The sequence below is a fragment of the Mycobacterium sp. IS-836 genome (genome assembly GCF_001954275.1).
Lineage (GTDB): Bacteria > Actinomycetota > Actinomycetes > Mycobacteriales > Mycobacteriaceae > Mycobacterium.
In genome coordinates, this window is record NZ_MBEU01000055.1 from 56,681 (window position 1) to 112,868 (window position 56,188).

Genomic DNA, 56,188 nt, shown 5'->3' on the forward strand with positions numbered 1-56,188 from the left:
GGGCGCACGGGCCCCATGGCACGCGGCTTAGGTGCGTTGAGCCGAGCCGTTGGCATTGCCTGGCGCCGTTCGCTGCAATTGCGAGTCGTGGCGCTGACCCTTGGCCTGTCGTTGGCGGTGATCCTGGCGCTCGGCTTCGTGCTGACCAGTCAGGTCACCAACCGGGTGCTCGACGTCAAGGTCAAAGCCGCCCTCGAGCAGATCGAGCGGGCGCGCACCACCGTCGGTGGGATCGTCAACGGCGAGGAGACGCGCTCGCTGGACAGCAGCCTTCAGCTGGCCCGCAACACGTTGACGTCGAAGACCGACCCGGCGTCGGGCGCCGGCCTCGCGGGTGCGTTCGACGCGGCGCTGCTCGTTCCCGGTGACGGCCCGCGCGCCGCGAGTTCGGCGGGACCCGTCGACCAGGTGCCCAACTCGCTGCGCGGCTTCGTCAAGGCCGGGCAGGCCGCCTATCAATACGCCACGGTGCACACCGACGGCTTCTCCGGGCCGGCCCTGATCATCGGCACGCCGGCGTCGGCACAGGTGGCCAACCTGGAGCTGTACCTGATCTTCCCGCTCAAAAACGAGCAGGCCACCATCCAGCTGGTGCGCGGCACGATGATCACCGGCGGAGCGGTGCTGCTGGTCCTGCTCGCCGGGATCGCGCTGCTGGTATCGCGTCAGGTCGTCGTGCCGGTGCGGTCGGCGTCGCGGATCGCCGAACGGTTCGCCGACGGCCATCTGTCCGAGCGGATGCCGGTGCGCGGCGAGGACGACATGGCCCGGCTGGCGGTGTCGTTCAACGACATGGCGGAGAGCCTGTCGCGCCAGATCACCCAGCTCGAGGAGTTCGGCAACCTGCAGCGGCGGTTCACCTCCGACGTCAGCCACGAGCTGCGCACCCCGCTGACCACCGTGCGGATGGCCGCCGACCTGATCTACGACCACAGCGCCGACCTCGACCCGACGCTGGCGCGGTCCACCGAGTTGATGGTCAACGAGCTGGACCGCTTCGAGACGCTGCTCAACGACCTGCTGGAGATCTCCCGCCACGACGCGGGCGTGGCCGAGCTGTCCGTCGAGGCGGTCGACCTGCGCACCACGGTGCGAAGCGCGCTGGGCAACGTGGGGCACCTGGCCGAAGAGGCCGGCATCGAGCTGCTTGTCGAGATGCCGGACGAGGAGGTGATCGCCGAGGTCGACGCGCGCCGGGTGGAGCGGATCCTGCGCAACCTGATCGCCAACGCCATCGACCACGCCGAGCACAAGCCCGTCCACATCCGGATGGGCGCAGACGAGGACACGGTCGCCGTCACGGTCCGCGACCACGGGGTGGGGCTGCGGCCCGGCGAGGAGAAGCTGGTGTTCAGCCGGTTCTGGCGCTCGGACCCGTCGCGGGTGCGGCGCTCCGGCGGCACGGGGCTGGGCCTGGCGATCAGCATCGAGGACGCGCGCCTGCACCAGGGCCGGCTCGAGGCGTGGGGCGAGCCCGGTCAGGGCGCGTGCTTCCGGCTGACGCTGCCGCTGGTTCGCGGCCACAAGGTCACCACCAGCCCGCTGCCCATGAAACCCATTCCGCAACCGCCGGCTGCCGAACGCAAGGAGCGCCAGCGCACGCGCGAGCATGCCGAGAGGAGCGGGTGATGCGCCGGCTCCTGGGTCTGCTGTTGCTGGCGGTGTTGCTCGCCGGGTGCGCCGGGGTGCCCAGCTCGTCGGCACCCCAGGCCATCGGCACCATCGAGCGACCGGCGCCGTCGAACCTGCCCAAGCCGACCCCGGGCATGGACCCCGACGTGCTGCTGCGCGAATTCCTCAAGGCCACAGCCGATCCCGCGAACCGGCATCTGGCCGCGCGGCAGTTCCTCACCCAGTCGGCGTCCAACGCGTGGGACGACGCGGGTAGCGCACTGCTGATCGACCATGTGGTGTTCGTGGAAACCCGTGGCGCTGAACGGGTTTCGGCAAACATGCGGGCCGACATCCTGGGCTCGCTGTCCGACATGGGGGTGTTCGAAACCGCGGAGGGCACGCTGCCGGACCCGGGCCCGATCGAGTTGGTCAAGACGTCGGGCGGTTGGCGCATCGACCGCCTGCCCAACGGAGTCTTCTTGGACTGGCAGCAATTTCAGGCGACCTACAAACGCAACACGCTGTACTTCGCCGACCCCACGGGCAAGACCGTGGTCCCCGACCCGCGCTACGTCGCGGTGTCCGATCACGATCAGCTGGCGACCGAACTCGTGTCCAAGCTGCTGGCGGGCCCGCGGCCGGAGATGGCCCATACGGTCCGCAACCTGCTCGCGCCGCCGCTGCGGCTGCGCGGCCCGGTGACCCGGGCCGACGGCGGCAAAAACGGGATCGGCCGCGGTTACGGGGGAGCGCGCATCGATCTGGAGAAATTATCGACGACCGATCCGCACAGCCGGCAATTGCTTGCCGCGCAAATCATTTGGACCCTGGCCCGCGCGGATATCAGGGGGCCGTATGTGATCAACGCCGACGGTGCGCCGCTGGACGACAGGTTCGCCGAGGGCTGGACTACCTCCGACGTCGCGGCCACCGACCCGGGCGTGGCCGACGGCGCAGGCGCGGGTTTGCACGCGCTGGTCAACGGTTCCCTGGTCGGGTTGGACGGGCAGCACACCACGACGGTGCCCGGGGCCTTCGGGCGGATGGGGGACCAGTCGTCCGCCGCGCTGTCGCGCAGTGGGCGCGAGGTGGCGTCGGTGGTGACCCTGCGGCGCGGCGCCCCCGACGTGGCGGAGTCGCTGTGGATCGGCGAGCTGGGTGGTGAGGCGGTGCAATCCGCCGACGGGCACAGCATTTCGCGGCCCAGCTGGTCGCTGGACGACGCGGTCTGGGTGGTGGTCGACACCAACAACGTGCTGCGGTCGTTCCAGGAGCCGGCGTCGGGGCAGCCCGCGCGCATCCCGGTGGATTCGGCGGCGGTCGCCACTCGCTTCCCGGGGCCGATCACCGAGCTGCAGCTGTCCCGCGACGGCACCCGCGCCGCGATGGTGATCGCCGGCCAGGTGATCATCGCCAGCGTCGAGCAGACCCAGGCCGGCCAGTTCGCCCTGACATATCCGCGGCGGCTGGGTTTCGGTCTCGGCACGTCGGTGGTGGCGCTGTCCTGGCGAACCGGCGATGACATCGTGGTGACCCGCACGGACGCCACGCATCCGGTGTCGTACGTGAACATCGACGGCGTGAACTCCGACGCGCCCTCGCGCGGTTTGCAGATTCCGCTGACGGCGATCGCGGCCAACCCGTCGACGGTGTACGTCGCAGCTCCGCAAGGGGTGCTGCAATATTCGGCGTCCTCCGCCGAAGGCGAGCAGAGCTGGTCGGAGGTAGCCGGGTTGGGGGCGCCCGGAGCGGCTCCGGTCTTGCCTGGCTGACCGCCCCTGGCCACATTGCGCACCGTTCTGGACGGATAGCGCGGACTTCCCGTCGTGGCATAGCACCGCGAAGTCTCCGTAGCTAGCTTCGTTAACACGCGGACGGGACCGCGCGTCTATGGAAGGCGGGGAAGGCTGACCGAGTGAGCGACCAACGGACAGCGAATGTTTCGGAAACGCACATATGGACGCCGGCGAAAGATTTCGACGACTTCGCCCTGGTGTGTTGCGGCCGACCCCACATGAATCTGTTGATCGATCCCGAGGAGTTTTCGCTAATCCAGCGCGTGGCCCGGGTGGGTCCGCTCACCATCTCCGAAATCGTCGTCGGCTCCGATCTGTCGATGGATGCCGGCGAGGAGTGTGGGGCCTACCGGGTCGTAATGCAGCGGACTGGCCGCATAGAGGGTCGACATAGGGGAATTGCTCTCACGGGCGGGCCAGGCGCTGCGTCCGTATACGCACCGAAGGGACACACCGCGGGGGTCTGGACCGCTGGAACCAGGTTGATTTCTGTGAAGATCGCACGCTGCGCCGTCGACGATGCGCTCGGCGATGCACTCGGCCGCCCGGTGACGGGTCAACCCGATTTCGCACCGTTCATGCGCACCGATGCGGCGCCGACCCGAAGCTGGATCAATATGGTGTTGTCGTTCAAGGACCTGCTTTTCCGGCCCGACAGCGTGCTGCGGCAACCGCTTGTCGGATTGCCGTTCGTCGACGGTCTGGTGCGCGGGTTCTTGCTGGCCGCCGAGCATCCGCACCTGGACGCCCTGACCAGACGCGAACGACTGGGCGCCCCTCGCTCCATTCGTACTGCGGTCGAAATCATCGAAGAGGAGGCCGATTTGCCGCTGACACTAGCGTCGATCGCGGGGCGCAGTCACATCAGTGTTCGTACGCTGCAGCAAGGGTTTCGGCGCTACCTGGACACGTCGCCGATGGCATATCTGCGCGAGGTCCGGCTGCGCCGGGCGCACGAAACCCTGCTGGCGGCTGACCCATCGATGGTTACCGTAGCTTCGGTTGCTTACCGGTGGGGCTTCAGCAACCTCGGCAGGTTTGCTGCTGCCCATGCCGCGCGCTACCGTGAGACACCGACACAGACTTTGCGGCGCAGGGCGTTCGCGCGCAGGCCAACGGAGCTACCGATTCGCCCTGGGATCCGTCGGCTGTGACGGGCGGATCGAGTGGGAGATGCCGCGATGACAGTAGAAAACACCGCATGGGTTTCGGTGCAGTCGTTGGACGACTTTGCCGAGCTGCGTACGAGCCAGACGGGTTCATCGCCTGATTGGTGGCCAGACATCGGGCCACTCGGGGACACCGGGTCGTTCTCTTTCACGCACCGGATGCGCCGCATCGGACCGATCACTGTGCTAGACATCGACTTTCAAGACGACGTGTGGGTGAATGGCGGTGAGATGCGTCCCCACTATCACGTCACCCTGCCGGTCGCGCCTTGGTCGGCAGCGATGGTTGACAATTTCTCCATTGCCGCGGAGCCCGGTTCGGTCGCGGTGTTCCGGCCCGAGGGCCAAGCGGGAGTGGAGCGTTACGTCGGCCGACTGCTGGCCGTGATGATCGATCGTCACGCCGTTGAAGATGCTCTTGCGGATGCGCTTGGACGGTCCATCACTTCCCAAATCGACTTTGAGCCCCTCATGCCGACCGCAACCGCGGTCGTCCGCAGCTGGATCACCATGGTGTCGCAGTTCACCGACCAGCTGTTCCGGCCTCGCAGTGTCCTGCATCAGCCCATGGTCGGAATGCCATTCGCCGAGAGCGTGGTCCGCGGTTTCTTGGTGGCCGCAGACCACTCCTACCGCGCGATGTTGGAGGGCGAGGCAGCCGCGCCCCCGCCGGGCGCCATCCGGACGGCAATCGAGGTCATCGAGGCCGAAGCGGACCAGCCGTTGACGGTCTCCGAACTGGCCCAGCGCAGCTACGTCAGCGTTAGATCACTTCAGCATGGATTCCAGCGTCACCTGGGGGTCACGCCGATGGCATATTTGCGTGAAGTCCGGCTACGCCGTGCGCACCAGACCCTGCTCGAGTCCGACCCATCGACAGCCACAGTGGCCTCGGTCGCGTACCGCTGGGGCTTCACCAACCTCGGCAGGTTCGCCGCTGCCCACACCGCCCGCTACCGTGAACCACCAGTGGAGACACTGCGCCGCAATGCCTGATGAGCTTGCCTCAGGCGTACCGACTGATATCCCTCACTTGCGCGACGATCGACGCGGAGGCGACCGACCTTCCTTGCTCACCGGCCAGGTCCGCTTCGAGCACCGCTGAGGTGCTGGTCACAGACCGCACCCGCGCGGTGACAACGAACAAGCTTCCCTTCGCCGCGCGCAGGTAGTTCACCGTCATAGTCAGGGTTGGGAACCCGTGGCCCGTCACCAGGGTGCCACAGTGCGCCGCGGCTTGGTCCAGCATCTCGGCGATGGATCCGCCGCTGAGAGCCATAAATGCTGTGAAGCGTTCGGGCCCGGGACGAAACGAGACCACCAGGGACTTATCCACGCGTGACCCTGCCTCAAATCGGGCGTTCAGCGCCGAAAGTTGGGGCGGCAGTGAGCTATTCATTGCCGCGATCCACTCCGGTTCGGAAAGCGCTGCTCCAGATTCGCCGAAAAGACGCAGATAGGCATCGCGGGTCGACGTGACGCTATCGTGCAACGACGGTCCTCTCCTGATGACCCATACCCCCACTGTGGTCACGGTGCGCGCACGGGGGCGGCTCATCGCGTGCTTGAGCCGGCCTCCATCCCAGCTTCGGCCCCAGCTTCTCGGCCATGTCGGTGATTATCTGCACGTGATCGTCTTCGTTGAATCCATGCGGCAACGCAAAGGCCACCTCATCGATCCGCTGAAATCCGCGATGGGCGTACAGGGCATCGGCAATTTCCTCGGATGTGCCGACGTAGTCGGGAGAGGCGATCATCCCGCGTGGCCCCTGAGGTTGCACCGTACGGTCGATGCGGCTTTGGGCGTAAGCCCGGTACCGGTCGACCTGTTCGGGTGACGCGGAGTCGGTCGGGATCACCACCAATCCCTGTGAAACCCTGGCAGTTCCGGGGCTCGGATGGTGCGCGCGGAACGCGTCAATATGCTCGGCCTGGATCGTGGCGAAGTCAAGCGATTGACTTCCTTCGCTGCTGACCAGGTTGGCCGTGAGGTAGTTCAGTCCATGGATTCCAGCCCACACTGCCGATTGCAACCCGCCGCCGTACCAGACCCTGCCGGCCAGGCCGGGTGAGTGGGGCTGGACTTCCCGGAAGAACTCGTCGTGGCCCAAGACCCCCTCGAAATCGCTGACTGGATCGCCGCGCAGGCACGCTATGAGGCGTGCCACCCGTGCCTTCGAAAAGTTCTCCACCTCGTGGGTTTCGGGATAGAGCGCAGCCTTGAACTTGTCGTAGAGATAGGGGGTGCCAACCGACACGCCCGGGTTGAGCCGACCACCCGACAGGACGTCAACGGTTGCCAGATCTTCAGCGAGCCGCAGCGGGTTCTCCAGGCCGAGCGGGATCACCGCGGTACCCAGCTCGATTCGGCGGGTGCGCTGGCTGGCGGCGGCCAGGAGCGCGACCGGTGAGGAGATGCCTGGTTGCAGATGCCGTTGGCGTACCCACACGCTATCGAAGCCGAGCGTCTCCGCACGCTCGATCATCCGCAGTGTCTGCTCATGGCCGGGCCCCGGATCGGCGTGGTCGAATCGGCCGATGGTGAGGAAACCCATTCTGTGCAACGCCATTCCGCGCTCAGGCATGGCTTCGACGGTATTGCGGCGGCCGCGGCCCGACTAGCCGAAGTGCGCAGAGCTCCGGCCAGATCGCGCCTGGCGCGGAAATGCCCTGCGGTTCAAGGTCACCGACGGAATGTCGCCGTACCGATCCGCGTGTGTCGCAGCGAACCGGCCGGAGATTGATGAAGCCCCAGCGGTACGCAACGGAGGGCACGGTGACCTCCGACGGGTCAGATTCGATTAGCGTCTGCTGTGCTCGGCGCAGCACAATCGCTGATGCCGATGACTAGGTACCCGCCGTGGTCTGATCACAGCCACCGGAGTTCGTTAACTGCGCATTGTGGCTAGTGCGTCGCGTGCGGTGGCTAGGCGGCATTGGGGTCGGTTCTTTAGCGTTTGCCAGGTAATCACCCGATTCAGGAGCTTCCGGCCATGAGCGTCAATCAAACATCCACAGATGACAGCACCTACGTGTTGGGTCATGTCGACGCAGAGATTCAGCGCCTTCTGTTGCAGGGCCGTCTGCACAACGACTTCACCGAGCACGCACTGCGTCTGGCCGGTCTGCGCCCCGGAATGCGGGTGCTCGATGTGGGCTGCGGGCCGGGCGATGTGTCATTCATCGCCGCGCGGCTGGTGGGGCGTGAGGGGAGGGTGCTCGGCGTGGATGCGGCCGCCGACGTCATCGAGCTCGCGCGGACCCGCGCCGCAGACCAAGGCCTGGAGAGCGTCAGCTTCGAGGCGACCGCGATCGCCGACATCCACTTGGATGAGCCAGTCGATGCCGTGATCGGGCGGCTGATCCTCATGCACCTGCCCGATCCCGTCGCGGCGCTGCGCCACCTCGCGGCCATGGTGCGTCCCGGTGGGCTCATCGTGTTTTGCGAATCCGATATAAACGGCGTGTACGGCGTCGCCGACATGCCGCTGTGGCGTGCGATGACAGAGACCGTCGCCAGGGCCTTTCGGGGTGCCGGCCTTGACCCGGGCTTCGGTGCCAAAATGCCTACGGTGTTTCGGCGGGCCGGTCTGGGCGCACCGCGGTTGACGCTCGGCGCGCCCCTGGGCGGTGCCGATGACACCGACATCGTGGCTTACGTGGCAGAGACGTGGCGCTCGATGTTTCCGTTGGCCGAGCGGCTCGGTTTGGTTCCTGATGAGCTGGCCGATCTCGACACGCTGAGGCGCCGCTTGCAAGACGAAGCCGCCGCCGCGGAAGCCGTGGTCGTAATGCCCCCGCTGATTTGTGCGTGGACCCAGGTGTAGATCGCCTCCAGCGCTGCAATGAATCCGAACCCGCCTGCACCGGTGGGTCGTTCGTGTTGCAAGTTGACTTCAGCATGTCCCACCGGAGATTGGAGACGCGACGCGTGATGCGTGAAAGGTATTGCGCCACAACCCTCCACGCCGCCGCGGACGCGGCGCTTTCACTGGTTGCGATTGACCTATGCGCAGTATGGCCGAAAGGCCGCGCGCTGCGGCTAGGCGCAATTGCTGTGGCCACATAGCGTTTGCGGTGTGATTAGCCCGGCAGTCGCTTTCCTGACACCTGAGTTAGTGGCCATCGCGTTGTTGTCGTGGGACGCGACCAGTCCTATCAGGCCGCCATTTGAGAAACGGCGAACACAAAAAGCGTTGCAAGCGACGGCCTTACCGACATCCAACGGTGTGGTCACCAAACAACTAAGGCGGCCATGGGTTTCGTGCGGCGAGCCACGACATGAGGCCACGAAGAGTGGTGATATCTACAAGGCGCTGGTGGCATCGGGAATCTTCAGCAGGACGAGTCCCGATGCGGTGTCGGCCCTGTCCACGCGGCTCGCGCGCAAGCGGTTCGCGCCCGGATGCATCGTGGATGCTGAGCGCGACGCCGGTGGTCGTCTTTACGTGATCATTTCCGGCAAAGTCAAGGTCTCATACCGGCTTCCCGACGGAAGCGAAATTATCCTGACGATCCTGGGTCCGTCAGAAATATTCGGTGTCATAAGGCTTTTCGATCCGAGCGCGCAAGAAACCAGTGTCACCACCCTCACCGATGTGCGGGCGGCGCCAATTGAACACGATCAGCTCCGGGTGTGGATGGTCGAACACCCGGAGATCAGTGATCAGCTCGTGCGCCTTTTCGCACGATGGGCCAACGCGACGACGAACTCCCTGGCCGACTTCGCGTTCGTCGACGCTCAGGCGCGCATCGCCAACCGACTCCTGTTCTTGAGGAAGCGGTTCGGCCGGCGGGAAGGGGACGTGGTGAGGGTGGTGCATGACCTGACATTGGAGGACTTCTCTGGGTTCGTCGGTGTGGCCCCGAAGATGATCGTCGCAACCCTAGGTGATTTCGAGGAACGCGGCTGGATCCGCTTGGAAGACAACAGTGTTGTCATCGTCGATGGGCAAGCGCTTGCGTCACTGAGTCGAATGAGTTTCTCGGAGGTATCTAATGCTTGACCGATTTGCCCTGGCGGATTTGAGTGTTCGAGTGCTGGGAGCGCCTATGGCCGGTGGTCCGTCGACGCCTGAGTTGGCGGCCGCGGTGACCGATGGCGGCGGTCTTGGCTTTCTCGCGGCCGGCATGTCGTCGGCTGAAGACCTAGCTGATGCCATCATCGCGGCTCGCAGGCTGACCTCGGGTCCGCTCGGAGTCAATCTCATTGTGCCCCAACAGGAACTGGGTAATTCCGAAGAGCTCAGTGCGTTCGCCGCAGCATTGGCGGAGGAGGCCGATCACTACGGTGTAGCGCTTGGTGAGCCATGGCATGGCGACAACGAGTGGGCCGCCAAGCTCGAGGTGGTATGCGATCTGCGGCCCGAGGTGGTGTCCTTTACGTTCGGTTCACCGCGCGAAGACGAGTGTCGGCGCCTTAACGGTGTCGGCATCTTGAACCTCGCGACGATAACCACGGTCGGCGAGGCAATGGTCGCGCTGAACCGGGGCGTGGATGCCTTGGTGGCCCAGGGCCCCGGCGCGGGTGGGCACCGCGCGACCTTCGATGCGCTCGCCACGCCGCCCGACCATCCGCTCGACGAGCTGGTTGCCGCACTCGTGGCCTGCTTCGACTGTCCTGTCGTGGCGGCCGGGGGCCTGGGCACATCTCGTGACGTAAGCCGCATGCGCTATGCCGGTGCCACGGCCGTGCAGTGCGGCACGGCGTTCTTGCTTGCTGACGAAGCCGGAACCAATCCAGTGCATCGGGCAGCGTTGTGCGATCGCAAGTTCACCGAGACGGTTTTGACTCGCGCGTTCACCGGCCGCTACGCGCGCGCCTTGCGCAACCGATTCGTCGACCGGCACGCCGCTGACGCGGTATTCGGATTCCCGGAGATAGCGACGATGACGGCGCCCATCCAGGCGGCCGCGGTGAAGTTGGGCGACCCGCACGGTGTCGCGTTGTTGGCAGGCACCGCTTTTCATCACGCAAAGGCGGGTGCGGCCGCCGACATCGTGCGCGAGCTGGCCGGCTAATCAATCGAAGAAAGGCAGCAGACAATGCAATTCAGCGGCGAAAAAGTTGCGATCATCACCGGCGCATCGCGGGGAATCGGCGCCGGCTTGGTCGAGGCATACCGCAAGCACGGCTACCGGGTGATCGCCAATTCGCGCAGCATCACCGAGTCATCTCACCCCGAAGTCCTCACAGTCGCAGGCAATATCGCTGACCCCGCCACCGCGGAGCAACTCGTGGTTGCGGCGGTATCACGGTTCGGCCGCATCGACACGCTGGTCAACAACGCCGGCGTCTTTATTTCCAAGCCCTTCACCAAGTACAACGTCGACGACTACACGTGGGTGACATCAGTGAACATGCTCGGCTTCCTCAACGTCACGCAACGCGTCATCGACATAATGCTTGCGCTGGGCAACGGCGGCCACGTGGTCAACATCACCACCACCCTGGCCGAGCACCCGCTGCCCGCGGTTCCGTCGGCGCTGACCGCACTCACCAAAGGCGGTCTGGCCGCCGTCACCAAATCATTGGCGATCGAGTACGCCGATCGCGGAATCCGGGTGAACGCAATATCTCCCGGTGTCATCGATACGCCAATCCATGGCGAAACCGACGCAGCCGCGGCCTACGCCGGAATGCACCCCCAAAATCGCATCGGCGCTGTTACCGACGTTGTGCATGGTGCGCTCTATTTGGAAACTGCCCCCTTCGTCACCGGCGAGATCCTGCACGTCGACGGCGGACAGAGCGCGGGCCACTAGGCGAGCCGAGGTGAAACGGATGTCGACTGACTCGGGCACTCGTGCGGATCACGATTTGGACCGACGGGTCCGCTCCAACCAGGACCGTCTATTGGCTGATTTGAAGCCGACGTACGACTTCATCGTCTGCGGCGCGGGATCATCCGGCAGTGTAGTTGCCCGGCGGTTGGCCGAGGACCCTGCAGCGACCGTCTTGTTGCTGGAGGCAGGGGGAAGCGACGACATGCCGTGTGTCACCGAATCGAAGCTGTGGCATATGAATCTGGGCAGCGCGACGGATTGGGCGTTTCGGGCCGAACCGAATCCATATCTGAACGGCAGAACGCTCACGCTATCGATGGGCAAAGTTCTGGGCGGCGGATCGAGCATCAACCTGATGGCTTGGGCGAGGGGTCACAGGACGGACTGGGACTTCTTCGCTGCCGAGTCGGGGAACAACGCGTGGAGCTACCAGTCCGTGCTGGACGTCTACCGCCGCATCGAAGACTGGCGAGGCGCGCCCGACCCTGAACATAGGGGCACTGGCGGTCCGGTCTTCGTGCAGCCGAAAAAGCATCCGCATCCTGCTGGGCCCGCGGTGCTGGAAGCCGCCCGATGTCTAGGCGTCGCCCACTTTGACAGTCCGAACGGAAAGATGATGGAGGGCCAGGGCGGTGCGGCGATAATGGACCTGCGAACGCGGTGCGGCAGGCGCCAATCGGTGTTTCGGTCTTACACATATCCCTTCATGGACCGGCCCAACCTAACCGTATTGACCGCCGCCTTCGTGCGGCGAGTAATCATCGAGCGCGGCCGCGCTGCCGGAGTCGAGGTCCGCTACCGCGACCGCATCCGGCAATTCCGCGTTGGGGCCGAGGTTGTGCTGTCTTTGGGCGCGGTCCATACCCCAAAGGTCCTGATGCTCTCCGGAGTTGGCGACCATAGCCTGCTGCGACGCTTGGGAATCCGGGTCGTCGCGGACTTGCCTGGTGTAGGTCGCAACTTGCACGACCATCTCGGCTTCCCATGTATTTGGGAAGCGCCCGGTAATGAACCGCTCCATAATTCCGGCGATACGATGCTGTTCTGGCAGGAACGGTACGGGCGCAATGAGCCCGATTTCTTCGCTTGCCAAGGGGCGATCCTGTTCGCGAGCCCGGAAAGCATCGCCCGATTCGGGCTGCCCGGCACCGGTTGGATGCTGCTCGGTGCGCTGACACACCCCAAGAGCCGTGGCGTAGTTGAACTAACGAGCGCGGATCCCGACCAGCCCGTCAGAGTGGTTCACAACGGCCTATCACATCCCGACGATCTGAGGCTGGCCGGGAAATGCGTTGAGGACATGCGGAAAGTCGGCAATTCATCGCCGTTGCGTCCTTTCGTCAAGCGCGAAGTCATGCCCGGCGACCTGACCGGCGGAGAACTGGTCACCTACCTGCGTGATGCCGCGCTCACCTATTGGCATCTGGTCGGCACGGCCAGGATGGGACGCGACCGGCTCGCCGTCGTCGACGGCGCTCTGAAGGTCCATGGCATCGAAAACCTGCGTGTCGCAGACGGATCGATCATGCCGAGAATCACCAGCGGAAACACGATGGCGCCCTGCGTTGTCATCGGGGAGCGCGCCGGCTACGAGATCAAGGCAGAACACAGAATGTCGGGCCCCGACGTAATGGTGCTGGACGACGCCAAATCGGTGAGTCGTTTGGGAGAGCCCTGATGTCCATGCTTGGTAGTGGGGCCGTAGTCGTCGGTGCCAGCATCAGTGGGTTGCTCGCCGCCAGGGTCCTGGCCGACCACTACGACTCCGTCAGCGTAGTGGATCGAGACGTTCTTCCGGCGGGCCCGCTGCACCGGCGCGGGGTTCCCCAAGCTGCGCACGCCCATGTTCTGCTGGCGCGCTGCCCGCCGCTTCTGCGCGAGTTTTTTCCGGGGATTCTTCATGAGCTATACGCCGACGGCGTCCCCGTATGGGCTGATGGAGATCTTTCGAAGATCGACTTATCGTTTGGCGGCCATCGGCTGGTGCGCAGCGGTCGTCTGCGTTACCCCGAAGCGTACGTACAGTACTACGCGAGCCGGCCGTTGCTGGAATATCGGCTTCGACGGCGGGTCCAGGGTATTCCGAACGTCACCGTCCTCGATCGACGCGACGCTGTCGACTTGGTGGCGACCGCCGATCGCGCGCGGGTTGCGGGAGTTCGTGTGGCAGACCGAGATGGAGCCGAGACGACGCTGGCCGCGGAGCTGGTCGTTGACGCGACGGGCCGCGGTTCGCGAACCCCGGTTTTTCTGGAGAAGCTCGGTTACGGCCGTCCGCCGCAAGACGAGCTGGTAGTGCGGATGGCTTACGCCAGCCAGATGTTGAGAATCCCACGCGGGATGCTCGGCACAAGGTTGGTTGGGCGGCCCCCAGAGCCGGGCCTGCCGGCCGGCTTTGTTCTGGTGGAGAACGAGAACAACGATTGGGTGCTTACCCTCAGCGCGATAGCGGGCAACGAGCCCCCAACCGAGTACGCGGAAATACTAGAATTTCTAGGGCAACTCGCGCCAGGTGACGTGCTTGAGGCGGTCCGAGCGGCCCAACCCGTGGGGCAGGTAACCCGCTACCGGGTGCCGTCAAATCGGTGGCGGCGATACGACAAGATGCGGCGACACCCCGACGGATTGGTCGTCGTCGGTGATGCGATCTGCAGCTTCAACCCTGTTTACGGTCAGGGCATGACGATGGCCGCACTCGACGCGGTCGCGCTGCGCGATTGTCTGCGGGACGGACACCGTCATCTTCCGCGCCGGTTTACCATGACTCGGCCAAAAACATTGCCGTAGCCTGGCGAACCGCCGTCGGTGCTGATCTTTCCCTCCCGGAAGTGGCGGGACCGCGACCAACCTCGATGCGCATTACCAACGCCTTGCTGGAGCGCGTGATCATAGCGGCGCAGACAGACCCCGGTGTGACGGAGCAATTTCTACGTGTCGTCGGAATGATTGACTCACCAGCTCGGCTGCTGCAGCCGGCGATGATGCTTCGGATCATCAAAGCCGGTGGTCACCGCCGAGGCCATCGGCGACCAATTGTCACGCAAAATATCCAGTCGTCAGCGCGCAGCGGCTAGCCGGATTGGCTTGGGCCGCATAGCGTTACCAGCGATGAGTGCCAACCACAGCGATACCCCATGACACAGACGCTTGACGTCGACTTGACAGACGGCCGCTTCTACTCCGGCGGGGGCGCGCACGACGCATATCGCTGGATGCGCGCGAACCGGCCGGTTTTTCGCGACCGAAACGGGTTGGCCGCGGCGGCGACCTACCGGGCCGTCATCGATGCCGAACGCAGCCCGCGGCTATTTTCCAACGCCGGTGGAATCCGGCCCCAATACCCGGGCAAGCCCTACATGGTCGAAATGGACGATCCCGAACATCTGTTGCGGCGCAAGCTCGTCAGCGCGGCGTTCACCGGCGCGCGGGTACTGCGGAAGGCGTCGTCCATCGGCAGGCTGTGCGACGAGCTGATCGATGCGGTGTGTGAGTCGGGGGAGTGTGACTTCGTCCGTGACATTGCCGCTCCGCTGCCGATGGCGGTGATCGGCGACATGCTTGGTGTGTTGCCCGAGGACCGCGCGATGCTGCTGAAATGGTCCGACGAGCTCGTCGGTGGGCCAAGTTCGCCGGCCAACGCGTCATCGATGCAAGCAGTGATGGATGCATTCGCCGAATACAGGGCGTTCACGATGGACATGATCACAAAACGCCGAACGGAACCGTCGGACGACTTGCTCAATGTCCTAGTAAATGCGGAAATCGATGGACGCCGGTTGTCGGATGACGAAATCGTCTATGAGTCACTGCTGATCCTGATCGGCGGCGACGAGACCACCCGGCACGTTCTCTCCGGCGGCGTCGAACAACTGCTGCGGAATCGCGACCAATGGAAAGCGCTGCGCGACGACTCCAGTCTGCTGCCGCCCGCGGTCGAGGAGATGCTTCGGTGGACCTCGCCGGTAAAGAACATGTGCCGCACACTCACCGCAGACACCGTGTTTCACGGCACTGCGCTGCGAGCCGGCGAAAAGATCATGCTGCTGTTCGAGTCGGCCAACTTCGACGAAGCGATCTTTGACGATCCGGATAAATTCCGTATCGACCGCAACCCCAACAGGCACCTGGCATTCGGCTTTGGTACGCACTTTTGCCTGGGGAACCAGTTGGCGCGATTGGAACTTTCACTGATGCTTTCGCGGCTGCTGCAGCGACTGCCCGATATGCGGTTGGCTGGCGACGCCGAGTTGCCCTTGCGTCCAGCAAATTTCGTCACCGGGCCAGAATCGATGCCAGTACTATTCACGCCCTCGAAACCATCTGTACCGCGATGTTATTAGAGATCTCGGTGCCCAGATGCGTCGTGCGGCTCTCGGCTATGAGGCCGCCGCTTTCCCCGACTGACAGGAGAATCGTGTGTACAGTCCTACTGTTGCCCCGAAGGTGTTCGAGGACTGGGGTGAATAGACGATGCCGACCGACGCATTCGAAATGGCCTTGGTTCACAGCATTTTCCGCGACGAGCTCAACTTTGCCCCAGAACTGATCCGGAGCGTGCGACCCGATCAGCACGGGCGTCGAAAGCGCGTAGCGAAGCACGTCGCAAACGTACTGGCGGCGTTGCATCACCACCACACGGCGGAGGACGAGCTGCTGTGGCCGAAGCTGCGCGACCGGATACCCATCCATGCTGAGGACATTCAGCGGATGGAAACCGAACACGAATTCATCGCGAAGACGGCGGTCATTGTCGAGACGCGCTTGGCCGAGTGGATCGCCGCGACCGGCTTCACAACAACGCAGCGCGCAACCACTCGCGGGCGGCGGAGATGTTGGCTTCCGAGATCAACGCGCTCGCGGAGGTAGTCGGCGATCACCTGACCGCCGAGGAGGAGCGCGTCCTTCCGCTCATCAACAGACACATCACCGACCGTGAATGGCGGGCAGTCACCGAACGGGGCGCCGCCTTCCTCAGCGGCCGCAATATCTGGTTCGGCACCGCATTCGCCGGCATGGTCTTCGAGGCATGCACAGCCGACGAGCGCCGGCGTTTTTTGGCCGGCATGCCGCCACCGCAAAGGATGCTGGTGAAGCTGTTTGCACGACGGGCCGGGGCCAGTTACCGCGCGGGGCTGGAACCCGCGGGCTGACAGATCGCGTCGCTTGTCACCCCTGGCCGCCACACTGGCGACGTGCTCGACCTCATCCTGCCGCTGGAATGTGGCGGCTGCGGCGCGCCTGCGACCCGCTGGTGCGGCGCGTGCGCCCTAGCGCTGGCCGTCAAACCCGACGAACCGCACCTGATCACCCCGCGCATCGACCCGCAGGCGCCGGTGTTCGCGCTCGGTCGCTACGCCGGCGCGCGGCGCCAGGCGATCCTCGCGCTGAAGGAGCACGGGCGCGCCGACCTCGTCGCGCCGCTGGCCCGCGCGCTGGCCATCGGGCTGCACCGGCTGCTGACGTGGGGCATGCTCGAGACGCCGTTGACGATCGTGCCCGCGCCGACCCGGCGTTCGGCGGCGCGCCGGCGTGGCGGCGACCCCGTCGCCCGGTTGGCCGCCGCGGCGGTCGCCGCGCACCCGGACGCCGTCGTCGTGCCGGCCCTGCGGATGACGGCGCTGGCCCGCGACTCGGTGGGCCTGCGCCCCGCCGCCCGCGAGCGCAACATCGCGGGCCGGGTCCTGCTGCGGGGTAGGCCCGCAAAACTACAGCGCACCGAAGTCCTGATCGTCGACGACATCGTCACCACCGGCGCGACGGCACGCGAATCGGTGCGCGTCCTGCGGTCCGCCGGGGTCCGGGTGGCCGCGGTGCTGGCGATCGCGGCCGCCTGAGGCTGTGCCTCTCCCGGTGTCGCTCCCTGTGCGGTAGCCAAGAGGTTGTGAAGAACTCGCAACAGGTGAGCGAAATGGTGGCATCGCAAGGCGAACACGAGCTAACGTCGAGGACAACCTTCAGGAACTTAAGAGGACCTACTGGTCTGACTCACTGGTCGCGATTCTCAGGTTGATACGCCACTTGCGGAGGGGGTGAGTATTCGACACCTTGCACCGGCGGGCTGCCTGCGGCGGCGATCTCTTTCAAGTCGCTCCCACCCCGTCGTTGCGTCTTCAAGAAAGCCGACACGCAGGGCGCGTGCGACGTGAAAAGAGAAACGAGTTGTCACGTATGTCAAGGCTCACCGTGGATTCCGGTCAGATTCTGGATCAACCGCCGGCAGAAACCGACGCGCAGGAACCGACAACGTCCGCCGAGGTCGTGTTCAAGGGCCGCAACGTCGAGATTCCGGATCACTTCCGCGTCTATGTCTCGCAGAAACTCGCCCGCTTGGAACGGTTCGACAAGACCGTCTACCTGTTCGACGTCGAGCTCAAGCACCAACGCAACCGTCGTCAACGCAAGTGCTGTCAGCGCGTGGAGGTCACCGCGCGGGGCCGCGGGCCGGTAGTCCGCGGCGAGGCCTGCGCGGACAGCTTCTATGCCGCGCTGGAGGCGGCGGTCGTCAGGCTGGAAAGCCGGCTGCGGCGCGGCAAGGATCGCCGCAAGGTGCACTACGGCGAAAAGACACCCGTTTCCCTGGCCGAGGCCACCGCGGTGGCCCCGCCGCCGGAGCGGTCCCTCAACAACAAGCTCAATGGCAAGGCCTTCAACGACAGCCAGGCGGCGCCGCCGCACCAGCACGAAGCCGAACCCGACGACCACGCCGACCACGCGCCGGGCCGCGTCGTGCGCACAAAAGAGCATCAAGCCAAGCCGATGTCGGTCGACGACGCGCTCTACGAAATGGAACTCGTCGGCCACAACTTCTTTTTGTTCTATGACAAGGAGACCGAACGGCCGTCCGTCGTCTACCGGCGGCACGCTTATGACTACGGGCTGATCAGGCTCTCCTGAGGGTCGGCGGACATCACGGGGTTGTCACCTACCATGGGAGTCGCCTTATAGAAGACTCCTACCAACAGGGGACATAGCTGTGCTGTCGAAATTGCTGCGCCTTGGTGAAGGTCGCATGGTCAAGCGCCTCAAAAGGGTGGCCGACTATGTCAGCACCTTGTCTGACGACATCGAAAAGCTCACCGATGCCGAGCTGAGGGCCAAGACCGACGAGTTTCGGAAGCGCCTGGACGACGGGGAAAGCCTCGACGACCTGCTGCCCGAGGCGTTCGCGGTGGCCCGCGAGGCCGCCTGGCGGGTGCTCGACCAGCGGCCGTTCGACGTGCAGGTGATGGGCGCCGCGGCCCTGCACCTGGGCAATGTCGCCGAGATGAAGACCGGTGAGGGCAAGACCCTGACCTGTGTGCTGCCCGCCTACCTCAACGCGCTGGCCGGCAAGGGCGTGCACATCGTCACCGTCAACGACTACCTGGCCAAGCGCGACAGCGAGTGGATGGGCCGCGTGCACCGCTTCCTGGGCCTGCAGGTCGGGGTGATCCTGGCCAACATGAGCCCGGACGAACGCCGGGTCGCCTACAACGCCGACATCACCTACGGCACCAACAACGAGTTCGGCTTCGACTACCTGCGCGACAACATGGCCCACTCGCTCGACGACCTGGTGCAGCGCGGGCACAGCTACGCCATCGTCGACGAGGTCGACTCCATCCTGATCGACGAGGCCCGCACCCCGCTGATCATCTCCGGGCCCGCCGACGGCGCCTCGAACTGGTACACCGAGTTCGCCCGGTTGGCGCCGCTGATGCAAAAGGACGTCCACTACGAGGTGGACCTGCGCAAGCGCACCGTCGGCGTGCACGAGAAGGGCGTCGAGTTCGTCGAAGACCAGCTGGGCATCGACAACCTGTACGAGGCCGCCAACTCGCCGCTGGTCAGCTACCTCAACAACGCGCTGAAGGCCAAGGAGCTGTTCAACCGCGACAAGGACTACATCGTCCGCGACGGCGAGGTGCTGATCGTCGACGAGTTCACCGGCCGCGTGCTGATCGGTCGCCGCTACAACGAGGGCATGCACCAGGCCATCGAGGCCAAGGAGCACGTGGAGATCAAGGCCGAGAACCAGACGCTGGCCACCATCACGCTGCAGAACTACTTCCGGCTCTACGACAAGCTCGCCGGCATGACCGGTACCGCCCAGACCGAGGCGGCCGAGCTGCACGAGATCTACAAGCTGGGCGTGGTCAGCATCCCGACCAACAAGCCGATGATCCGCACCGACTGCTCCGACCTCATCTACAAGACCGAGGAAGCCAAATACATCGCGGTGGTCGACGACGTCGCCGAGCGCTACGACAAGGGCCAGCCCGTCCTGATCGGTACCACCAGCGTGGAACGCTCGGAGTACCTGTCGCGTCAGTTCAAGAAGCGGCGCATTCCGCACAACGTGCTCAACGCGAAGTATCACGAGCAGGAGGCGGGCATCATCGCGGTGGCCGGCCGGCGCGGGGGCATCACGGTGGCCACCAACATGGCCGGGCGTGGCACCGACATCGTGCTGGGCGGCAACGTCGACTTCCTCACCGACCAGCGGCTGCGCGCCCAGGGCCTGGATCCGGTGGAGACGCCCGACGAGTACGAAGCGGCCTGGCACGAGGAACTGGCCGTCGTCAAGGAGGAGGCCGCCAAAGAGGCCACTGAGGTGATCGAGGCCGGCGGCCTGTACGTGCTGGGCACCGAGCGCCACGAGTCGCGCCGCATCGACAACCAGCTGCGCGGCCGCTCCGGCCGCCAGGGTGACCCCGGCGAGTCGCGCTTCTACCTCTCCCTCGGCGACGAGCTGATGCGCCGCTTCAACGGTGCGGCGCTGGAGTCGCTGCTGACCCGGCTGAACCTGCCCGACGACGTGCCGATCGAAGCGAAGATGGTCACCCGCGCGATCAAGAGCGCCCAGACCCAGGTGGAGCAGCAGAACTTCGAGGTCAGAAAGAACGTCCTCAAGTACGACGAGGTGATGAATCAGCAGCGCAAGGTCGTTTACGCCGAGCGCCGCCGCATCCTCGAGGGCGAGGACCTGCAGCAGCAGGCCACCGACATGCTGACCGACGTCATCACCGCCTACGTCGACGGCGCGACCTCCGAGGGATATGCCGAGGATTGGGACCTCGACGCGTTGTGGACGGCGCTGAAGACGCTGTACCCGGTCGGAATCAGCCACGAGACGCTCACCCACCGCGACGAGGACTCCGACCGCGACGACCTCACCCGCGAGGAGCTGCTCGAGGCGCTGCTCAAAGACGCCGAACGTGCTTATGCCGCAAGGGAAGCCGAACTCGAGGAAATCGCCGGCGAGGGCGCGATGCGCCAGCTGGAGCGCAACGTGTTGCTCAACGTCATCGACCGCAAGTGGCGCGAGCACCTCTACGAGATGGATTACCTCAAGGAAGGCATCGGGCTGCGCGCGATGGCGCAGCGCGATCCGCTGGTGGAGTACCAGCGCGAGGGCTACGACATGTTCATGGCCATGCTCGACGGCATGAAGGAGGAATCGGTCGGCTTCCTGTTCAACGTCACCGTCGAGGCGGCGCCGGCCCCGCAAGTTGCGCCGGTGGAAGCTCCCGACGGGCTAGCGGAATTCGCGACCGCCGCGGCGGCCGCTGGGCAGCGGGACGGCTCGGGTGGCGCGCCCGCCGCGGTGCGCGAGCAGGCTCCGGCCGCGTTGCGCGCCAAGGGCATTGACCACGAAGCGCCGGCCCTGACGTATTCCGGCCCGTCGGAGGACGGTTCGGCGCAGGTCCAGCGCAACGGCGGTGGGGCCGCCGACAAGACGCCGGCCGGAGTGCCCGCCGGCGCCAGCCGGCGCGAGCGGCGCGAAGCCGCGCGGCGCCAAGGCCGGGGCGCCAAGCCACCGAAATCCGTGAAGAGGCGCTAGCCCGTCGCTCCCACCTTCCGTCGAACGTGCGGCTGGCCGCACGTTGGGCGTCGAGTGTGCGGCTGGCCGCACGTTCGCGGGAAGAATTTGAGGCAGCTGCCTCATGCGCGGCTCCGGCGGCGGCGCGCAGCATCGGTGGATGACAAAATTTCGCACACCCGCCGATGCCGCCTCGGCCATCCTGCGGAACCCCACGCTGCCCACCGGGGACGACGAAAGATTCACCGGCTTCGGCGTTTTGGGGCTGCCCTTCGCCAGCGGCCACTATCTCGCCCTGCGCTGCATACCCTCGGCGTCGTTCGCGCCCGGCTACCGATCGGTGTGGCACCGGGATCCGGACGGCGTGTGGACGTTCTACGCGACGACGCCCGCCGAGCAGAGCTGTTCGCGTTACTTCAGCTCGGCGACGCCGAACGACGCGGTCCAATGCGATATCGACGTCGCGTGGGTCACCCCGTGGTCGCTCTACGTCCAGATCCCGGGGCTGCTCGAGTGGCACCTGGACATCGGGGTCACCACGACCACACGGCTGATGACCCGGATCGCGCAGCGGCTGCCCGCAGCGGCGTGGACCAACCGGCTGGCCCTCCGTGTGATGGGCCGAGCCACCGGTCCGGCGATGGGCGCCGGACAGATCCGGCTAACCGGGGCGGTTCCGAACGGGCAGCGATTCATGCTTGCCCCGAGGAGATTCTGGGCGGTCATCGGCTCGCGCGCGACGCTGCGCGGAGACGACCTTGGCCCGGTCGGGCCGCTGCATCCGCAGGCCCGCCTGGCCGACTTCCGGGCCCCGCAGCGCGGGTTCTTCGTGGTCGGCGGCGGTCATCTCGAGACGTTCGATCCCAGCCGCCACCATGCCGTCGGGCGCACCGTCTCGATTGCCTGACCAGCGCCGGTCAGCTGGGCACAATGAGTTGATGGCGGCCGAGGCGTCCGAAGCTCCGACTCGCGCAGAGCTGCTGGCCGCGCTGTCCGTGGCCATCGACCTGGGCCTGGGGCAGCCCGCCGAGCACATGCTTCGCGCCGCGATGATCGCGACCCGGCTCGCGGACCGGCTCGGGCTCACCGATGCGCAACGGGATTGCGTGTACTACACGACGCTGATCATGTGGATCGGTTGTCACGCCGACTCCCACGAATACGCGCGCTGGTTCGGCGACGACATCGCCGTGCGCCACGACTCCTATCTGGTCGACTGGTCGGGCCTGCCGTATCTGCGTTTCCTGCTGAGCAACGTCGGCCGCGGCGAACCGCTGACGCACCGGTTATCAATAATGGCAACGCTTTTCGTCAATGCGCGCGGTCAGCTGTCCCGCTTGATCCATTCGCATTGCACGTCGGCGGCGCTGCTGGCCGACCGAATCGGCCTGGGGCCCGATGTGCAGGCGTCGCTCGCGTTCGCGTTCGAGCGATACGACGGCGGCGGCCTGCCCGGCGGCGCCCACGGCGAGCAGATCCCGATCCAGATGCGGGTCGCACAGGTCGCCGACATGGTCGAGGTGCACCACCGCGCGTACGGGGTCGACGGCGCCGTAGCCGTGGCCCGCAGCCGACGGGGTGGCCAGTTCGACCCGCGCGTCGTCGACGCGTTCGTCCAGCACGCGGACACCATCCTGGCCGGCCCGCCGGCCGGTGACGCCTGGGCGGCGGCATTGCGCGAGGCGCCCGATCGTCACGAGCGGCTCGACGAACCGGGGCTGGACGCCCTCCTCGTCGCGTTCGGCGACTTTGTCGACCTGAAATGCCCGTTCACGCTGGGGCATTCGCGCGCGGTGGCCCGCCTTGCCGGTGACGCGGCGCTCGCTGCGGGCCTCGACGCCGGTGCCGCGGCGCTGACCCGACGTGCCGGCCACGTCCACGACCTGGGCCGCATCGGTGTGTCGAACCAAATCTGGTCCAAGCCGGCATCGTTGAGTGCGGCCGAGTTCGAACGGGTTCGGCTGCATCCCTACCTCACCGTGCGGATCCTCAACCAGGTCCCCGGCCTCGCGCGGCTGGCCGAGGTCGCCGGCAATCACCACGAGTGCCTCGACGGCTCGGGCTATCCCCGTGGCCTCGCCGGGACCGCGTTGAGCCTGCCCGATCGCGTGCTGGCGGCCGCGGTGAGCTACCAATCCGCTTGCGAGCCAAGGCCGTATCGCGACGAGCTGTCGACCGGCGCGGCGGCGCGTCGGCTGCGCGAACGGGTGCGCGCGGGCGAGCTCGACCCCGTCGCCGCCGAGGCGGTGCTCCACGCGGCGGGCGAACCCGCCCAGCGGCAGCCCCGGCTGCGTCCGGGCGGGCTCACGCCGCGCGAGATCGAAGTGCTGTGCCTGGTCGCCCGCGGGGCGTCCAACAAGCAGATCGCGGCGTCGTTGGTGATCAGCGAGAAGACGGCCCGCAACCACGTCGAGCGAACGTATGCCAAGATCGGGGTCTCCAACCGCATCGGTGCCAGCATGTATGCGCTGCAGCACGGGCTGGTGGACCCGGCCCGCGGCTAAAAAACACGACCGAAATCGTGCCTGCCTCGTCGGAAAATGAGGCATCCGCCCCATGTTCAAAAGCGCCGTCGAGGCGCACAATCAGCGAATGAAGCGATTGTTGATAGTCGGCTACGGCGCCGTGGCGTACCTGCTATTTCTTGCCGCGTTCCTGTACCTCGTTGCTTTCCTGGGCAACTTCTGGGTCCCGCGATCCGTGGACCACGGGATTTCCGCGCCCATCGGCCAGGCGGTGCTGATCAACCTGCTGCTGCTCGCCGCGTTCGGCGTCCAGCACAGCGTCATGGCGCGCCCGGGGTTCAAGGCGTGGTGGACACGAGTCGTGCCGTCGACGATTGAGCGCAGCACCTACGTGGTGTTGTCCAGCGCCGTGCTGGTGCTGCTGTACTGGCAATGGCGCACGATGCCGACCGTCATCTGGGACGTGTGGCAGCCGGTCGGGCGCACGGCGCTGTGGGCGTTGTTCTGGCTCGGATGGGCGATCGCGCTGGCGGCGACCTTCATGGTGAGCCACTTCGACCTGTTCGGACTGCGCCAGGTGTATCTGGCTTGGCAAGGAAAACCGTACACACACATAGGTTTTCACGCTCGCTGGCTGTACAAGTTGGTGCGCCACCCGCTTATGCTGGGTTTCTTCATCGCCTTCTGGGCGACGCCCACGATGACGGCCGGGCATCTGCTTTTCTCGATCGGGATGACGGGCTACATCCTGCTCGCCACGCAACTGGAGGAGCACGACCTGATCGGCGCGCTGGGCGACGAATACCGTGACTACCGTCGTCGGGTGCCGATGGTGCTGCCGTGGCCACGCCCGCACGCGACTCCGCACCCGACTGAGGCGGCGCCCCAGGGTTAAACCTGAGTTTGGCCGGTGCCGCTTCTCATCGGGCGGTATTTCGCCGAGGATTGACTGCTATGGATGTCAAGGAGGTCTTGCTGCCGGGCGTCGGTCTCCGATACGAATTCGTGAGCCATAGCGGTGACCGGATCGGCATCGTCGCGCGGCGCGGCGGTGACTTCGACGTCGTCCTGTACGGCCCCGACGATCCGGACCAGGCCCGCCCGGTGTTCCGCCTCACCGACGAAGAGGCCGACGCCGTGGCGCAGATTCTCGGCGCACCGCGCATCGCCGAGCGGTTCACCGAACTGACCCGCGAAGTGCCGGGACTCGAAGCGGGCCAAGTCCACATCCGGCCGGGCGGCACGTTTGTGGACCGGCCGCTGGGGGAGACCCGTGCCCGCACCCGGACCGGCGCGTCGATCGTGGCGATCGTGCGCGACGAGGCCGTGCTCGCCTCGCCGGGCCCGGCGGAGACGCTGCGGGCGGGCGACGTCCTGATCGTCATCGGCACCGAGGAGGGCATCGCCGGAGTCGAACAGATCGTCGACAAGGGCTGAGCCAGTGCAGGTTTCGGGCGCGCTGCTATTTCAGCTCGGCGCCCTCCTGGCCGCGCTCGCGGTGTTGGGCACTGTCGCGCGCCGGTTCGCGTTGTCCCCTATACCGCTTTATTTGGTGGGGGGTCTCTCGCTGGGTAAGGGCGGCATCTGGCCCGTGGCCGCCGCCGGTGGGTTCATCACGACGGCCGCGCCCATCGGCATCGTGTTGCTGTTGCTGACCCTGGGCCTGGAATTCTCCGCGACCGAATTCGCCAGCAGCCTGCGCCACCATTTGCCCTCGGCCGCCGTCGACGTGGTGCTCAACGCCGCGCCCGGCGCTGTGGCCGGCTGGCTGCTGGGCCTGGACGGTGTCGCGATCCTGGCGTTGGCCGGCGTCACCTACATCTCCTCGTCGGGTGTCATCGCCCGGGTACTGGAAGACCTGCGCCGGCTCGGCAACCGCGAAACCCCGGCCGTGCTGTCGGTATTGGTGCTCGAGGACTTCGCGATGGCCGCCTACCTGCCGCTGTTCGCGGTACTGGCGTCCGGAGGTACCTGGCTCGAGGCGCTCGCGGGCATGATCGCCGCGGTCGTCGCCCTGATTTTGGCCTTCGTCGCGTCGTATCACTGGGGACATCACGTCGGCCGGCTGGTGGCACACGCCGATTCCGAGCAGCTGCTGCTGCGGGTACTGGGCGTCACGCTGATGGTCGCCGCCCTGGCCGAGTCCCTGCACGCATCGGCGGCCGTGGGCGCGTTCCTGGTGGGCCTCACCCTGACGGGGGAGACCGCGGAGCGGGCGCGCCAGGTGCTGGGCCCCCTGCGCGATTTGTTCGCCGCGATCTTCTTCCTGGCGATCGGCCTGTCGGTCGACCCGCACGAGTTGCTTCCGATGCTTCCGGTGGCCGTCGCCCTGGCCGCCATCACCGCCGCGACGAAGGTGGCCACCGGCGTATTCGCGGCCCGCCGCGACGGTGTGGCGCGCCGTGGGCAGTTGCGGGCCGGCACGGCGCTCATCGCCCGCGGCGAGTTCTCCCTGGTCATCATCGGGTTGGTCGGTACGTCGGTGCCCGGCGTGGCCGCGTTGGCGACCTCGTATGTCTTCGTCATGGCGATCGCGGGTCCGGTGTTGGCGCGCTTCGCCGGCGGCCCGGCGCCGGAGCGCGCAGCGCCGTAGCGCTGTAGCGCCCCGGGGAGTCAACCGATGTGCAGGGCGACGAGCAGCCATCGCGCGCCCGCGATCTGCTCGACCCGGCAGGCGATGGCGTGCATGCGGTCACCGCGGCTGTAGCACCCGAAGACCTCGGCCGCGGTCGCGGGGTGTCCGACCGGTTGCAGCCGCATCCGGCGCAGCACCGCGGCGCCCTTTCGGGCGGCCGGCGCGCGGCGCACCGATTCCACCGAGTCGACCAAAGTCGGTGCCAGCAGCGGCCGCAGCTGGGCCGGCGGCCGCCGGTGGTCGATGACTTCCAGCACTCGGCGCAGCGCGGCGTCGGCGAAGACCGCCGCCTGACGCATCGACGGGGACAGCGCCGTCGCCGCCTCCGGTTGGCCGCGGGGTCGCCCGGCGTGGGCCCGGCCCGGTGCGCGCCCGGCCCGGCGCGGCGCCGCCTGCCGGGAGTCATCGACCGGCGATGGCCGGCACGGCGGGACATTTCGCGGCACGAGCCTTTCGGGCTCGTATTCGACGACGGGCGTGACGGCAAAGGGACTAGTGGTCAACGGGCACTCTCCAACTCACACGGAACGGGTCGTCCGACGCGGACGCGGGGAGCCTGCTGGAGAGTGGCAGACGGTTGTTGCTAGGCCTGTTTTAAGGCGCTCGTCGCCATCGCGCAATTCGGTCTCCCGTATACCCGTGCACTGCCGCGCCCGGCTCGGGCGATTACGGTGGTCAGGGACACGGCACACCAGCGAGGCGCACGAAGGCGCGCCAGCGAATTGAGGGCGAATTGACAAGGAGCACATGGCCGCAGTGGTGACCCGGTTGTCCCCGTCGGACACGTCGTTTTACCGGCTGGAAAACTCCGCTACCCCGATGTACGTCGGATCGCTGTCCATCCTTCGCCGCCCCCGCGCCGGATTGAGCTACGAGACGTTACTGGCCACCGTCGAGCAGCGGCTCGCCCAGATACCGCGCTACCGGCAGAAGGTTCGCGAAGTGATCGGCACGGCCCGGCCGGTGTGGATCGACGACCGCGACTTCGACATCACCTACCACGTCAGGCAGTCGGCGCTGCCGTCGCCGGGCAGCGACGAGCAGCTGCACCAGCTGGTCGCGCGGCTGGCCGCCCGCCCGCTGGACAAGTCGCGGCCGCTCTGGGAGATGTATCTCGTCGAAGGCCTGAACAAAAACCGCGTGGCGCTGTACACCAAGTCCCACCAGGCGCTCATCAACGGCATGACAGCGCTGGAGATCGGCCACGTCATCGCCGACCGAACGCGCCGTCCGCCGCCGTTCCCCGAAGACATTTGGATACCTGAACGCGATCCCGGCAATACCCGGCTGGTGCTCGGCGCGGTGAGTGACTGGGTGATGGGGCCGGGCGCGCAGCTGCGGGCCGTCGGATCCGCGGTGGCCGGACTGGCGACGAACTACGGCGAATTGCTCGACGCCGGCCGCCGTGTCGTCGGTTTCGCGCGCACGATCGCGCGCGGGACGGCGCCCAGCAGCCCGCTGAACGCCCGGGTTTCGCGCAGCCGGCGGTTCACGGTCGCCCAGGGCAATCTCGAGGACTACCGGACGATCAGGGCGCGGTATGACTGCGACGTCAACGATGTGGTGCTGGCGGTGATCGCCGGGGCGCTGGGCAACTGGTTGATGTCGCGCGGTGAAGCGGCATCGCCGACCGCGACGATCCGGGCGATGGCGCCGCTGTCGGTGTACTCCGATGGTCAACACGACTCCACCGGCCCCGGCCAGACGATCAGCCAGGTCACCCCGTTCCTGGTCGACCTGCCGGTGGGAGAAGGCAACGCCGTGGTGCGGCTGTCGCAGATCGCGCACGCCACCGAATCGAACCCGACGGCCGCCAGTCTCGTCGACGCCCGGACCATCGTCACGCTGTCGGGTTTTGCGCCACCGACGCTGCACGCGATGGGCATCCGCGTCGCCGCCGGTTTTTCCGCGCGCCAGTACAACCTGTTGATTACCAATGCGCCTGGGGCTCAGTCGCAGATGTATGTGGCCGGCACCAAGTTGCTGGAGAGCTATGCCGTGCCGCCGCTGCTGCACAACCAGGCGCTGGCCATCAGCGTGACGTCCTACAACGGGATGCTGTATTTCGGAATCAATGCCGACCGCGATGCGATGAGCGATGTCGACCTGCTGCCCGGGCTGCTGAATCAATCGCTCGAGGAGCTTCTGGAAGCTTCTCGGTAGTGGCGTCAAAATCGCTGTGTGGATATAGCATTCGTTGATGTGAGCACCGCAACAAACGGCGACGCAGAGGCCAAAGCGTCGGCGAAGGCGAAGAAGAAGAAATCCGGTTCGTCCGAACCCCGGATCTCCGACGCCGTCTATGAGGCCGAATTATTCCGGCTGCAAACGGAATTCGTGAAATTGCAGGAGTGGGTGCGGCATTCCGGCGCGCGCGTGGTGGTCATCTTCGAAGGGCGTGACGCCGCGGGCAAGGGCGGCGCCATCAAGCGGATCACCGAATACCTGAGCCCGCGCGTCGCCCGTATCGCCGCGCTGCCCGCGCCCACCGATCGCGAACGCGGCCAGTGGTACTACCAGCGCTATATCGCTCAGCTGCCCACCAAAGGCGAGATCGTGCTCTTCGATCGATCGTGGTACAACCGCGCTGGCGTCGAGAAGGTGATGGGATTTTGTACGCCGCAGGAGTATGCCCTGTTTTTGCGGCAGACGCCGATCTTCGAGCAGATGCTCATCGACGACGGGATTCTGTTGCGCAAGTATTGGTTTTCGGTTTCCGAGGACGAGCAGCTGCGCCGGTTCAAGGCGCGGCGCAATGACCCTGTGCGCCAATGGAAGCTGAGTCCGATGGACTTGGAATCGGTGTACCGGTGGGAGGATTATTCGCGCGCCAAGGACGAGATGATGGTGCACACCGATACCCCGGTCAGTCCGTGGTACGTCGTGGAATCAGACATCAAGAAGCACGCACGGCTCAACATGATGCATCACCTGCTGTCCACGATCGAGTACACCGACGTGCGGACGCCCAAGGTCGAGCTGCCGGAACGCCCGGTGCTAAGCGGCAACTACGAACGTCCGCCGCGTGAGCTGTCGAGGTACGTCGACGACTATGCGGCCACGTTGATCGAGGGCTAGCCATGGGCGACGCCACGATCCACGTCTACATCCCGGCCACCCTGCCGATGTTGCAGCAGCTTGTCGCCGACGGCTCGTTGTGGCCGGCCAACGGCACGGCGTTCGCGGTGACCCCGACATTGCGCGAGGCCTACGCCGAAGGTGACGACGAGGAACTCGCCGACGTGGCGCTGCGCGAGGCCGCGCTTGCGTCGCTGCGCCTGCTGGCGGCCCAGGACGCGGGAGGGGCCGACCCGGCTCTGCGGCCGCGGCGCGCGGTGCTGTCCGCTGAGGTGGGCCTGGGCGAATCCGGGGCCACGTTCCGTCCGGATCTGGACGACGCCGTCGTCAGACTGGGCGCGCCCGTCGCACTCGACCAGGTGATCGCCGCGTACGTCGACAACGCCGCCGCCGAGGACGACGTCACCAGGGCTATCGCGGCGATCGACGCCGCCGACCTGGGCGACGAGGACGCCGACCTGATCGTCGGCGACGCTCAGGACCACGATCTGGCCTGGTACGCCAACCAGGAGCTGCCCTTTTTGCTAGACCTGCTCTGAGGGGAACTGTGTGACGCATTCTGGGCCCGCGAGCCTGGATACGGTACCGTAGGTTACGGTACCGTAGCTTGTGTGACGGGGTGCTACCAATGAGTAAGCAGCATGCATCGATCGCCGCCAACGTCGTGGACACCAAACGCCCCAGTGTCGTCGGGGCGGAGCGTCATCCCGGCTGGCACGCGCTTCGTAAGCTAGCCGCGCGCATCACCACGCCGCTGCTGCCCGACGACTACCTGCACCTGGCCAATCCGCTGTGGTCGGCGCGGGAACTGCGGGGCCGGATCCTCGAAGTCCGCCGCGAGACCGAAGACTCCGCGACGCTGGTCATCAAGCCCGGCTGGGGCTTCAGTTTCGACTACCAACCGGGCCAGTACATGGGCATCGGCCTGCTGGTGGACGGGCGCTGGCGCTGGCGGTCGTATTCGCTGACGTCGAGCCCGGCCGAGACTTCCCGATCCGCTCCCAGATCCGGAGCGGCGCGCACGGTGACCATCACCGTCAAGGCGATGCCCGAGGGGTTCCTGTCCAGCCACCTGGTGGCCGGCGTGGAACCGGGCACCATCGTCCGGCTGGCGGCGCCGCAGGGCAATTTCGTGCTGCCCGACCCCGCGCCGGCGTCGATCCTGTTCCTCACCGCCGGGTCGGGGATCACGCCGGTCATGTCGATGCTGCGCACGCTGGCGCGCCGCGACCAGATCACCGACATCGCACACCTGCATTCGGTGCCCACCGAATCCGACATGATGTTCGGCGCCGAGTTGAGCGAACTGGCGGCCGACCAGCCGGGGTACCGCTTGCGGGTGCGCGAGACCCGCACCCAGGGCCGGCTCGACCTCGGCTCGCTCGACGGCGAGGTGCCGGACTGGCGGCAACGCCACACCTGGGCCTGCGGACCGGAGGGCCTGCTAAATCAGGCCGAGCGGGTCTGGTCGGCGGCCGGCATCGGCGACCGGTTGCACCTGGAGCGATTCGCGGTGTCCAAGGCCGCGCCCGCTGGAGCCGGCGGAACGGTGACATTCGCCCGAAGCGGCCGCGCCGTCGCCGCCGACGCCGCGACCTCGCTGATGGACGCAGGCGAGGGCGCCGGTGTGCAGATGCCCTTCGGTTGCCGCATGGGCATCTGCCAGTCGTGTGTGGTTAGCCTGGTGGAAGGCCACGTTCGCGACCTGCGCACCGGCAAGGAGCACGACCCCGGGACCCGAGTTCAGACGTGTATTTCCGCCGCTTCGGGCGATTGCGTGATCGACATCTAAAGGCTACTCACAGGTAACTTACGGAATCGTAGGTTACGATAGCGTAGGTACAAACCACAACTGATTACATACCGAGCGCATGGAGGTGGAGACAATCGCGATCACAGACGTCGACGCATTCGCACATCTCACGGACGCCGATATCGAAAGCCTGGCCGTTGAGCTGGACGCTATCCGCCAGGACATTGAAGACTCGCGCGGCGAGCGGGATTCTCGCTACATCCGTCGCACCATCGCGGCCCAGCGCGCGCTGGAGGTGGCCGGCCGGCTGATGCTGGCCGCCAGTTCGCGGCGTTCGGCGTGGTGGGCAGGCGCCGCCACGTTGGGCGTGGCCAAGATCGTCGAGAACATGGAGATCGGCCACAACGTCATGCACGGCCAGTGGGACTGGATGAACGACCCGGAGATTCACTCCTCGACGTGGGAGTGGGACATGAGCGGGTCGTCCAAGCACTGGCGTTACACGCACAACTTCGTGCACCACAAGTACACCAACATCCTCGGCATGGACGACGACGTCGGCTACGGCATGCTGCGCGTCACCCGAGACCAGCGCTGGAAGCGGTTCAACTTCTTCAACCTGGTGTGGAACACGTTGCTGGCGTTGCTGTTTGAGTGGGGTGTCGGCCTGCAGCATGTGGAGATCGGCAAGATCGTCAAGAAGCGCATGGACAACGAGGAGGCCCGGCAGCGGATCGACGAGTTCATGGCGAAGGCCGGCCGGCAGGTGGTCAAGGACTACGTCGCGTTCCCGGCGCTGACCTCGCTGTCGCCCGGCGCTACTTTCCGGTCGACATTGACGGCCAATGCTGTTGCCAACATCATCCGCAACGTGTGGGCCAACGCCGTCATTTTCTGCGGCCACTTTCCCGACGGCGCAGAGAAATTCACCAAGACCGACATGATCGGCGAAACCAAGGGTCAGTGGTACCTGCGCCAGATGCTGGGCAGCGCCAACTTCGAAGCCGGGCCGGTGCTGCGGTTCATGAGCGGCAACCTGTGCCACCAGATCGAGCATCACTTGTACCCCGACCTGCCGAGTAATCGGCTGCACGAGATCTCGGTGCGCGTGCGCGCCGTCTGCGACAAGTACGACTTGCCTTACACCACAGGCTCATTCCTGGTGCAGTACGGCAAGACGTGGCGCACGCTGGCCAAGCTGTCGCTGCCGAACAAGTACCTGGTGGACAACGCCGACGACGCGCCGGAGACCCGCAGCGAGCGCATGTTCGCGGGGCTGGAGCCCGGTTTCGCCGGCACCGATCCGGCGACCGGCCGGCGGCGCGGGCTGAAGTCGGCGATCGCCGCCGTGCGGGGCTGGCGGCGCGACAAGCGGGCCGCGAAAGCGGCGGCCGGCGACTCCGACGACTTGGCGGCCTAGTCTCTACGGGCCTTTGCGCCGAGCGTGAACTGGCTGCGAAATTCCACGCCGAAATGCGCAACAGTTTCACGTTCGGCGCACGGCCGCCTGGGTTACGTTCGATCCCCTTCGCCGAGCGTGCACTCATGGCGAAATTTTGGCCGATTTCTCGCCCTGAGAACACGTTCGGCGCGACGGCGCCACCACGCCCCGCACGTCCTGGGTTTACGCTCGGGAAAGTACGAGGGAAGGTGCGCGATGCTCGAAGCGTTCGGATTCGAAACCCTGGGTGTAGTCGTCGGCGACATGTTCTTCGTCGATCCGACGCCGCTTGAAGGTCAGGAAACACCGGAGCGGGGCGTCAGGCTGGAACTCCGCCTCATCGACCGGGCCGCGCCGCAGGGGTCGATCTACGCCGGCGTCCCGATCGCCTTCAACCGTCCGGTGTGGCGGGTGGACCTTTTCGGCTCAACCGAGAGCCCGCCGGGCACACTCGACCGGGCCCATCACCATCCCCGTTTCAACGGATGGGAGCCGAGCCGCCGGCATTTCGTTCCAGAGCTGTCAGCAGCCCCGTTGACCTGGCTGGCCGATCAGCTGGCCGACCCGGACGCCGTGCTGGCCCGCGCTGGCGTCGGCGCCGACGAGGTCACCGACGCCGATCGGCAGGGGATCGCCGCGGCGGCCCCGGAGATTGTCGCAGCAGTGAAACGGATGCTCGACGGTGTGCGGGACGGAACGTTGGCCCCCGCCGCCGCGGAGCCGGTTGCCGCAGCCCGCACCGGCTGGCTCTGAGTTACGCTGCGGCGCTATGTAATTCGGGATCTGGGCGATTCGCCGAACTAGCTCGACTTCTTGCCGCCCTTGCGCCCGGCGGCCTTCTTCTGCGACGTGTTACCGCCGCTGCCGCTTCCGCTGCTGCGGCTGCTTTGGCTGCTGCCCGAGCTCTTGCCGCCCCGGCTGGAGGCGCCGGGCGAGTTCGATATCGCGGCCGCCCGGGACTTGCTCATCCCTTTCTTGCGCAGGCCCTCATACTGTTTGTCATTCTTGACGCTGGATCCATGATCTTTCGCCACTTTTGGACTCCTTTACATCCTGCGGCAACGTCGTGCAGGCGGAGTACCCGTTTTCCACCGCGGAGAACAACATCCCGGGAAGTCTTGAGGCTATGGCAGGCTCAGTGTTGATTTCCGAGGGAGGCGCGGCATGACGTATATGGGCAAGCCCTACTACCCGGTGTGGCTGGACAATCTCGCCGACGACGTCACCCTGGAGGCCGCGGCAATGGACGGCACCGCGCATGGCGCGGACGACGTTCGCTCGATCGTGGTCACCGCACGCGAGGTGTATGACAACCAGCAGTTCAACTTCGCCGGTCCGGTTGGCGACTACGGCTTCGTTGAGGACTACTCGACTGAGATCCACGGCGTGCACACCAACGTTGTTGTGTGGGTCACCTTTAACGCCGCGGGGCAGACCCAGCAGGTCGTAGTGAACCACCGGCCACGCAGTGCGCTGCTGTCCTTCTCCCGCTTGATGCTCGAAAAGTTCGCCGGCACACCGCTCGCTAAGCACTGGGAAGGTACGCCATAGGGATCGGCGTCAGGCCGCCACCTTTTCTGCAAGCGCGGCCAACTTGGCATCGAGCTGCCTTGCGGCACCGAGTAACTCGGGGTTGGGCCCCGCGCCCGTGTCCAAGACCATCAGTGACGACGGCTTGACGTAGGTCAGACTGCTGTGGCCGTCCCCCTCGTCGACGAGCAGCACCTCGACCGGGGCAAACAACCCCGCGGTCACGTCGTGACGCAACATCGTGATCGCGATCAGCGGGTTGCCGAGGATGACGCGCAGCACCTTGCGTTTGATGCCGGCCCTTTTGATCCACGTGCCATGGTCGAGCAGCCCGAACAGCATGAATCCACTTGGCCCGACATGGGGTTCGACCAGCCGTTGATAGGACTGCCAGTCGCCCGCAGCCGTCGCGAAATCATTGATCGGAACCGGCTTTTCGCCGATGTCGGCAAGTAGCGAGGCGACCAGTTCGTCGTAGGTCTTGGCGCTCCCGTAGCGTGCGCGCACGCCCTGGAAGGTGATTTCAGATGTGGACATTCTCGGTCTCCGGGGATGGTTCCACGCGCTCGTGCACGTGAGCCGTCGGGGTGCGATCGACCATCAGACTGAGCAGTTCGGGCCGGCTGTAGTGGCCGCTGGCGTCCATCAGGATCTTGCGGGTGTTGATCAATGAGAAGTCGAGGTCGGCCACTACCTCGCCCTCGCCGGAACGCAGCGGCTCGCCCAGGTACTCGCCCTGGGGGCTGATGATCGCCGTGAAGAAGCCACCCGAGATCGGGCCGATCGGCCCGCCCGTGTCGGCCACGATCTGCGCTCGCTGATCGTCATCGATCCATGCGGTCGCGTTGACGACGAAGGCGCCCGATTCGAGCGCGTGGTTGCGCACGCTGATCTCGGCCTGCTGCGCGAACAGGTCACCGCCGAACGATCCGGGAAACATGCCGGAGTGGATCTGCTCGCCGTCCGCGATCAGGGCGTACCGCGCCAGTGGATTGTAGTGCTCCCAACAGGCCAACTGCCCGATTCGCCCGACGGCGCTGTCGACCGCGCGCAGCCCGCTGCCGTCGCCCTGCCCCCAGATCATCCGCTCGTGGTAGGTCGGCGTGGTCTTGCGCCGGCGCTGAATCAGGGTGCCGTCGGCGTCGAACAGCAACTGGGTGTTGTACAGCGAACCGCCGTCACGCTCGTTGACGCCGACGGACACCACCATGTTGGCGCTCCGCGCCGCCGCACCGATCGCGGCGACCGCCGGCGACGGTATCGTCACCGCCTGGTCCATCAATTTCAGTTGTTCCGAACGCATTTCGAATGGGCGCTGGACGAAGGAGAAGTATGGATAATACGGGACTACCGTCTCGGGAAAGGTCGCGAACTGAACGTCCTGGCGGGCCAGCTGTTCGATCTTGCCGACGACCCGGTCGACGGTGCCCTCCCGGCTGTACAGCACGGGGCTGAGTTGCACGGCGGCGGCACGTATTACGGTCATTACAGCTTTCCTGTCCGCCTGTCTTCGCCGATCTTGAGAATCGGAGCCCGGTTTTCCGGTTGAACCCTATCCCACAGGCCGCCCTTGCCCAGCTCTCGTCCCCGCTGATCTTCTCGCCGTAACCACTCCTCGGCACTTCTGATCCGATTCGGGTGGATCTGATCGAGCAGGGCATAATCCCGGTTGACGATTTCGTGCTTCCACAGATTCCAGAATCCGGTGAAGTTGTCGCGAATGTTCATGGTGCTCTTGTCATTTGGGTCCGCGTTGTATCCGGCGGGCGCCTGCGCGGCGGCGCTCATTGGACCGTTGCTCCAGTACTCGTCCAGGTCCGTGTCGATATAACGTGCCGGATGCCCGGTGACCTTCTCGAACGCCGCGGCAAGGTCGGCGTAGCGCACCTGGTCGATTGCGACCTCGAGGTCCATGCCGTTCGCGCGGTCTTGATGATCGAAAAGCCAGCGAACGTAGTACCCGCAGTCCTCGAGCGACACGTGCGGCACGGCGCCGTCACCCAGCGGAACTCGCCACGTCACGACGCCGTCCTCCACGGTTGGTGTCATCGGTGTCCCGGGTGAGATCACCATTTCGATGTAGGGGCCCGACGTGAAGACCGCCGCACCCATCCGGTCGCGATTCGCCTGATTCTGAAACAGGATCCACTCGCCCACACGGCCCTTGCCGTCGTAGTGGCCGGTGCGGAATCTCGAGTCATACCCCGACTTCTTGAGGCCGTAATCGAGGTTTCCATATACGAAGAATTTGACGCCTTCTTCGATGGCTATCTCGTAAGCGCGGATCGCCCAGTAGATCTCGGTCTTCTCGCCGGTGTTGAACCCGTCGATGTTGACGAATGCCCCGTCGGCACCGCGGAACCCTTCCCGCAGCACGGCTTCGTCGGCGAATGTGCCTTCCAGGATGGAGACGTTGCCTAGTTCGAGAAGTTCCCTGGCGCGCCGGGAGGCGGGATCCCGGCTGAGGACTCGAACGGAGTACTTCTTGTCGGCGACCAGGGCGCGAACGATCGGGATGCCTTGGGCTCCGGTGCCGCCGATGACAAAGATCTTGGACATGTTGGTGGCCTCCGTTCTCACAGTCGCTCGATGATGGTGGCGTTGGCCATGCCGCCGCCCTCGCACATCGTCTGCAGGCCGTACCGACCGCCGCGCTGCTCGAGCGCGTTGACCAGCGTGGTCATGATGCGGGCGCCGCTGGCGCCCAGCGGGTGGCCGATCGCGATGGCCCCGCCGTTGACGTTGGTCTTGGCCAGATCCGCTCCGGTGTCGGCCGCCCACGCGAGCACGACGGGCGCAAAGGCCTCGTTGACCTCGAACAGGTCGATGTCGGCCAGCGTCAGCCCGGCGCGGTGCAGCACCTTTTCGGTGGCGGGGATGACGCCGGTCAGCATGTAGAGGGGATCCGAGCCGACCACGGTCGTGGTGTGGATCCGGGCCAGCGGGCGCAGGCCCAGCTTGGCGGCGACGTCGCTCGTGGTGATCAGCACTGCGGCGCTGCCGTCCGAGAGCGGCGACGAGTTGCCGGCCGTGATCGACCAATTGATCTGCGGGAAGTGCTCTTTCGCGGCCTCGCTGTAGAACGACGGCTGCAACGTGGCCAGGGTTTCGACGGTGGTGGCGGGCCTGATGATCTCGTCGGTTTCCAGTCCGGCAATTCCGATCAGCTCGTTGTCGAAGAGGCCGTCCTTGGTTGCGCGGGCGGCCTTTTCGTGGCTGGACGCGGAGAACTCGTCGAGCTGGGTGCGCGAAAAGCCCCACTTTGCGGCTATCAGCTCGGCGCTGATGCCCTGCGGCACCAGGCCGTCGGGGTAGCGCGCCGACATGTCGTTGCCGAACGGGTTGCTGCCCGGCAACACCGAGGTGCCCATCGGCACGCGCGACATCGATTCCACGCCACCGGCGACGACGATGTCGTAGGCGCCGGCGAGCACGCCCTGGGCGGCGAAGCTGATGGCCTGCTGGCTGCTGCCGCACTGGCGGTCGACCGTGGTACCGGGGACCGACTCCGGGAACCCGGCGCCCAGCAGCGCGTTGCGCGCGATGTTGACCGCCTGGTCGCCGACCTGGGTCACGGCGCCGGCGATGACGTCGTCCACCTGCGCCGGGTCCACGCCGGTGCGCGCCACCAGTTCACGCAGGCTGTGCGCCAGCAGGTCGGCGGGCAGCACGTCGTGCAACGCGCCGCTGGCCTTGCCCTTCCCGATGGGGGTGCGGACGGCGCCGACGATGACGGCGTCGCGACCCTGGTAACTGGTCATGGCTCCTCCTTGAGTCCAGAATCTGGAGTCCGAAGCTAGGTATTGCTAGCTGTACCTAGGTAAGCATCTGGGTATAGTAAAAGCAACCCAGAGCGAGAGGTGATTTGCATGACATTCCTGCAGGGGGTGCTGGCCGACCGCGACAAATGGTCGCCGGTGGGAGAGTGCTCCATCGAGAAGACGATGGCGGTGCTCGGCACCAAGTCGGCGATGCTCATCATGCGCGAGGCGTACTACGGCACCACCCGGTTCGACGACTTCGCGCGCCGGGTCGGCATCACCAAGGCGGCCACCTCGGCGCGGCTGGCCGAACTGGTCGACCTCGGGCTGCTGACGCGGCGACCCTACCGCGAGCCGGGACAGCGCGGCCGCGACGAGTACGTGCTCACCGAGGCGGGAATCGATTTCATGCCGGTGATCTGGGCGATGTTCGAGTGGGGTAGGCACCACCTCCCCGGACGCAACCGCCTGCGGCTGGTTCACCAGGGCTGCGGGGCAGAGGCAAGCGTGGAAATCCGTTGCGCCGCCGGACATCCGGTGGCGCCCGAGGAGCTCGGCATGCGGTTGGCTAGGTCTACTGGCTAGGTCAACTGGCTAGGTCTGGTTGAGCACCACCAGCAGCCGCCGGGCCGCCGCGACACGGCGAACGGCAGGACCGGACAGGCTGTCCAGCGCGCATTCGGGATCGGCCGGCGGCCCCAGGTGACCACAGCCACGCGGGCAGTCGGCAATCGCCTCCGCCAGATCCGAGAAGGCGAGCAGCACGTCGTCGGGCTGGATGTGGGCCAACCCGAACGAACGGATCCCCGGCGTGTCGATCACCCAGCCGGAGCCCTCTAAAGGCAGCGCCACCGACTGCGTCGAGGTGTGCCGCCCCCTGCCGATATCGGTGACCTCGCCGACGGCCCGATCCGCCTCGGGCACAAGGCGATTCACCAGCGTCGACTTGCCCACCCCGGAATGCCCGAGCAGCACCGTGATCTTGCCGGCGAGCAGGTCCGCGACCGCCAGCAGGGGATCGTCGCGGCCCGCGGCGACCACCGTCAGGTCCAGGTCCACGAACTGCCGCTCGAACGGCTCCGGCGGCGCCAGGTCGGTCTTGGTCAGGCACAGAATCGGCGCCAGCCCGCCGGCGTAGGCGGCGATCAGCGTCCGGTCGACCAGACCGGTGCGTGGCGGCGGGTCCGCCATCGCCACCACGATCAGCAGTTGGTCCGCGTTGGCGACCACCACTCGCTCGGTGGGATCGGTGTCATCGGCGGTGCGCCGCAACACCGTTCGCCGCTCGCCGCGGCGCACGATGCGGGCCAGGGTGTCCGGCCGCCCGGACAGGTCGCCGACCAAATCGACGTCGTCGCCGACGACGATCGGCGTGCGACCCAGCTCGCGGGCCCGCATGGCGGTCACCCGGCGTTCGGGGCTGCCGCCCAGCACACATCCCCAGCGGCCGCGATCGACGCTGACCACCATCGCGGCCTCTGCATCGGCGTGCCGTGGACGAGTCTTGGTCCGGGGTCGCGATCCCCGGCCGGACCGGACTTTGACGTCGGACTCGTCGTAGTCGCCGGGCCTCAACCGCTGGAACCCTCGAGCATGCGCGCCCACAGCCGCGGGAACTCCGGCAATGTCTTTGTCGTGGCGCCGATGTCGTCCACCTGAACTCCGGCGACCCGCAACCCGATGATCGCGCCGGCCATCGCCATGCGGTGATCGGCGTAGGCACGCCAGGTGCCGGCCCGCAGCGGCGTCGCGGTGATCACCAGACCGTCGGGGGTTTCGGCGCAGTTGCCGCCGAGGCGGTTGATCTCGGCGCTCAGCGCGGCGAGCCGATCCGTCTCGTGCCCGCGCAAATGGGCGATGCCGGAGAGGCGTGACACCGAGCCCGGGTTCGCCAGCGCCGCCAGTGCGGCCACCGATGGTGTCAGCTCGCCCACGGCCCGCAGGTCGACGTCCAACCCGTCGTAACCCGAGGAGCCCCGCACCTCTAGGTATGAATCAGTTTGGGTGACAACGGCATTCAGCTTCGCGAAGACGTCTAGGAGGTCGTCGGCGGGTTGCACGCTGTGCGCGGGCCAGCCGGTGATGCGCACCGTTCCGCCGCTGACCACGGCGGCGGCCAGGAACGCGACGGCGTTCGTCAGGTCGGGTTCGACGTCCCAGTGCCGGGCCGCGACCGCGCCGGCGCGCACCCGCCAGCGGTTCGTGACCGAGTCGTCGACGTCGACGCCGGCCTGCCGCAGCATCTGCACGGTCATCGCGATGTGTGGCGCCGAGGGCAGCGCCGACCCGGTGTGCTGGACGGTCAGGCCGTCGGTGAACGACGCGGCGCACAACAGCAGGCCCGACACGAACTGCGATGACGCCGAGGCGTCGATCGCGACGGTGCCGCCGGCGACCGATCCGGTGCCCTGCACCCGGAAGGGCAGGCCGGTGCCGTCGATCCGCACGCCCAGACCGCGGAGCGCGTCCAGCAGGGGCGCGATAGGCCGGACCCGGGCTTGCTCGTCGCCGTCGAAATCCACCGGCGAGTCGGCCAGCGCAGCCAACGGCGGAACGAACCGCAGGACCGTGCCCGCCAGGCCGCAGTCCACCCGGGCTTCCGGGCCCGGGGCGATGTGGCCGCCGACGGTCAGTTCGGAACCGGCCCCCTCGACGGACAAACCAAGGGTCCGCAGCGCCCCGATCATCAGGTCGGTATCGCGGCTGCGCAGGGCGCCCCCGATGGTCGACGAGCCTTGGTCCTGTGCGGCCGCGAGCCCCGCCAGCAGCAGCGCCCGGTTGGTCTGTGACTTCGAGCCGGGCACCGTCACGGTCGCGTGCACCGGCGCCTTCGCCTCGGGGGCCGTCCAGGTCGTCACTGGTACATCATCGCTTGTGACCGCGTTCTGCCACCATGGGTGGTATGTGCGGACGGTTTGCGGTCACGACGGATCCGGCCAAGCTGGCCGAGAAGATCAAGGCGATCGACGAGGCCACGGGCGCGGCGCCCGATGCAAAGACGCCCGATGCAAAGACGTCCGATGTTGGCAGGCCCAACTACAACGTGGCGCCCACCTCAACGATCGCCACGGTCGTCACCCGCCACAGCGAGCCCGACGACGAACCGACCCGGCGCGTCCGGCTCATGCGGTGGGGGTTGATCCCGCCATGGGTCAAGGCCGGTCCCGACGGCGCGCCAGAGAACAAGGGCCCGCTGCTGATCAACGCCCGGGCCGACAAGGTCACCACCTCGCCCGCGTTTCGCGGTTCGGCCAAGGGCAAGCGCTGCCTGGTGCCGATGGACGGCTATTACGAGTGGCGCGTGAACGCTGATACTCCGGGCGGAAAGAAGTCGAGCAAGACGCCGTTCTACATGTACCGCAGCGACGGGGAGCCGCTGTTCGCTGCGGGCCTGTGGGCGGTGTGGAAACCCGCGAAAGACGCTGCGCCGCTGCTGAGTTGCACGATCATCACCACCGACGCCGTCGGCGAGCTCGCCGAGATCCACGACCGGATGCCGTTGATGCTCGCCCCAGCCGATTGGGACGCCTGGCTGAATCCCGATGCCGCCCTTGACCCCGAATTCCTCACTCGGCCGCCGGATGCCGGCGACATCGAACTACGTGAGGTGTCCACACTGGTCAACAACGTTCGGAACAACGGTCCGGAGCTGCTCGCGCCGGCCGATCCGGAAACTGGGCAGCCGATTCTGCTATAGCGGCGCGCTATGCCGCGTCGTCATCGTCGGCGGCGTGGTCATCGGCGTCGTGGTCGTCGACGTCCCCGTTGTGCAGGAGTTTTTCGGGGTGCCAGTAGCTGTTGGTGCGGGGTTGGCCCCGGTCGAGGTGTGGGGGTGGGATCCATTCGGTTTCGCCCTTGGCGTTTTTGCGGGTGCTCCAGCCGCCGGGTTGGACGATGTGGTGTTGGGTGGGGCAGCCGAAGGTGAGGTTGTCGACATCGGTGCAGCCACAGGTGGCGTAGCCGACCACGTGGTGGACCTCGCTGTAGTAGCCGGGCACGGTGCAACCGGGCGCGGTGCAGCCACGATCCTTGGCGTACAACACGATTCCTAGTGCGGGGGAGGCCAGGCGTTTGGTGTGATAGAGCGCCAGGGTTTTGCCCTTGTCGAAGATGGCGAGGTAGTGGCGGGCGTGGCGGGCCAGGCGGATCACGTCGCTCATGGGCAAGATGGTGCCCCCGCCGGTCAGTGCGCGTCCGGCGGCGGCTTCCAGTTCGGCCAGGGTGGTGGTGACGATGATGGACGCCGGTAGTCCGTTGTGCTGACCGAGCTTGCCCGACGCCAGTAGTGCCCGCAGCGCGGCGTTGAGCCCATCGTGGTTGCGCTGGGCAGCCGAGCGGGGGTCGTTGTCGATGGCTTCTTGCATGGGTGCGCCGTCCACGCATGGGGTCTGATCGTCGGGGTTGCACATGCCGGGCGCGGCGAGCTTGGCCAGCACGGCCTCGAGGGTGGCTCGCAGCTCGGGGGTCAGCCACGCGCGCAGCTGCGACATGCCGTCGGCTTGTTGGTGGCCCAGGGTCAAGCCGCGGCGCCGGGCGCGGTCGTCGTCGGTGTAGGTGCCGTCGGGGTTGAGGCAGTCGGCCAATGTGTCGGCCAGTGCGGCGAGTTGTTCGGGCCGAAACTGGGTGCCCTGCTCGGCCAGCTTGGCTTCGACTTGCTCGCGGGTGGCGTGGTCGATCCAGCCGGGCAGTTGGTGGAAAAAGCGGCGGATCACCGCCACCTGCCCGGCCCCCAGCTCGGCCCCGCGTTGCGCGGCGGCAGTATTGGCCAACACCGGCTCCAGCGGTTCACCCGTCAGGCCACGGCGCGGCCCCAGATCGGCGGCCTCGTTAATCCGCCGGGCTGCTTCGGCCTTGCTGATCAGCGTTCGCTCGGCGATCGCGTGCGACAGCTTGCCGCCCAACTCGTCTGGAGTCGATTGGCGGGCAACGTGATTGATCAATTTGTGCTCCGGGGCCGGTAACCGTCGCCGCCAGCGTTCACTGCGCTCCAACAGTCCCAGGCACTCCGGGGTGGTCAGCGCGTCGAATTCCAGCCCCGCCACACCGTCGAGCGCGGCGTCTACCGCGTCGAATGCAGCCGTGATCGCGTCACGATCGACAATCCCGCCCGAACTCATAGCGCGAAACTATCCGAGCCCACCGACAAAAACGCCACCCAGGGACTGCTGAAACTAAAGTGGCGCAAGTGATTTAGTGCCATGAAGTTTTATGCGCGCGACTTAGTATGCGTGTGTGACTGGCTCGTATACATATACGTTCGACGACATCCGGAACCGCCCCGTCGCGGTGATCGGGGCGGGCACGCTGGGCCGCCGCATCGCGCTGATGTTCGCCAGCCGCGGCGGAACCGTGCGAATCCATGCTCGGCGGGCCGAACAGCTAGCCGAAGCGACGCAGTATGTTGCCGAGTCGCTACCGCAGCTGGTGTCCGAGCGAGGCTTTGGCGAGGTCGGCGTCGCAACTCCCACGACATCGCTGGGCGAAGCGTTGGACGACGCTTGGCTTGCCGTCGAGTCCGCACCGGAGAAGCTCGAAATCAAGATCCCGCTGTGGGGCCAGATCGACCAGGCGGCACCGGTGGACACGATCTTCGCGACGAATTCGTCGTCCTACCCGTCGCGGCTGATGGCCGAAAACGTGCGCGACAAGACACGTTTGTGCAACATGCACTTCTACATGCCGCCTCAGGTCAACGCGGTCGACCTCATGTCCGACGGCGAGACCGACCGCGGCCTGCTCGACACCCTGCTGACCGTCCTGCCCGAGTTCGGCGTGCATCCGTTCGAGGCGCGCAAGGAATGCACCGGGTTCATATTCAACCGCATCTGGGCGGCCATCAAGCGGGAGTCGCTGGCCGTCGTCGCCGAGGGCGTGGCCCGTCCCGAAGACGTCGACGGCATGTTCAGAGTCAACTGGGGCGTGCCGGCCGGGCCGTTTCAGATGATGGACCTGGTCGGCCTGGATGTCGTGCTCGACATCGAAAACCACTACGCGCAAGAGTTTCCGCACCTACCGAAGCACGTGCGCGAGTTGTTGCAGGCCTACATCGATGCCGGCAAGCTCGGCATCAAGACCGGCGAGGGCTTCTACTCGTATCGAACGGCGTAAGCCGGGATGGTGAGCCGGTTCAGTTGCTGAGCACCAGGCGCCAGCTGCCGGGAGTCACCCGATCCGGGACGCACCAGAAGTTGTTCCAGTTGCCCGGCGTCGTCGCCTTCACGCCCGGGCCGGCGTCCTGACACGCCGCCCGAGTCGGATAGTTGCCCTCGGTCTGAATCGTGTCGGCGTTGGCGACGCCCACGCCGGCGGTCAACAGCCCCGCGACGGCCAGCGCACCGGCGGCGGCAATCGTCGCGCCTGTCTTCTTCATTGATCGCTTCGGTTCCATCGAGTCCTCCTGTGGTGTTGCATGGACCAGCGTTAACGTGGAGTGTAGTCAACTGACTACACTCCACGCAAGGGCCATTATTCACCACGTGTGCAGAGAGGGTGAGGCGCGCGAGCGTAACGCTGCTGCGAAAAATCGGGCCACTTTTGACCGTGGCGTTACGCTCGCGATCCTTAAGCCGCGAGCGCCGGCGTGGCAGCGCCCGCCACGCTAGGGTCCGGTGTATCCCGGCGGGTTGACGCCGTCGACCCAGAAGTCGACGCCGAGTTGCGCGCCCGGCACGCAGTTGTACACCGACAAGTCGGTGACGCCGGACTCGACCAGCACGTCCTCGCACAGCAGCGTGTTGCCGGTGTATTCGCGTGCCGGCTTGGTGAGGATGACGTAGGCCGCGTCCGAATACACCTCGGGCTTGCGGGCCCGGCCCATCGCCTCTTCGCCGCCGAGCAGGTTCTGCACAGCGGCGGTGGCCACCAAAGTGCGCGGCCACAATGTGTTCGACGCGATGCCGTCGTCGCGCAGTTCCTCGGCCATCCCGAGCGCGCACAGCGTCATGCCGAACTTGGCCATCATGTACGCCGTCGGCTTCAGCCATTCCTTGCCGAGCAGCACCGGCGGCGACAGCGTCAGAATGTGCGGGTTTTCGCGGCCTTTCAAATGCGGAATGCACGCCTGCGACACCGCGTACGTGCCGCGCACCTGGATCCCGTTCATCAGGTCGAACCGCTTCATCGGCACCTCGGTGATGGACCCGAGGTTGATCGCCGAGGCGTTGTTCACGCAGATGTCGATGCCGCCGAATTGCTCGACGGTCTTGGCAACGGCAGACTCCACGGACTCGGGGTCGCGGACATCTCCGACGATCGGCAGCGCCTGTCCGCCCGCCTCTTCCAGCTCCTTGGCCGCGGTGTAGACCGTGCCCGGCAGCTTCGGGTGCGGGTCGGCGGTCTTGGCGATCAGGGCGACGTTCGCGCCGTCTTGCGCGGCGCGCTTGGCGATCGCGAGGCCGATGCCGCGGCTCGCGCCGGAGATGAACATGGTCTTGCCCTGGAGGGGCTTCGCGTGGGACATGGCGTCACACTAACGTCCCGCCGCAACCGGCCCTGGTGGGGGACCACTGGATCCAGGGGACGGAAAGGGCAGGAAATAGCGCGCCGGCCAACGCTGTTAAACCAGCAGGTTACTGATGCGCCTGGGGCAGGCCCGGGCGGGCGGTGTCGGAAGCAGCCTTTAGATTGGGAGGAGCAGTCTGGTGTCAACGGCGACGAGCCTGTTGACTCGCGTTCCTGCGAGTCCGGTGGAGCTTTCGACGCTGCCCGGCGACACCGCAGCAGAAGGGACCGTGTTGACCGATATGGCCGACCCCCAAGATGGCCGAGAGGATGGCGGCCTCGCGACCCCCGAAGAGACCGACGAGGAACTGACGGCGCGTTTCGAGCGCGACGCGATTCCGCTGATCGACCAGCTCTACGGCGGCGCCCTGCGCATGACCCGCAACCCCGCCGACGCCGAGGATCTGCTGCAAGAGACCATGGTGAAGGCCTACGCGGGATTTCGCTCCTTCCGGGCCGGTACCAACCTCAAGGCGTGGCTGTACCGGATCCTGACCAACACCTACATCAACAGCTACCGCAAGAAGCAGCGCCAGCCCGCCGAGTATCCGACCGAGGCGATCACCGACTGGCAGTTGGCGGCCAATGCCGAGCATTCCTCCACGGGGTTGCGCTCGGCCGAGGTCGAAGCCCTCGAGACGCTGCCGGACACCGAGATCAAAGAGGCGTTGCAGGCGTTGCCGGAAGAGTTCCGGATGGCCGTCTACTACGCCGACGTCGAGGGCTTCCCCTACAAAGAGATCGCCGAGATCATGGACACGCCGATTGGGACGGTAATGTCTCGGCTGCACCGCGGTAGACGTCAGCTGCGCGGATTGTTGGCCGACGTGGCCAAGGAGCGAGGGTTCAACCGCGGCCCACAGGCGCACGAGGAGGTGTCGTCATGAGCGAGTTTTCCGGCCCCGTTGACTCGTGCCCCGACGACGATTCCCACGGCAGCATCGGGTGCGCGGAAGTGATCGCAGAGGTATGGACCCTGCTTGACGGTGAATGCACGCCCGAGGCCAAGGAGCGGCTGCGCCAGCATCTGGAGGCCTGCCCCGGATGCTTCAAGCATTACGGCCTCGAGGAGCGGATCAAGGCACTGATCGCCACCAAGTGCAAGGGTGAGAGGGCCCCCGAGGCACTAAAGGAGCGCCTCCGGCTGGAGATCCGCCGGACGACGATCATCCGGGGCCTGGAGTAGCGCCCGAACTACCGCCGGCGGCTACGAGTTGGGCCGTTTGCCGTGGTTGGCTTTGCTGTACTTACGATCGCGCTTCTTGCGGCCACGCTTGGCCATCGTTTCGAACCTCCGGGATTGCTGGGATGCCGGGCGCCGGGCGCCCGCACGTTGCCGCCCAGTCTCTCACGGGACGCGGCGCGCCGCGTCGACGGCCCGCGCGCCGCGGTCTGGGCCGGTCTTGTGGTTCGATATACAGGACCAGCAGCCAGCATGCGCAGTGGCCGAAAGCAGTGGCCGAAACAAATGGCCGATACGAGTGGGGTGAAGATGGCCGAGGATGTTCGCGCCGAGATCGTGGCCAGCGTGCTCGAAGTCGTTGTCAAAGAGGGTGACCAGATCGGCAAGGGCGACACGGTGGTGCTGCTGGAATCGATGAAGATGGAGATCCCGGTCCTGGCCGAGATCGACGGCACCGTGAGCAAGGTAAGCGTCTCGGTCGGCGATGTCATTCAGGCGGGCGACCTCATCGCCGTCATCAGCTAGGCCCCGGAAAAAGCTTGGCCGATGTCCACTCTCGGTGATCTGCTTGCCGAGCACACGATGCTGCCCGGCAATGCGGTGGATCACCTGCACGCGGTGGTCGGGGAGTGGCAGCTGCTGGCGGACCTGTCGTTCGCCGATTACCTGATGTGGGTCCGCGACGACGGCGTGCTGGTGTGCGTGGCGCAATGCCGGCCGAATACCGCGCCGACGGTTCTGCAGACCGACGCGGTGGGTAGCGTCGTACCCGCCGACCAGCTGCCGCTCGTCGCCGAAACCTTCAGTTCGGGCGCGATCGGCAGGGAAAGTGTTGTGGGGCAAGAGCATTCGTGGCCGCTGCCCGGTCCGCACGTTGCGGCGTCCCCGGTGCGCTACGGCGAGCAGGTGGTTGCCGTGCTGACCCGGCATCAAACCGCGGTGGCCGCCGATCGCACGTCGGGTCAGTTGGAGACGGCCTACCGGGACTGCGCCGAGGACCTCGTTCACATGCTTGCCGAGGGCACCTTTCCCGACGTGGGGGACGTGGCCATGTCGCGCTCGACCCCGAGGGCGGGCGACGGCTTCATCCGTCTCGACGTCAACGGTGTGGTCGCCTACGCCAGCCCCAACGCGCTGTCGGCCTACCACCGGATGGGCCTGACGACCGAGTTGGAGGGCCACAACCTCATCGAAATCACGCGGCCGCTGATCTCCGATTCGTTCGAGGCGCAGGAGATGGCCGAGCACGTGCAGGACCTGCTGGCCGGCGGGAAGAGCATGCGGATGGAGGTCGACGCGGGCGGCGCGACGGTGCTGCTGCGCACGCTGCCGCTGGTGGTGCACGGCTCGAGCGCCGGTGCCGCGGTGCTGATCCGCGATGTCACCGAGGTGAAGCGCCGCGACCGGGCCCTGATTTCCAAGGACGCCACGATCCGGGAGATCCATCATCGTGTGAAGAACAACCTGCAGACGGTGGCGGCGCTGCTGCGCCTGCAGGCCCGCCGCACGGTCAACGCCGAGGGCCGGGAAGCCCTGATCGAGTCGGTGCGCCGGGTGTCGTCGATCGCGTTGGTGCACGACGCGTTGTCGATGTCGGTCGACGAGCAGGTGAACCTCGACGAAGTCATCGACCGGATCCTGCCGATCATGAACGACGTCGCGTCAGTGGACCGGCCGATCCGGATCAACCGGGTCGGCGACCTGGGCGTGCTGGACTCCGATCGCGCGACGGCGCTGATCATGGTGATTACCGAGCTCGTGCAGAACGCGATCGAGCACGCGTTTGATCCCGCGGCCGCGGAGGGATCCGTGACGATTCGCGCAGAGCGTTCCGCGCGCTGGCTCGACGTCGTGGTGCACGACGACGGGCGGGGGCTGCCCGAGGGATTCAACCTGGAGAAGTCCGACAGCCTGGGCCTGCAGATCGTGCGGACCCTGGTGTCGGCGGAGCTGGACGGCACGCTGGGCATGAGTGAAGCCTCTGAGCGCGGCACGGATGTGGTGTTACGGGTGCCCATCGGCCGCCGGACCCGGTTACTGCTCTAGTGCCCACGCAACAGTGCGGCCCCGACGATCGTCAGGGCCGCACTGTAAGTGGAGAAACTGGGTCAGACTCCGCTGCGGGCCTTCGTCCGGGCGTTGCGGCGCTTCAGCGCGCGCCGCTCGTCTTCGCTCATTCCGCCCCAGACGCCCGAGTCCTGGCCGGTGTTCAGAGCCCAGGCGAGACACTCTGTGGTCACCGAGCACCGATTGCAGACCAGTTTCGCGTCAGCGATCTGCGCGAGCGCCGGACCGCTGTTCCCCACCGGGAAGAACAGCTCCGGGTCCTCGTCGCGACAGACCGCCTTGTGGCGCCAATCCATACGTTGTTACTCCTCACTGAGTGCGCAGCAAGGCGCACGGGCATTTTCTTCGGCTGTTAAGCGTGCACAAGAAAAGGTTTCCGTACCTTACGAATTTTCTGCATGCAACCTTTCGATCGTTTCACAGGCACAGAAGATGTCAATAGCGTGCGTTAGCTCGTGGGCTATCTCACTTTGGCGATCTCGTACCCATGGCCTCACTCCGTTGTACTAGACTGAGCGGCCGCCGTCGCCCGGCGCAATTTCCACGGGCCCGATCGATGTTGCGTTATCGCAGGTCAGGTACGTTTTTCGCGGGCGGCGCGGCGACGGCGAGCAGGTCGGGGACCGACCGGAACGTCATGGTTTCGCGCAGGCCGAGATAATCGCCGTCGAACTGGCTGGGAATCGGCCCGGCGGTCGAGGTCACTCGGACCCAGGCCGCGTCGTCGTCGCGCACCACTTGTTTCACATTCGGCTTGGGGCCCTTCGAGAGGATCTGGCGCAGCACGTTCAGCGTCGGCAGCACCTTCATGCCGTCGAGCGCGAAGACGCCGAGGCCCGACTCGAAGGTGCAGCGGGGGTTGGTCACCAGCGGCCGGTTGTTGCTGTAGGTCCACGGACTGGTGTTGGACACCCACACGAAGTGCACGCCCGGGACCGGATCACGGTCGGGCAGCTCCAGCGTCAGCACAGGGTCGCGGCGCCTGAACGCGAGCGTGACGGGAATCGCCACCCGCCAATAGCGCAGCGCGTTGACCTTGACGCCCTTGTCGCGCTGGGCCTCCACCGCGGCCACCACCTCCGCGTCGACGCCCATCCCGGCGTTGACCAGCGCCCACCGCTCACCGCAGTCGATCAACCCGATGCGGCGCCAAGTCTGGTGCCGGCGGTAGTCATCGAGCAGCTGAATGAGCTGGTTGGTGGCGGCGACGGGGTCCTGGGCGATGCCCAGCGATCGGGCCAGCACGTTCGCCGAGCCGCCGGGCACCACCGCGAGCGCGGGCAGGTGCTCGGCCCGCGGCGAGCCGGGGGCGCCGAGCAGACCGTTGACCACCCCGCTGACCGTGCCGTCGCCGCCGTGCACGACGACCAGGTCAACCCCGTCCGCCGCCGCAGCCTGCGCGATTTCGCCGCCGTGACCGCGGTGGCTGGTGTGCTCGACGGTGAGCTGAAGGCGGCTTTTCAGCGCGTGCGCCAGCAGATCGCGAGCGGCCGGGGTGGTGGAAGTGGCTGTTGGGTTCACGATCAGCACGGCGCGCATGATGCACGAGCTTATGCGGGGCGGTTAAGACCCCGCTGTGGGGGAACCGGCCGCTCGCGGGGCCGGGCGGGCTCTACGCTGACGCTGTGAATTCGCCGGCTCCAGCCCCCGCCCCAACCATGGTGCGTGTCGCGGGATGGATCGTCGCGGTGCAGGGTGTGGCCGCGCTGGCGGTGGCCGCGGTGTTGGTGGTGCGCGGGATCGCCGGTGCCGACCAGCGCGTGGTCAACGGCCTGGGCACCGCGGTCTGGTTCGTCCTGGCGGGTGCCGTGGTGCTCGCCGCGGGGCGGGCGCTGGTGATCGGCAAGCGTTGGGGCCGCGGGCCGGCGGTGTTCACCCAGCTGCTCCTGCTGCCGATTTCCTGGTATGTGGCGGTGGGCTCGCATCAGCCGGCGTTCGGGATTCCCGTCGGCGCCCTGGCACTTTCCGCGGTGATCCTGCTCTTCACTCCGCCGGCCGTGCGCTGGGCCGCCGGCGGCGATCAGCGCGGTCCGGCCAGCTCGGCCAACGGCGGACCGGACAGCCGATAGGTGGTCCACTCGCGCTGCGGTTGCGCGCCGATTTGGTCATACAGCGCAATGGCATTGGCGTTCCAGTTCAGCACGGCCCACGACAATCGCGTGTAGCCGTTGTCGATGCATTCGCCCGCCAGCGCCCTCAACAGCGCGCGGGCCAGGCCGCGGCGGCGAAACCGCGGGCGGACGAACAGGTCCTCGAGGTAGATTCCCGCCACGCCGTCCCACGTGGAGAAGCTGAGAAACCACAGCGCCATCGCGGCGATCTGGCCCTCGACTTCCGCGACGTGACCGTGCACCGTCGGCGGACTACCGAAAAGCGCTGTGGAGACGTGCGTTTCGGTCACTGTGCATTGCTCGGCAGCGCGTTCGAATTCGGCCAGCCCGTGGATCATTTCGGCAATATCGGCGCAGTCTTGTCGTGCCGCGCGGCGGACAATTACGCTCATTGGTCGACTCCCAGCGCGCGCAGTATCGTGGCGAATTTCGTTGTCGTCTCGTCGACTTCGTCATCGGGGTCCGATTCGGCGACGATGCCTCCACCGGCGTGCGCGACGGCCGTGCGGCGGTCCGCCGATAGCTGCGCGCAGCGCAGGGACACCACCCAACGCCCGTCGCCGTCGGCGTCGCACCAGCCCACGGCTCCCGCGTAGAAGCCACGGTCCCCTTCCAGTTCGGCGATGAGCGCGGAGGCGGCCTTGGTCGGCACCCCGCCGACCGCGGGGGTGGGATGCAGCGCCAACGCCAGATCGATTGCGGTAGTTGACTTGTCGCGCAACCGACCGCTGATCGGTGTGCACAGGTGCCAGACCGCGGCCGTGCGGCTCAATTGCGGCTCGGAAGCGATCGTCAGGTCGTCGCACAGCGGCTCCAGGGCGGCCCGCATCGTGTCGATGACCAGCTGATGCTCGTGACGGTTCTTGGCCGAGTCCGCCAGGGCGGCGCCGTTGGCGGCGTCGAGGTCCGCGTCGCGGGCGCGGGGCGCCGAGCCGGCGAACGGCCGGCATTCGACGCGATCACCGACGCGTGCGACCAGGAGTTCAGGGCTGGCGCCCACCAGCGCCGCGCCCGCGTAGCCATCGCGCCCGGAGCCGCCGGCCGCGGTCAGATCGGCGAGATAGCCGTAGGCGGTCGGGTCGGCGGCGACCAGCCGGCCCAGCACGACGCGCGCGTCCAGCGGAGCATCGGCGACCAGCCGCAGGGCGCGAGCGAGCACCACCTTGTGCAGCGGGCTGCCCGGGGCGGTGAGCCGGTCCCGGGCGCGGCCTATCCGGTCGCGGTAGTCGGCGGGCGGCGGAATGGCGGCGGCGACCCGCACCGGGGGCAGCGGGCCCGTCGGCCAGTCGGGCGGGCCGTCGGTGCGCAGCACGGTGTTCGGAACCAGCAGCGCGGCGGGTGCGTCGATGTCGAAAGGCAACGCGCCCAACACGATTGGAGCCGACCCCGTTCGCAGTGCCGCTTGCGCCGCCCGCACGTCGCTGTAGCGCGTCCGCACCCCGTCGGCGACCAGAGTCCCGCGCGGCCCGCACAGCGCGAACGGCGGTTCGGCTGCGGTCACTGACCGGTCAACCCGAGCGCACAGAGTTGTCGCACCCCGTGCTCGAAGCCGCAGACGGCGATGGACGCGGTGATCATCCCGAAGCGGCGGCCTTCGACGAGCGGCAGCTCGACCCACCGCGTGATCACCGCGCGGGAGAAGTGGCCATGGCTCACGAACAACACGTCGCGCGACTCCATGTGCTCCAACGCCATCGCGACGGCCCGGTCGGCGCGCTCGCTGACCTGCGCGACGCTCTCGCCGCCGGGGCAGCCGTGCGTCCACACCAGCCAGTCGGGCACCGACTCCTGGATCTGCGCCGTGGTCAGGCCCTCATACGACCCGTAGTCCCACTCGGCGAGCAGTGGTGAGACCTCGTCGATGGTGAGCCCGGCCAATTCGGCGGTCGCCAGGGAGCGTTGCCGCGGACTGCTGATCACCAGCGGGTCAACGAGTTTCAGTTCGCCCAGCGCCCGCCCGGCCAGCTTGGCCTGCGTGCGGCCGGCATCGGTCAGCTCGACCTCGGTGCGGCCGGTGTGCTGGCCCGATTTCGACCACTCGGTCTCGCCGTGGCGCAGCAGCACCAGACGATGATTGTGCAAGCCCATGCCGACCGATTCTGCCCGAGACTTTTGGGCCCCCAAAAGACGAAGCCCTTAGCAGCCGGCCCCGAACGTGCCAGGATGGCGCGTATGACTAAGACCCGGGTACTGGCGGTGGCCAACCAGAAGGGCGGGGTGGCGAAAACCACGACGGTGGCCTCGCTGGGTGCGGCGATGGTGGACAGCGGCCGGCGGGTGCTGCTTGTCGATCTGGACCCGCAGGGTTGCTTGACCTTCTCGCTGGGCCACGACCCCGACAAACTACCGGTGTCGGTGCACGAGGTGCTGCTCGGTGAGGTCGAACCCAACGCCGCGCTGGTCACGACGATGGAGGGAATGACGCTGCTACCGGCCAACATTGACCTGGCCGGTGCCGAGGCGATGCTGCTGATGCGGGCGGGCCGCGAGTATGCGCTCAAACGGGCACTGGCCAAGGTTTCCGACGACTTCGACGTGGTGATCATCGACTGCCCGCCGTCGCTGGGTGTGCTCACCCTCAACGGGCTGACGGCCGCGGACGAGGTCATCGTGCCGTTGCAGTGCGAGACGCTGGCCCACCGCGGCGTCGGCCAATTCCTGCGGACCGTCGCCGACGTCCAGCAGATCACCAACCCGAATCTGCGGATGCTGGGCGCGCTGCCGACACTGTACGACTCCCGCACCACGCACACCCGCGACGTGCTGGTCGATGTGGCCGACCGGTACGACCTGCCGGTGCTCGCCCCGCCGATCCCGCGCACGGTGCGCTTCGCCGAGGCCAGCGCATCCGGCTCGTCGGTGATCGCCGGGCGCAAGAACAAGGGCGCGACCGCCTACAAGGAGCTGGCGAAGGCGCTGATGAAGCACTGGAAGTCCGGCAAACCGCTGGCCACGTTCGCCGTAGAGATTTAGCGGCGCGCGGCCGCGGGATCAGCCCAGCGCCACCACGGTGTTGCCGCGCTGCTCGAAAACCCGGGAACCGGACACGGCCGGGACGACGGGCGTTCCCGGCTGCGCCGGGCTGGCGGCCCGATCGACTGGGATGTAGCGCTCGCTGGAGCCGTTGACCGGGTTGTACACACCGATCGCGCCGGTGACCGGCACCAGCAGCTTGCCCGCCATCATCACGCCCGGCCCCAGCGGCGCCGTCGTCTCGCCGGCGGCAATGGTATAGCGCGGGGTCAGACTGCTCGCGTCGAAGACCATGACGGAATCGCCGGTCCACCAGGTCACCACGTTGCCCGTCTGGGACACCCCCGCTTGGGACACCAATGCCGAGCTCGACGGAGGCTTGGGCAGCAGGGTGCTCGACACGGTGGTGCCCGTGTCATCGATCACGTCGACCCTGGGTTGCGAGCCGGACCCGCCGGGCAGATACACCGCGGTGTTGTTCTCCCGGACGGCCAGCACGCGGGCGCCCGAATCCGCGGTGATCCCGGGTTCCGAGACGACGTGTTGTTGGGGTTCGTCGTCTTCCTTGGCCGGGCGCAGCAGGACCAGCCGCAGATCCGCCTGATTGACGCAGCTTTCGAACACCGAGACCGCCGACGAGCTGGCGGCCGCCGAGACCAGCTTGCATCCGGAGTGCAGGCCCCGCGCCGACGGTTTCACCCGGGCATCGGTCTCGCCGTAGGCCAGCATCCGGACCATGTCCGAGCGCCAGAGTTCCAGCCGGGTATCGCCCGCCGACAACACCGTCGTGCCGTCGGAGGAGAGGCGGACCCGCGGGTCGGCATTACCGCTGCGGGCGGGCCCGCGGCGACCCGTTGATCCGTCCAGCGTGCTGACCTGACCGCAACCGCGGTCGTCCCGGTAGACCGCGACGGCGTAGCGGTAGAGCCACGTCACCCCGCAGAGATCGGTGTCGCGCTCATAGCTCCAGCGTGACTGCCCGGTGCCGGCGTCGCGCCCGTCGAGCCGGCGTCTGTCGGCGGTGGTGACCGTTCCGCCGACCACGATGGGTGCCGTGGTGGCGACGCTCGTCGCCGTCCACAGCTGACGCAGGGCTGCGGGCACTTCGCGGGCCGGGGCCGGGTTGGGCGCGCCGACGGCGGCCGGCCGGCTGATGGCGGCCCGCGCGTCGCTGGTCCACCAGATCAGTGCGGCGGTGGCGGCGACGACGATCGCGATCGCCGTGGCGGCCATGATGTCGCCCTTGGTCCGGCGTTCGGGTCTGACCATGCCGCGGCGTGGGCTCAGTTGGCGAGCGCGGATGCGGCGGTGGTTTCGGCGGGCTTGCGCCGGCGCCGGCGGCGCCGGTTGGTGCCGCTGCCGTTGGAGCCCTGTTTCTCTGCGGCGACTCCGCCATCGCCATCGCTGGTGGTTCCGTTGCCGGCCGGGTGGCCGGAGACGGGCTGCCCGCCGCGGGTGCGACGTCGCCTCGCACCGGAGCGGTTGGACTTCTGGCCCGCACCCTGGCCGGAACTTTGGCCCGAGCCCTGACTCGAGCCCTGGCTCGAGCTCTTGGTGTCGCGGCGCTTGACCGGCGACCTACGCGGTGCGCCGACCTTGCCGCCGGCCTCGGCCGGGATGCCCAGCTCGGCGTACAGATGCGGTGAGTTGGAGTAGGTCTCGGCCGGGTCGGGGGTGTCCAGGCCCAGCGCCTTGTTGATCATCGACCAGCGGGGCAGCTCGTCCCAGTCCACCAGGGTGACCGCGACGCCGGCCTTGCCGGCGCGGCCGGTGCGGCCGATCCGGTGCACGTATGCCTGTTCGTCCTCGGGGATCTGGTAGTTGATGACGTGCGTGACGTCGTCGATGTCGATGCCGCGGGCGGCCACGTCGGTTGCGACCAGCACGTCGATGTCGCCGGTGCGGAATGCCTTGAGCGCCTTCTCGCGCGCTATCTGTCCGAGGTCGCCGTGCACCGCGCCGACCTTGAAGCCGCGTTCGGCCAGCTCGTCGGCCACCTTCTGCGCGGTGCGCTTGGTGCGGGTGAAGATCATGGTGGCGCCACGGTCATTCGCCTGCAGCACCCGGCTGACCAGCTCCACCTTGTCCAGCGCGTGGGCGCGGTAGACGAACTGTTCGGTGGTGTCGTGGGTGGCGGCCGAGTGCGGGGCCTCGGCGCGGATGTGGGTGGGCTGGTTCATGAACGTGCGGGCCAGCGTGATGATCGGGTCCGGCATGGTCGCCGAGAACAGCATCGATTGCCGGTCGGCGGGAATCTGGCGCAGAATGCGCTCGATGTCCGGCAGGAAGCCCAGATCGAGCATCTCGTCGGCCTCGTCGAGCACCAGCACAGAGAGCCCACCGAGCTGCAGGTGACCCTGCTGGCAGAGGTCGAGCAGCCGGCCCGGGGTGCCCACCACGACGTCGGCGCCGGTGCGCAGCGCCTCGATCTGCGGCTCGTAGGCCCGGCCCCCGTAGATCGACACCACGGACAGCGGGCGGGCGCCCTCGGCGGTCAGGTACTTGGCCGCCGTGGCCAGGTCCC

58 protein-coding genes (2 of these 58 cut by a window edge) are annotated in these 56,188 nt (G+C 66.8%); 37 read left to right on the forward strand and 21 right to left on the reverse strand.

From position 1 onward, the window contains the following. From mtrB to A5747_RS15420, 4 genes are all read left to right on the forward strand, one after another. A protein-coding gene (mtrB, locus tag A5747_RS15405; protein ID WP_076125666.1) for an MtrAB system histidine kinase MtrB crosses the window boundary here: on the forward strand, positions 1–1,629 show its 3' portion. The gene continues 39 nt to the left of window position 1, outside the view; the window shows 1,629 of its 1,668 coding nt (coding positions 40–1,668); its start codon lies off the left edge, out of view; it ends in the stop codon at positions 1,627–1,629. Then, entirely contained in the window at positions 1,629–3,386 is a 1,758-nt protein-coding gene (gene lpqB / locus A5747_RS15410; protein ID WP_198938201.1) for an MtrAB system accessory lipoprotein LpqB, read from the forward strand. The genes mtrB and lpqB overlap by 1 nt, the downstream gene beginning before the upstream one ends. A gap of 242 nt (positions 3,387–3,628) precedes the next feature. After that, on the forward strand, positions 3,629–4,564 hold the full coding sequence (locus tag A5747_RS15415) for an AraC family transcriptional regulator (RefSeq protein WP_076125670.1): 936 nt from the start codon (positions 3,629–3,631) through the stop codon (positions 4,562–4,564). 27 nt (positions 4,565–4,591) lie between these two features. Continuing rightward, the gene (locus A5747_RS15420; RefSeq protein ID WP_076125673.1) at positions 4,592–5,575 is read left to right on the forward strand and encodes an AraC family transcriptional regulator; all 984 of its coding nucleotides are present in this window, start codon (positions 4,592–4,594) and stop codon (positions 5,573–5,575) included. A gap of 10 nt (positions 5,576–5,585) precedes the next feature. Here A5747_RS15420 and A5747_RS25105 read toward each other — a convergent pair whose 3' ends face one another. Both A5747_RS25105 and A5747_RS15430 read right to left on the reverse strand, forming a co-directional pair. Further along, complete coding sequence (locus tag A5747_RS25105; RefSeq protein WP_158070273.1) at positions 5,586–5,915, reverse strand: PaaI family thioesterase; 330 nt, start codon at positions 5,913–5,915, stop codon at positions 5,586–5,588. Between the two features lie 145 nt (positions 5,916–6,060). After that, positions 6,061–7,164, reverse strand: a complete 1,104-nt coding sequence (locus A5747_RS15430) for an LLM class flavin-dependent oxidoreductase (protein ID WP_083700457.1) — start codon at positions 7,162–7,164, stop codon at positions 6,061–6,063. A 408-nt stretch (positions 7,165–7,572) separates the two neighbouring features. On the opposite strand from A5747_RS15430, the gene A5747_RS15435 reads away from it, so the two are divergent. The 17 genes from A5747_RS15435 (at position 7,573) to A5747_RS15515 (ending at position 26,225) form a co-directional block, all read left to right on the forward strand. Next, positions 7,573–8,406: a methyltransferase domain-containing protein gene (locus tag A5747_RS15435; protein WP_076125677.1), complete on the forward strand. Its 834-nt coding sequence runs from the start codon at positions 7,573–7,575 to the stop codon at positions 8,404–8,406. A gap of 252 nt (positions 8,407–8,658) precedes the next feature. Further along, positions 8,659–9,585 carry a Crp/Fnr family transcriptional regulator gene (locus A5747_RS15440; protein WP_158070274.1) on the forward strand — a complete coding sequence of 309 codons (927 nt, stop codon included), beginning with the start codon at positions 8,659–8,661 and terminating at the stop codon, positions 9,583–9,585. Next, positions 9,578–10,600 carry a nitronate monooxygenase gene (locus A5747_RS15445; RefSeq protein ID WP_076125679.1) on the forward strand — a complete coding sequence of 341 codons (1,023 nt, stop codon included), beginning with the start codon at positions 9,578–9,580 and terminating at the stop codon, positions 10,598–10,600. Before A5747_RS15440 ends, A5747_RS15445 begins: the two co-directional genes overlap by 8 nt. A gap of 24 nt (positions 10,601–10,624) precedes the next feature. After that, the gene (locus A5747_RS15450) at positions 10,625–11,344 is read left to right on the forward strand and encodes an SDR family NAD(P)-dependent oxidoreductase (RefSeq protein WP_076125681.1); all 720 of its coding nucleotides are present in this window, start codon (positions 10,625–10,627) and stop codon (positions 11,342–11,344) included. A 19-nt stretch (positions 11,345–11,363) separates the two neighbouring features. Beyond that, entirely contained in the window at positions 11,364–13,043 is a 1,680-nt protein-coding gene (locus A5747_RS15455) for a GMC family oxidoreductase (protein ID WP_083700480.1), read from the forward strand. Next, complete coding sequence (locus A5747_RS15460; RefSeq protein ID WP_233148058.1) at positions 13,043–14,152, forward strand: NAD(P)/FAD-dependent oxidoreductase; 1,110 nt, start codon at positions 13,043–13,045, stop codon at positions 14,150–14,152. Before A5747_RS15455 ends, A5747_RS15460 begins: the two co-directional genes overlap by 1 nt. 347 nt (positions 14,153–14,499) lie before the next feature. Beyond that, positions 14,500–15,705: a cytochrome P450 gene (locus tag A5747_RS15465; protein ID WP_076125685.1), complete on the forward strand. Its 1,206-nt coding sequence runs from the start codon at positions 14,500–14,502 to the stop codon at positions 15,703–15,705. A gap of 151 nt (positions 15,706–15,856) precedes the next feature. Next, complete coding sequence (locus A5747_RS25785; protein WP_369805111.1) at positions 15,857–16,231, forward strand: hemerythrin domain-containing protein; 375 nt, start codon at positions 15,857–15,859, stop codon at positions 16,229–16,231. Next, a complete protein-coding gene (locus tag A5747_RS15475; RefSeq protein WP_198938203.1) occupies positions 16,135–16,515 on the forward strand; it encodes a hypothetical protein in 381 nt (126 codons plus the stop codon). The genes A5747_RS25785 and A5747_RS15475 overlap by 97 nt, the downstream gene beginning before the upstream one ends. A gap of 42 nt (positions 16,516–16,557) precedes the next feature. Continuing rightward, the gene (locus tag A5747_RS15480; protein WP_076125691.1) at positions 16,558–17,199 is read left to right on the forward strand and encodes a ComF family protein; all 642 of its coding nucleotides are present in this window, start codon (positions 16,558–16,560) and stop codon (positions 17,197–17,199) included. Between the two features lie 349 nt (positions 17,200–17,548). Continuing rightward, the gene (gene hpf, locus A5747_RS15485) at positions 17,549–18,259 is read left to right on the forward strand and encodes a ribosome hibernation-promoting factor, HPF/YfiA family (RefSeq protein WP_369805112.1); all 711 of its coding nucleotides are present in this window, start codon (positions 17,549–17,551) and stop codon (positions 18,257–18,259) included. 79 nt (positions 18,260–18,338) lie between these two features. Then, positions 18,339–21,188, forward strand: a complete 2,850-nt coding sequence (gene secA, locus A5747_RS15490; protein WP_076125695.1) for a preprotein translocase subunit SecA — start codon at positions 18,339–18,341, stop codon at positions 21,186–21,188. A gap of 139 nt (positions 21,189–21,327) precedes the next feature. Then, on the forward strand, positions 21,328–22,074 hold the full coding sequence (locus A5747_RS15495) for a hypothetical protein (protein WP_076125788.1): 747 nt from the start codon (positions 21,328–21,330) through the stop codon (positions 22,072–22,074). A gap of 31 nt (positions 22,075–22,105) precedes the next feature. Further along, positions 22,106–23,671 (forward strand): HD domain-containing phosphohydrolase, encoded by a 1,566-nt coding sequence (locus A5747_RS15500; protein ID WP_076125697.1) that lies wholly within the window; start codon positions 22,106–22,108, stop codon positions 23,669–23,671. A gap of 88 nt (positions 23,672–23,759) precedes the next feature. Further along, the gene (gene mddA / locus A5747_RS15505) at positions 23,760–24,527 is read left to right on the forward strand and encodes a methanethiol S-methyltransferase (protein WP_198938202.1); all 768 of its coding nucleotides are present in this window, start codon (positions 23,760–23,762) and stop codon (positions 24,525–24,527) included. A gap of 59 nt (positions 24,528–24,586) precedes the next feature. Continuing rightward, the gene (locus A5747_RS15510) at positions 24,587–25,069 is read left to right on the forward strand and encodes a cation:proton antiporter regulatory subunit (RefSeq protein WP_076125701.1); all 483 of its coding nucleotides are present in this window, start codon (positions 24,587–24,589) and stop codon (positions 25,067–25,069) included. A gap of 4 nt (positions 25,070–25,073) precedes the next feature. Beyond that, entirely contained in the window at positions 25,074–26,225 is a 1,152-nt protein-coding gene (locus A5747_RS15515) for a cation:proton antiporter (RefSeq protein WP_076125703.1), read from the forward strand. Between the two features lie 20 nt (positions 26,226–26,245). Here the strand turns inward: A5747_RS15515 and A5747_RS15520 are convergent, their stop codons facing one another. Next, positions 26,246–26,770 (reverse strand): Rv3235 family protein, encoded by a 525-nt coding sequence (locus A5747_RS15520; protein ID WP_076125705.1) that lies wholly within the window; start codon positions 26,768–26,770, stop codon positions 26,246–26,248. Positions 26,771–27,023: 253 nt separating this feature from the next. Between A5747_RS15520 and A5747_RS15525 the strand changes: the two genes are divergently transcribed. From A5747_RS15525 to A5747_RS15550, 6 genes are all read left to right on the forward strand, one after another. After that, positions 27,024–28,430 (forward strand): wax ester/triacylglycerol synthase family O-acyltransferase, encoded by a 1,407-nt coding sequence (locus A5747_RS15525; RefSeq protein ID WP_076125790.1) that lies wholly within the window; start codon positions 27,024–27,026, stop codon positions 28,428–28,430. Positions 28,431–28,469: 39 nt separating this feature from the next. Continuing rightward, positions 28,470–29,345, forward strand: a complete 876-nt coding sequence (gene ppk2 / locus A5747_RS15530) for a polyphosphate kinase 2 (RefSeq protein WP_076125707.1) — start codon at positions 28,470–28,472, stop codon at positions 29,343–29,345. A gap of 2 nt (positions 29,346–29,347) precedes the next feature. Further along, positions 29,348–29,884, forward strand: a complete 537-nt coding sequence (locus A5747_RS15535) for a hypothetical protein (RefSeq protein ID WP_076125709.1) — start codon at positions 29,348–29,350, stop codon at positions 29,882–29,884. Between the two features lie 89 nt (positions 29,885–29,973). Next, entirely contained in the window at positions 29,974–31,137 is a 1,164-nt protein-coding gene (locus A5747_RS15540; RefSeq protein WP_076125711.1) for a ferredoxin reductase, read from the forward strand. A 94-nt stretch (positions 31,138–31,231) separates the two neighbouring features. Beyond that, positions 31,232–32,518, forward strand: coding sequence for a fatty acid desaturase (locus A5747_RS15545; protein WP_076125792.1), 1,287 nt, complete (start codon positions 31,232–31,234; stop codon positions 32,516–32,518). 237 nt (positions 32,519–32,755) lie between these two features. Beyond that, positions 32,756–33,292 (forward strand): hypothetical protein, encoded by a 537-nt coding sequence (locus A5747_RS15550; RefSeq protein WP_076125713.1) that lies wholly within the window; start codon positions 32,756–32,758, stop codon positions 33,290–33,292. Between the two features lie 47 nt (positions 33,293–33,339). Here the strand turns inward: A5747_RS15550 and A5747_RS15555 are convergent, their stop codons facing one another. Next, the gene (locus A5747_RS15555) at positions 33,340–33,573 is read right to left on the reverse strand and encodes a hypothetical protein (protein ID WP_076118935.1); all 234 of its coding nucleotides are present in this window, start codon (positions 33,571–33,573) and stop codon (positions 33,340–33,342) included. Positions 33,574–33,703: 130 nt separating this feature from the next. On the opposite strand from A5747_RS15555, the gene A5747_RS15560 reads away from it, so the two are divergent. Further along, a complete protein-coding gene (locus tag A5747_RS15560; RefSeq protein ID WP_076125715.1) occupies positions 33,704–34,090 on the forward strand; it encodes a hypothetical protein in 387 nt (128 codons plus the stop codon). Between the two features lie 9 nt (positions 34,091–34,099). Here the strand turns inward: A5747_RS15560 and A5747_RS15565 are convergent, their stop codons facing one another. The 4 genes from A5747_RS15565 to A5747_RS15580 are packed head-to-tail and all read right to left on the reverse strand — an operon-like array spanning position 34,100 to position 37,830. Beyond that, positions 34,100–34,606 carry a DUF302 domain-containing protein gene (locus A5747_RS15565; RefSeq protein ID WP_076125717.1) on the reverse strand — a complete coding sequence of 169 codons (507 nt, stop codon included), beginning with the start codon at positions 34,604–34,606 and terminating at the stop codon, positions 34,100–34,102. Continuing rightward, positions 34,593–35,555 (reverse strand): nitrilase-related carbon-nitrogen hydrolase, encoded by a 963-nt coding sequence (locus A5747_RS15570; protein ID WP_076125718.1) that lies wholly within the window; start codon positions 35,553–35,555, stop codon positions 34,593–34,595. Before A5747_RS15570 ends, A5747_RS15565 begins: the two co-directional genes overlap by 14 nt. Continuing rightward, the gene (locus tag A5747_RS15575; RefSeq protein WP_369805110.1) at positions 35,555–36,628 is read right to left on the reverse strand and encodes an NmrA family NAD(P)-binding protein; all 1,074 of its coding nucleotides are present in this window, start codon (positions 36,626–36,628) and stop codon (positions 35,555–35,557) included. Before A5747_RS15575 ends, A5747_RS15570 begins: the two co-directional genes overlap by 1 nt. Before the next feature lie 17 nt (positions 36,629–36,645). Next, positions 36,646–37,830, reverse strand: coding sequence for a thiolase family protein (locus tag A5747_RS15580; protein WP_076125723.1), 1,185 nt, complete (start codon positions 37,828–37,830; stop codon positions 36,646–36,648). A gap of 108 nt (positions 37,831–37,938) precedes the next feature. Here A5747_RS15580 and A5747_RS15585 point away from each other — a divergent pair, with 108 nt between their 5' ends. After that, the gene (locus A5747_RS15585) at positions 37,939–38,415 is read left to right on the forward strand and encodes a helix-turn-helix domain-containing protein (protein ID WP_076125794.1); all 477 of its coding nucleotides are present in this window, start codon (positions 37,939–37,941) and stop codon (positions 38,413–38,415) included. 9 nt (positions 38,416–38,424) lie between these two features. Here the strand turns inward: A5747_RS15585 and rsgA are convergent, their stop codons facing one another. Both rsgA and aroA read right to left on the reverse strand, forming a co-directional pair. Then, positions 38,425–39,405 (reverse strand): ribosome small subunit-dependent GTPase A, encoded by a 981-nt coding sequence (gene rsgA / locus A5747_RS15590; protein WP_076125796.1) that lies wholly within the window; start codon positions 39,403–39,405, stop codon positions 38,425–38,427. Beyond that, complete coding sequence (gene aroA, locus A5747_RS15595; protein ID WP_076125725.1) at positions 39,402–40,688, reverse strand: 3-phosphoshikimate 1-carboxyvinyltransferase; 1,287 nt, start codon at positions 40,686–40,688, stop codon at positions 39,402–39,404. The genes rsgA and aroA overlap by 4 nt, the downstream gene beginning before the upstream one ends. Before the next feature lie 44 nt (positions 40,689–40,732). On the opposite strand from aroA, the gene A5747_RS15600 reads away from it, so the two are divergent. Further along, entirely contained in the window at positions 40,733–41,527 is a 795-nt protein-coding gene (locus tag A5747_RS15600; protein WP_076125727.1) for an SOS response-associated peptidase, read from the forward strand. Positions 41,528–41,534: 7 nt separating this feature from the next. Here the strand turns inward: A5747_RS15600 and A5747_RS15605 are convergent, their stop codons facing one another. Further along, positions 41,535–42,947 (reverse strand): HNH endonuclease signature motif containing protein, encoded by a 1,413-nt coding sequence (locus tag A5747_RS15605; protein ID WP_076125729.1) that lies wholly within the window; start codon positions 42,945–42,947, stop codon positions 41,535–41,537. A 115-nt stretch (positions 42,948–43,062) separates the two neighbouring features. Between A5747_RS15605 and A5747_RS15610 the strand changes: the two genes are divergently transcribed. Then, positions 43,063–43,938 (forward strand): 3-hydroxyacyl-CoA dehydrogenase family protein, encoded by an 876-nt coding sequence (locus A5747_RS15610; protein ID WP_076125731.1) that lies wholly within the window; start codon positions 43,063–43,065, stop codon positions 43,936–43,938. A gap of 19 nt (positions 43,939–43,957) precedes the next feature. On the opposite strand, the gene A5747_RS15615 is transcribed toward A5747_RS15610, so the two are convergent. Both A5747_RS15615 and A5747_RS15620 read right to left on the reverse strand, forming a co-directional pair. Further along, entirely contained in the window at positions 43,958–44,218 is a 261-nt protein-coding gene (locus A5747_RS15615; protein ID WP_233148059.1) for a hypothetical protein, read from the reverse strand. 210 nt (positions 44,219–44,428) lie between these two features. After that, the gene (locus tag A5747_RS15620) at positions 44,429–45,289 is read right to left on the reverse strand and encodes an NAD(P)-dependent oxidoreductase (RefSeq protein ID WP_076125735.1); all 861 of its coding nucleotides are present in this window, start codon (positions 45,287–45,289) and stop codon (positions 44,429–44,431) included. 283 nt (positions 45,290–45,572) lie between these two features. On the opposite strand from A5747_RS15620, the gene sigH reads away from it, so the two are divergent. Together sigH and rsrA are read left to right on the forward strand one after the other, a co-directional pair. Next, complete coding sequence (gene sigH, locus A5747_RS15625; RefSeq protein WP_175611160.1) at positions 45,573–46,217, forward strand: sigma-70 family RNA polymerase sigma factor SigH; 645 nt, start codon at positions 45,573–45,575, stop codon at positions 46,215–46,217. Next, complete coding sequence (gene rsrA / locus A5747_RS15630; protein WP_076125739.1) at positions 46,214–46,516, forward strand: mycothiol system anti-sigma-R factor; 303 nt, start codon at positions 46,214–46,216, stop codon at positions 46,514–46,516. Before sigH ends, rsrA begins: the two co-directional genes overlap by 4 nt. A gap of 21 nt (positions 46,517–46,537) precedes the next feature. Here the strand turns inward: rsrA and A5747_RS25790 are convergent, their stop codons facing one another. After that, on the reverse strand, positions 46,538–46,612 hold the full coding sequence (locus A5747_RS25790; RefSeq protein WP_003416889.1) for a 50S ribosomal protein bL37: 75 nt from the start codon (positions 46,610–46,612) through the stop codon (positions 46,538–46,540). Between the two features lie 210 nt (positions 46,613–46,822). On the opposite strand from A5747_RS25790, the gene A5747_RS15635 reads away from it, so the two are divergent. After that, entirely contained in the window at positions 46,823–47,038 is a 216-nt protein-coding gene (locus A5747_RS15635; protein WP_076125798.1) for a biotin/lipoyl-binding carrier protein, read from the forward strand. A 21-nt stretch (positions 47,039–47,059) separates the two neighbouring features. After that, a complete protein-coding gene (locus A5747_RS15640; RefSeq protein WP_076125741.1) occupies positions 47,060–48,559 on the forward strand; it encodes a sensor histidine kinase in 1,500 nt (499 codons plus the stop codon). Positions 48,560–48,621: 62 nt separating this feature from the next. Here the strand turns inward: A5747_RS15640 and whiB1 are convergent, their stop codons facing one another. Continuing rightward, positions 48,622–48,876 (reverse strand): transcriptional regulator WhiB1, encoded by a 255-nt coding sequence (gene whiB1 / locus A5747_RS15645; protein ID WP_068070345.1) that lies wholly within the window; start codon positions 48,874–48,876, stop codon positions 48,622–48,624. 268 nt (positions 48,877–49,144) lie between these two features. Further along, entirely contained in the window at positions 49,145–50,119 is a 975-nt protein-coding gene (locus A5747_RS15650; RefSeq protein WP_076125743.1) for a diacylglycerol kinase family protein, read from the reverse strand. A gap of 119 nt (positions 50,120–50,238) precedes the next feature. Between A5747_RS15650 and A5747_RS15655 the strand changes: the two genes are divergently transcribed. Continuing rightward, entirely contained in the window at positions 50,239–50,649 is a 411-nt protein-coding gene (locus A5747_RS15655; RefSeq protein ID WP_076125745.1) for a hypothetical protein, read from the forward strand. Here the strand turns inward: A5747_RS15655 and A5747_RS15660 are convergent. The 3 genes from A5747_RS15660 to A5747_RS15670 are packed head-to-tail and all read right to left on the reverse strand — an operon-like array spanning position 50,601 to position 52,779. Continuing rightward, positions 50,601–51,083, reverse strand: coding sequence for a GNAT family N-acetyltransferase (locus A5747_RS15660; RefSeq protein WP_076125747.1), 483 nt, complete (start codon positions 51,081–51,083; stop codon positions 50,601–50,603). The genes A5747_RS15655 and A5747_RS15660 overlap by 49 nt on opposite strands. After that, positions 51,080–52,192 carry an isochorismate synthase MenF gene (locus A5747_RS15665; RefSeq protein WP_076125749.1) on the reverse strand — a complete coding sequence of 371 codons (1,113 nt, stop codon included), beginning with the start codon at positions 52,190–52,192 and terminating at the stop codon, positions 51,080–51,082. The genes A5747_RS15660 and A5747_RS15665 overlap by 4 nt, the downstream gene beginning before the upstream one ends. After that, positions 52,189–52,779, reverse strand: coding sequence for an acid phosphatase (locus A5747_RS15670; protein WP_076125751.1), 591 nt, complete (start codon positions 52,777–52,779; stop codon positions 52,189–52,191). The genes A5747_RS15665 and A5747_RS15670 overlap by 4 nt, the downstream gene beginning before the upstream one ends. A gap of 84 nt (positions 52,780–52,863) precedes the next feature. Here A5747_RS15670 and A5747_RS15675 point away from each other — a divergent pair, with 84 nt between their 5' ends. Beyond that, positions 52,864–53,664: a ParA family protein gene (locus tag A5747_RS15675; RefSeq protein WP_076125753.1), complete on the forward strand. Its 801-nt coding sequence runs from the start codon at positions 52,864–52,866 to the stop codon at positions 53,662–53,664. Between the two features lie 18 nt (positions 53,665–53,682). On the opposite strand, the gene A5747_RS15680 is transcribed toward A5747_RS15675, so the two are convergent. Together A5747_RS15680 and A5747_RS15685 are read right to left on the reverse strand one after the other, a co-directional pair. Beyond that, complete coding sequence (locus tag A5747_RS15680) at positions 53,683–54,933, reverse strand: hypothetical protein (protein ID WP_076125755.1); 1,251 nt, start codon at positions 54,931–54,933, stop codon at positions 53,683–53,685. 14 nt (positions 54,934–54,947) lie between these two features. Beyond that, on the reverse strand, positions 54,948–56,188 hold the 3' portion of the coding sequence (locus tag A5747_RS15685; protein ID WP_076125757.1) for a DEAD/DEAH box helicase. Its footprint extends 325 nt past the window's final position; 1,241 of the gene's 1,566 nt are visible here — the last part of the coding sequence; its start codon lies beyond the right edge, outside the window — the gene reads right to left on this strand; its stop codon occupies positions 54,948–54,950.

Coding starts and splice junctions, on each gene's coding strand:
- lpqB (WP_198938201.1), top strand. CDS start 1,629: ATGCGCCGGCTCCTGGGTCTGCTGTTGCTGGCGGTGTTGCTCGCCGGG.
- A5747_RS15415 (WP_076125670.1), top strand. CDS start 3,629: ATGAATCTGTTGATCGATCCCGAGGAGTTTTCGCTAATCCAGCGCGTG.
- A5747_RS15420 (WP_076125673.1), top strand. CDS start 4,592: ATGACAGTAGAAAACACCGCATGGGTTTCGGTGCAGTCGTTGGACGAC.
- A5747_RS15430 (WP_083700457.1), bottom strand. CDS start 7,164: ATGCCTGAGCGCGGAATGGCGTTGCACAGAATGGGTTTCCTCACCATC.
- A5747_RS15435 (WP_076125677.1), top strand. CDS start 7,573: ATGAGCGTCAATCAAACATCCACAGATGACAGCACCTACGTGTTGGGT.
- A5747_RS15445 (WP_076125679.1), top strand. CDS start 9,578: ATGCTTGACCGATTTGCCCTGGCGGATTTGAGTGTTCGAGTGCTGGGA.
- A5747_RS15450 (WP_076125681.1), top strand. CDS start 10,625: ATGCAATTCAGCGGCGAAAAAGTTGCGATCATCACCGGCGCATCGCGG.
- A5747_RS15455 (WP_083700480.1), top strand. CDS start 11,364: ATGTCGACTGACTCGGGCACTCGTGCGGATCACGATTTGGACCGACGG.
- A5747_RS15460 (WP_233148058.1), top strand. CDS start 13,043: ATGTCCATGCTTGGTAGTGGGGCCGTAGTCGTCGGTGCCAGCATCAGT.
- A5747_RS15465 (WP_076125685.1), top strand. CDS start 14,500: ATGACACAGACGCTTGACGTCGACTTGACAGACGGCCGCTTCTACTCC.
- A5747_RS25785 (WP_369805111.1), top strand. CDS start 15,857: ATGGCCTTGGTTCACAGCATTTTCCGCGACGAGCTCAACTTTGCCCCA.
- A5747_RS15495 (WP_076125788.1), top strand. CDS start 21,328: ATGACAAAATTTCGCACACCCGCCGATGCCGCCTCGGCCATCCTGCGG.
- A5747_RS15500 (WP_076125697.1), top strand. CDS start 22,106: ATGGCGGCCGAGGCGTCCGAAGCTCCGACTCGCGCAGAGCTGCTGGCC.
- mddA (WP_198938202.1), top strand. CDS start 23,760: ATGAAGCGATTGTTGATAGTCGGCTACGGCGCCGTGGCGTACCTGCTA.
- A5747_RS15510 (WP_076125701.1), top strand. CDS start 24,587: ATGGATGTCAAGGAGGTCTTGCTGCCGGGCGTCGGTCTCCGATACGAA.
- A5747_RS15535 (WP_076125709.1), top strand. CDS start 29,348: ATGGGCGACGCCACGATCCACGTCTACATCCCGGCCACCCTGCCGATG.
- A5747_RS15540 (WP_076125711.1), top strand. CDS start 29,974: ATGAGTAAGCAGCATGCATCGATCGCCGCCAACGTCGTGGACACCAAA.
- A5747_RS15550 (WP_076125713.1), top strand. CDS start 32,756: ATGCTCGAAGCGTTCGGATTCGAAACCCTGGGTGTAGTCGTCGGCGAC.
- A5747_RS15560 (WP_076125715.1), top strand. CDS start 33,704: ATGACGTATATGGGCAAGCCCTACTACCCGGTGTGGCTGGACAATCTC.
- A5747_RS15565 (WP_076125717.1), bottom strand. CDS start 34,606: ATGTCCACATCTGAAATCACCTTCCAGGGCGTGCGCGCACGCTACGGG.
- A5747_RS15570 (WP_076125718.1), bottom strand. CDS start 35,555: ATGACCGTAATACGTGCCGCCGCCGTGCAACTCAGCCCCGTGCTGTAC.
- A5747_RS15575 (WP_369805110.1), bottom strand. CDS start 36,628: ATGTCCAAGATCTTTGTCATCGGCGGCACCGGAGCCCAAGGCATCCCG.
- A5747_RS15580 (WP_076125723.1), bottom strand. CDS start 37,830: ATGACCAGTTACCAGGGTCGCGACGCCGTCATCGTCGGCGCCGTCCGC.
- A5747_RS15585 (WP_076125794.1), top strand. CDS start 37,939: ATGACATTCCTGCAGGGGGTGCTGGCCGACCGCGACAAATGGTCGCCG.
- A5747_RS15600 (WP_076125727.1), top strand. CDS start 40,733: ATGTGCGGACGGTTTGCGGTCACGACGGATCCGGCCAAGCTGGCCGAG.
- A5747_RS15605 (WP_076125729.1), bottom strand. CDS start 42,947: ATGAGTTCGGGCGGGATTGTCGATCGTGACGCGATCACGGCTGCATTC.
- A5747_RS15615 (WP_233148059.1), bottom strand. CDS start 44,218: ATGGAACCGAAGCGATCAATGAAGAAGACAGGCGCGACGATTGCCGCC.
- A5747_RS15620 (WP_076125735.1), bottom strand. CDS start 45,289: ATGTCCCACGCGAAGCCCCTCCAGGGCAAGACCATGTTCATCTCCGGC.
- sigH (WP_175611160.1), top strand. CDS start 45,573: ATGGCCGACCCCCAAGATGGCCGAGAGGATGGCGGCCTCGCGACCCCC.
- rsrA (WP_076125739.1), top strand. CDS start 46,214: ATGAGCGAGTTTTCCGGCCCCGTTGACTCGTGCCCCGACGACGATTCC.
- A5747_RS15635 (WP_076125798.1), top strand. CDS start 46,823: ATGGCCGAGGATGTTCGCGCCGAGATCGTGGCCAGCGTGCTCGAAGTC.
- A5747_RS15640 (WP_076125741.1), top strand. CDS start 47,060: ATGTCCACTCTCGGTGATCTGCTTGCCGAGCACACGATGCTGCCCGGC.
- whiB1 (WP_068070345.1), bottom strand. CDS start 48,876: ATGGATTGGCGCCACAAGGCGGTCTGTCGCGACGAGGACCCGGAGCTG.
- A5747_RS15650 (WP_076125743.1), bottom strand. CDS start 50,119: ATGCGCGCCGTGCTGATCGTGAACCCAACAGCCACTTCCACCACCCCG.
- A5747_RS15655 (WP_076125745.1), top strand. CDS start 50,239: ATGGTGCGTGTCGCGGGATGGATCGTCGCGGTGCAGGGTGTGGCCGCG.
- A5747_RS15660 (WP_076125747.1), bottom strand. CDS start 51,083: ATGAGCGTAATTGTCCGCCGCGCGGCACGACAAGACTGCGCCGATATT.
- A5747_RS15670 (WP_076125751.1), bottom strand. CDS start 52,779: ATGGGCTTGCACAATCATCGTCTGGTGCTGCTGCGCCACGGCGAGACC.
- A5747_RS15675 (WP_076125753.1), top strand. CDS start 52,864: ATGACTAAGACCCGGGTACTGGCGGTGGCCAACCAGAAGGGCGGGGTG.
- A5747_RS15680 (WP_076125755.1), bottom strand. CDS start 54,933: ATGGTCAGACCCGAACGCCGGACCAAGGGCGACATCATGGCCGCCACG.